54 protein-coding genes (2 of these 54 only partly in view) are annotated in these 57671 nt (G+C 40.9%); 11 read left to right on the forward strand and 43 right to left on the reverse strand.

Annotated elements, in window-relative coordinates; genetic code table 11:
* The 11 genes from CYCPU_RS0111260 to CYCPU_RS0111310 all read right to left on the reverse strand — a co-directional run.
* Positions 1–674 carry the 5' portion of a nucleotide sugar dehydrogenase gene (locus tag CYCPU_RS0111260; protein WP_020162757.1) on the reverse strand. 502 nt of this gene lie to the left of the window's left edge, so the window shows 674 of its 1176 coding nt (coding positions 1–674); it begins with the start codon at positions 672–674; its stop codon lies off the left edge, out of view.
* Positions 675–677: 3 nt separating this feature from the next.
* Positions 678–1322 (reverse strand): hypothetical protein, encoded by a 645-nt coding sequence (locus CYCPU_RS0111265; protein WP_016390792.1) that lies wholly within the window; start codon positions 1320–1322, stop codon positions 678–680.
* 101 nt (positions 1323–1423) lie between these two features.
* Positions 1424–2266 carry an archaetidylserine decarboxylase gene (gene asd, locus CYCPU_RS0111270; RefSeq protein WP_016390791.1) on the reverse strand — a complete coding sequence of 281 codons (843 nt, stop codon included), beginning with the start codon at positions 2264–2266 and terminating at the stop codon, positions 1424–1426.
* 64 nt (positions 2267–2330) lie between these two features.
* Positions 2331–5081, reverse strand: a complete 2751-nt coding sequence (locus CYCPU_RS0111275; RefSeq protein ID WP_020162758.1) for a glycosyltransferase — start codon at positions 5079–5081, stop codon at positions 2331–2333.
* Positions 5003–6682 (reverse strand): aminotransferase class III-fold pyridoxal phosphate-dependent enzyme, encoded by a 1680-nt coding sequence (locus CYCPU_RS0111280; protein WP_020162759.1) that lies wholly within the window; start codon positions 6680–6682, stop codon positions 5003–5005. The genes CYCPU_RS0111275 and CYCPU_RS0111280 overlap by 79 nt, the downstream gene beginning before the upstream one ends.
* Before the next feature lie 111 nt (positions 6683–6793).
* Entirely contained in the window at positions 6794–8368 is a 1575-nt protein-coding gene (locus CYCPU_RS0111285) for a class I adenylate-forming enzyme family protein (protein ID WP_020162760.1), read from the reverse strand.
* Positions 8369–8794 (reverse strand): Zn-ribbon domain-containing OB-fold protein, encoded by a 426-nt coding sequence (locus CYCPU_RS0111290; protein WP_015006992.1) that lies wholly within the window; start codon positions 8792–8794, stop codon positions 8369–8371.
* 8 nt (positions 8795–8802) lie between these two features.
* The gene (locus CYCPU_RS0111295) at positions 8803–9966 is read right to left on the reverse strand and encodes a thiolase family protein (RefSeq protein WP_026362683.1); all 1164 of its coding nucleotides are present in this window, start codon (positions 9964–9966) and stop codon (positions 8803–8805) included.
* A gap of 4 nt (positions 9967–9970) precedes the next feature.
* Positions 9971–10453, reverse strand: coding sequence for an aromatic-ring-hydroxylating dioxygenase subunit beta (locus CYCPU_RS0111300; RefSeq protein ID WP_223253208.1), 483 nt, complete (start codon positions 10451–10453; stop codon positions 9971–9973).
* 13 nt (positions 10454–10466) lie between these two features.
* Complete coding sequence (locus CYCPU_RS0111305) at positions 10467–11708, reverse strand: aromatic ring-hydroxylating oxygenase subunit alpha (RefSeq protein WP_016390785.1); 1242 nt, start codon at positions 11706–11708, stop codon at positions 10467–10469.
* A 63-nt stretch (positions 11709–11771) separates the two neighbouring features.
* Positions 11772–12974: an alkane 1-monooxygenase gene (locus CYCPU_RS0111310; protein ID WP_020162762.1), complete on the reverse strand. Its 1203-nt coding sequence runs from the start codon at positions 12972–12974 to the stop codon at positions 11772–11774.
* Positions 12975–13171: 197 nt separating this feature from the next.
* On the opposite strand from CYCPU_RS0111310, the gene CYCPU_RS0111315 reads away from it, so the two are divergent.
* The gene (locus tag CYCPU_RS0111315) at positions 13172–14020 is read left to right on the forward strand and encodes an alpha/beta fold hydrolase (protein ID WP_020162763.1); all 849 of its coding nucleotides are present in this window, start codon (positions 13172–13174) and stop codon (positions 14018–14020) included.
* A 111-nt stretch (positions 14021–14131) separates the two neighbouring features.
* Here the strand turns inward: CYCPU_RS0111315 and CYCPU_RS0111320 are convergent, their stop codons facing one another.
* From CYCPU_RS0111320 to mnmG, 20 genes are all read right to left on the reverse strand, one after another.
* A complete protein-coding gene (locus CYCPU_RS0111320; protein ID WP_020162764.1) occupies positions 14132–15382 on the reverse strand; it encodes an aromatic ring-hydroxylating dioxygenase subunit alpha in 1251 nt (416 codons plus the stop codon).
* Between the two features lie 63 nt (positions 15383–15445).
* The gene (locus CYCPU_RS0111325) at positions 15446–17815 is read right to left on the reverse strand and encodes an efflux RND transporter permease subunit (RefSeq protein WP_015006999.1); all 2370 of its coding nucleotides are present in this window, start codon (positions 17813–17815) and stop codon (positions 15446–15448) included.
* Positions 17815–18783: a WD40/YVTN/BNR-like repeat-containing protein gene (locus CYCPU_RS0111330; protein WP_020162765.1), complete on the reverse strand. Its 969-nt coding sequence runs from the start codon at positions 18781–18783 to the stop codon at positions 17815–17817. Before CYCPU_RS0111330 ends, CYCPU_RS0111325 begins: the two co-directional genes overlap by 1 nt.
* 89 nt (positions 18784–18872) lie before the next feature.
* Complete coding sequence (locus CYCPU_RS0111335; RefSeq protein ID WP_020162766.1) at positions 18873–20333, reverse strand: DUF1329 domain-containing protein; 1461 nt, start codon at positions 20331–20333, stop codon at positions 18873–18875.
* 53 nt (positions 20334–20386) lie between these two features.
* On the reverse strand, positions 20387–22087 hold the full coding sequence (locus tag CYCPU_RS0111340) for a DUF1302 domain-containing protein (RefSeq protein ID WP_015007002.1): 1701 nt from the start codon (positions 22085–22087) through the stop codon (positions 20387–20389).
* A gap of 150 nt (positions 22088–22237) precedes the next feature.
* A complete protein-coding gene (gene glmS, locus CYCPU_RS0111345) occupies positions 22238–24067 on the reverse strand; it encodes a glutamine--fructose-6-phosphate transaminase (isomerizing) (RefSeq protein ID WP_020162767.1) in 1830 nt (609 codons plus the stop codon).
* A gap of 10 nt (positions 24068–24077) precedes the next feature.
* The gene (gene glmU, locus CYCPU_RS0111350) at positions 24078–25436 is read right to left on the reverse strand and encodes a bifunctional UDP-N-acetylglucosamine diphosphorylase/glucosamine-1-phosphate N-acetyltransferase GlmU (protein ID WP_020162768.1); all 1359 of its coding nucleotides are present in this window, start codon (positions 25434–25436) and stop codon (positions 24078–24080) included.
* A 133-nt stretch (positions 25437–25569) separates the two neighbouring features.
* A complete protein-coding gene (locus CYCPU_RS0111355; protein ID WP_015007005.1) occupies positions 25570–25986 on the reverse strand; it encodes a F0F1 ATP synthase subunit epsilon in 417 nt (138 codons plus the stop codon).
* 14 nt (positions 25987–26000) lie between these two features.
* Positions 26001–27383, reverse strand: coding sequence for a F0F1 ATP synthase subunit beta (atpD, locus tag CYCPU_RS0111360; RefSeq protein WP_020162769.1), 1383 nt, complete (start codon positions 27381–27383; stop codon positions 26001–26003).
* A 33-nt stretch (positions 27384–27416) separates the two neighbouring features.
* Positions 27417–28280 carry a F0F1 ATP synthase subunit gamma gene (atpG, locus tag CYCPU_RS0111365; RefSeq protein WP_015007007.1) on the reverse strand — a complete coding sequence of 288 codons (864 nt, stop codon included), beginning with the start codon at positions 28278–28280 and terminating at the stop codon, positions 27417–27419.
* Between the two features lie 12 nt (positions 28281–28292).
* A complete protein-coding gene (gene atpA, locus CYCPU_RS0111370; protein WP_015007008.1) occupies positions 28293–29834 on the reverse strand; it encodes a F0F1 ATP synthase subunit alpha in 1542 nt (513 codons plus the stop codon).
* A gap of 14 nt (positions 29835–29848) precedes the next feature.
* Positions 29849–30382 (reverse strand): F0F1 ATP synthase subunit delta, encoded by a 534-nt coding sequence (locus tag CYCPU_RS0111375; protein ID WP_020162770.1) that lies wholly within the window; start codon positions 30380–30382, stop codon positions 29849–29851.
* A complete protein-coding gene (locus CYCPU_RS0111380) occupies positions 30382–30861 on the reverse strand; it encodes a F0F1 ATP synthase subunit B (protein WP_015007010.1) in 480 nt (159 codons plus the stop codon). The genes CYCPU_RS0111375 and CYCPU_RS0111380 overlap by 1 nt, the downstream gene beginning before the upstream one ends.
* A 36-nt stretch (positions 30862–30897) precedes the next feature.
* Positions 30898–31134, reverse strand: a complete 237-nt coding sequence (atpE, locus tag CYCPU_RS0111385; protein WP_015007011.1) for a F0F1 ATP synthase subunit C — start codon at positions 31132–31134, stop codon at positions 30898–30900.
* Positions 31135–31172: 38 nt separating this feature from the next.
* Positions 31173–31997: a F0F1 ATP synthase subunit A gene (atpB, locus tag CYCPU_RS0111390; RefSeq protein ID WP_015007012.1), complete on the reverse strand. Its 825-nt coding sequence runs from the start codon at positions 31995–31997 to the stop codon at positions 31173–31175.
* A gap of 10 nt (positions 31998–32007) precedes the next feature.
* Positions 32008–32370, reverse strand: a complete 363-nt coding sequence (locus CYCPU_RS0111395; protein ID WP_015007013.1) for an ATP synthase subunit I — start codon at positions 32368–32370, stop codon at positions 32008–32010.
* Positions 32371–32431: 61 nt separating this feature from the next.
* On the reverse strand, positions 32432–33280 hold the full coding sequence (locus tag CYCPU_RS0111400; RefSeq protein WP_016391034.1) for a ParB/RepB/Spo0J family partition protein: 849 nt from the start codon (positions 33278–33280) through the stop codon (positions 32432–32434).
* 9 nt (positions 33281–33289) lie between these two features.
* A complete protein-coding gene (locus CYCPU_RS0111405) occupies positions 33290–34054 on the reverse strand; it encodes a ParA family protein (protein ID WP_015007015.1) in 765 nt (254 codons plus the stop codon).
* A 33-nt stretch (positions 34055–34087) separates the two neighbouring features.
* Positions 34088–34711 (reverse strand): 16S rRNA (guanine(527)-N(7))-methyltransferase RsmG, encoded by a 624-nt coding sequence (gene rsmG, locus CYCPU_RS0111410; RefSeq protein ID WP_015007016.1) that lies wholly within the window; start codon positions 34709–34711, stop codon positions 34088–34090.
* 5 nt (positions 34712–34716) lie between these two features.
* Entirely contained in the window at positions 34717–36591 is a 1875-nt protein-coding gene (mnmG, locus tag CYCPU_RS0111415; protein ID WP_015007017.1) for a tRNA uridine-5-carboxymethylaminomethyl(34) synthesis enzyme MnmG, read from the reverse strand.
* Between the two features lie 136 nt (positions 36592–36727).
* Here mnmG and CYCPU_RS0111420 point away from each other — a divergent pair, with 136 nt between their 5' ends.
* A complete protein-coding gene (locus CYCPU_RS0111420; protein WP_015007018.1) occupies positions 36728–37639 on the forward strand; it encodes an AAA family ATPase in 912 nt (303 codons plus the stop codon).
* A 2-nt stretch (positions 37640–37641) separates the two neighbouring features.
* On the forward strand, positions 37642–38067 hold the full coding sequence (locus CYCPU_RS0111425; protein ID WP_016391031.1) for a GNAT family N-acetyltransferase: 426 nt from the start codon (positions 37642–37644) through the stop codon (positions 38065–38067).
* Here CYCPU_RS0111425 and CYCPU_RS0111430 read toward each other — a convergent pair.
* The 3 genes from CYCPU_RS0111430 to CYCPU_RS0111440 form a co-directional block, all read right to left on the reverse strand.
* Entirely contained in the window at positions 38064–38660 is a 597-nt protein-coding gene (locus tag CYCPU_RS0111430) for a 2-hydroxychromene-2-carboxylate isomerase (protein ID WP_015007020.1), read from the reverse strand. The two genes, CYCPU_RS0111425 and CYCPU_RS0111430, sit on opposite strands and share 4 nt — an antisense overlap.
* Before the next feature lie 14 nt (positions 38661–38674).
* Complete coding sequence (locus CYCPU_RS0111435; protein WP_015007021.1) at positions 38675–38989, reverse strand: non-heme iron oxygenase ferredoxin subunit; 315 nt, start codon at positions 38987–38989, stop codon at positions 38675–38677.
* 95 nt (positions 38990–39084) lie between these two features.
* The gene (locus CYCPU_RS0111440; protein WP_015007022.1) at positions 39085–40107 is read right to left on the reverse strand and encodes a 2Fe-2S iron-sulfur cluster-binding protein; all 1023 of its coding nucleotides are present in this window, start codon (positions 40105–40107) and stop codon (positions 39085–39087) included.
* A gap of 101 nt (positions 40108–40208) precedes the next feature.
* Here CYCPU_RS0111440 and CYCPU_RS0111445 point away from each other — a divergent pair, with 101 nt between their 5' ends.
* Entirely contained in the window at positions 40209–40895 is a 687-nt protein-coding gene (locus tag CYCPU_RS0111445) for a DUF2461 domain-containing protein (protein WP_020162771.1), read from the forward strand.
* 146 nt (positions 40896–41041) lie between these two features.
* Here CYCPU_RS0111445 and trpB read toward each other — a convergent pair whose 3' ends face one another.
* Positions 41042–42220 carry a tryptophan synthase subunit beta gene (trpB, locus tag CYCPU_RS0111450; RefSeq protein WP_020162772.1) on the reverse strand — a complete coding sequence of 393 codons (1179 nt, stop codon included), beginning with the start codon at positions 42218–42220 and terminating at the stop codon, positions 41042–41044.
* A gap of 193 nt (positions 42221–42413) precedes the next feature.
* On the opposite strand from trpB, the gene CYCPU_RS0111455 reads away from it, so the two are divergent.
* Positions 42414–42821 (forward strand): group II truncated hemoglobin, encoded by a 408-nt coding sequence (locus tag CYCPU_RS0111455; RefSeq protein WP_015007025.1) that lies wholly within the window; start codon positions 42414–42416, stop codon positions 42819–42821.
* A 97-nt stretch (positions 42822–42918) separates the two neighbouring features.
* Here the strand turns inward: CYCPU_RS0111455 and bphC are convergent, their stop codons facing one another.
* The 5 genes from bphC to CYCPU_RS0111480 form a co-directional block, all read right to left on the reverse strand.
* Positions 42919–43815 (reverse strand): biphenyl-2,3-diol 1,2-dioxygenase, encoded by an 897-nt coding sequence (bphC, locus tag CYCPU_RS0111460; protein ID WP_015007026.1) that lies wholly within the window; start codon positions 43813–43815, stop codon positions 42919–42921.
* Between the two features lie 45 nt (positions 43816–43860).
* Complete coding sequence (locus tag CYCPU_RS0111465) at positions 43861–44394, reverse strand: 3-phenylpropionate/cinnamic acid dioxygenase subunit beta (RefSeq protein WP_020162773.1); 534 nt, start codon at positions 44392–44394, stop codon at positions 43861–43863.
* 1 nt (position 44395) lies between these two features.
* Complete coding sequence (locus CYCPU_RS0111470) at positions 44396–45778, reverse strand: aromatic ring-hydroxylating dioxygenase subunit alpha (RefSeq protein WP_016391028.1); 1383 nt, start codon at positions 45776–45778, stop codon at positions 44396–44398.
* Between the two features lie 21 nt (positions 45779–45799).
* A complete protein-coding gene (locus CYCPU_RS0111475; protein WP_020162774.1) occupies positions 45800–47053 on the reverse strand; it encodes an aromatic ring-hydroxylating dioxygenase subunit alpha in 1254 nt (417 codons plus the stop codon).
* A gap of 158 nt (positions 47054–47211) precedes the next feature.
* Positions 47212–48189, reverse strand: coding sequence for a PdxA family dehydrogenase (locus CYCPU_RS0111480; RefSeq protein ID WP_020162775.1), 978 nt, complete (start codon positions 48187–48189; stop codon positions 47212–47214).
* Positions 48190–48446: 257 nt separating this feature from the next.
* Here CYCPU_RS0111480 and CYCPU_RS0111485 point away from each other — a divergent pair, with 257 nt between their 5' ends.
* The 6 genes from CYCPU_RS0111485 (at position 48447) to CYCPU_RS0111510 (ending at position 53347) form a co-directional block, all read left to right on the forward strand.
* A complete protein-coding gene (locus CYCPU_RS0111485) occupies positions 48447–48833 on the forward strand; it encodes a hypothetical protein (protein ID WP_020162776.1) in 387 nt (128 codons plus the stop codon).
* Between the two features lie 141 nt (positions 48834–48974).
* Complete coding sequence (locus CYCPU_RS0111490) at positions 48975–49460, forward strand: aromatic-ring-hydroxylating dioxygenase subunit beta (protein ID WP_020162777.1); 486 nt, start codon at positions 48975–48977, stop codon at positions 49458–49460.
* Between the two features lie 11 nt (positions 49461–49471).
* Positions 49472–50725: an aromatic ring-hydroxylating dioxygenase subunit alpha gene (locus tag CYCPU_RS0111495; protein WP_020162778.1), complete on the forward strand. Its 1254-nt coding sequence runs from the start codon at positions 49472–49474 to the stop codon at positions 50723–50725.
* 133 nt (positions 50726–50858) lie between these two features.
* Positions 50859–51575 (forward strand): Crp/Fnr family transcriptional regulator, encoded by a 717-nt coding sequence (locus CYCPU_RS0111500; RefSeq protein ID WP_016390223.1) that lies wholly within the window; start codon positions 50859–50861, stop codon positions 51573–51575.
* 99 nt (positions 51576–51674) lie between these two features.
* Positions 51675–52865, forward strand: coding sequence for an aromatic ring-hydroxylating oxygenase subunit alpha (locus tag CYCPU_RS0111505; protein WP_016390224.1), 1191 nt, complete (start codon positions 51675–51677; stop codon positions 52863–52865).
* The gene (locus tag CYCPU_RS0111510; RefSeq protein WP_015007036.1) at positions 52862–53347 is read left to right on the forward strand and encodes an aromatic-ring-hydroxylating dioxygenase subunit beta; all 486 of its coding nucleotides are present in this window, start codon (positions 52862–52864) and stop codon (positions 53345–53347) included. The genes CYCPU_RS0111505 and CYCPU_RS0111510 overlap by 4 nt, the downstream gene beginning before the upstream one ends.
* Positions 53348–53408: 61 nt before the next feature.
* Here CYCPU_RS0111510 and hcaB read toward each other — a convergent pair whose 3' ends face one another.
* The 3 genes from hcaB to CYCPU_RS0111525 form a co-directional block, all read right to left on the reverse strand.
* Entirely contained in the window at positions 53409–54200 is a 792-nt protein-coding gene (hcaB, locus tag CYCPU_RS0111515) for a 3-(cis-5,6-dihydroxycyclohexa-1,3-dien-1-yl)propanoate dehydrogenase (RefSeq protein WP_020162779.1), read from the reverse strand.
* A 339-nt stretch (positions 54201–54539) separates the two neighbouring features.
* Positions 54540–56567 carry a PQQ-dependent dehydrogenase, methanol/ethanol family gene (locus CYCPU_RS0111520; RefSeq protein ID WP_020162780.1) on the reverse strand — a complete coding sequence of 676 codons (2028 nt, stop codon included), beginning with the start codon at positions 56565–56567 and terminating at the stop codon, positions 54540–54542.
* 148 nt (positions 56568–56715) lie between these two features.
* A protein-coding gene (locus CYCPU_RS0111525) for an outer membrane lipoprotein-sorting protein (RefSeq protein WP_020162781.1) crosses the window boundary here: on the reverse strand, positions 56716–57671 show its 3' portion. It continues 487 nt past the right edge of the window; the window shows 956 of its 1443 coding nt (coding positions 488–1443); its start codon lies off the right edge, out of view; the stop codon is at positions 56716–56718.

Raw genomic sequence — 57671 nt, forward strand, 5'->3', positions numbered from 1 at the left:
AATTGATGTAACTCGCAATAGCTATCGAGTTCATTAAAGTAGGCAACCCGCATTGCAAGGTACGTGTTTGAAAACAGCTTAACCCCTTCGGCCTCCGTTGAGTGTGTATATAATATCGGTATTTCATCAGCCGGCAGTTTTGCACCATCCACCAACAGCTTAGCAAACACTCTTGCTCGCTCTGATTTTTCACCAACAATAATGCGAGAAGGGTACAAATTGTCATGCAGTGCTTTTCCTTCGCGTAAAAACTCCGGCGAAAACAGTATGTTGTTTGTACCGTATTGCTCCCTTACTTTATAGGTATAGCCAACTGGAATCGTTGACTTAATAACCATCACAGCCTCAGGGTTAATGCTCAAAACATCGCCAACAACCGTTTCTATAGAAGAGGTATCAAAAGCATTGGTATCCACATTGTAATTGGTGGGCGTGGCAATAATGACATAATCAGCCTCGTTATACGCCTCATATTGATCGTTGGTAGCCACCAAGGAAAGACTGTCATCCTTTAAAAACTGCTTAACGTCTGAATCGTCTATAGGCGATTTTTTCTGTTTTAATAAAGCAATTCTCTCTGCTGAAATATCAAAAATAACAACCTGATTACGTTGTGACAGTAGCAGAGCTAACGATATGCCTACATAGCCTGCACCTGCTATCGCTATTTTCATTCGCTAGCCCACACGGCCATTTTTCTTTAGACTGCCCTGTAAATCTTCATCATACCAATCACTCATTTCATCATACATATCGCCCTTTAATAAAAGGTACGGTGATTTGTAATAGATATAAATGTCGTGAAGCGGGTCTGTCATAATTTTACTACACCAGACCAAACCGGATTGAACGCCCATAATAAAAAACAAATGAATCGTTCTAAATAAAATAGCGCCAATACCAACAATCAACCAAAGAATTGAGGTGTTGTATAAATAATCATAGCTCGATGAGGCGTGTTCAAATAAGCCGAAAAAACTAGGGCTTATCAATAAAAATAGAGGCGACAGCAGCCAAACACTCAATAAAATTATTTTACGATGTAGGTTATAACCCACCTTCACTTTCTCTTTGTATTCATGTGAAGCGTTATTAACATCATCATAGGTTTTAGGTTCAAAAAAGAAGTGCCCTATCTGCCTTAACACCATTGCAATTAACCAACCAACCATAACCGCAACAACTGGGTCTTTAAACAAGTAGTAATAACTAAGTAGAAAACTCATTGCACTAAAAAGATGTAGCGCTTGGTTTACCCTATTATGATGATAGTAACGGTGATCATCCCAGCGCTGTTGACGTAGCTCTTCAAAAAAACCCATGGTGAAATTCCAATCATTAATTTACACCAGCTTGCCGTCTTTATATGACATTAGCATGTCACCCTCATGACCGTTTAGCGAACTGTAATAGCTTTTAATTACTATCGAAACGTAGCTTTATGTAACAGCGGCGAACCCATTTTTATACACTCGCCCTGTCTAATGCCTTCGTTTATTACAAATTCGCTGGAGGCAAAAACTAAAATAGTTGAGCCATGTTCAAAATAACCCATCTCATCCCCTTTGTTATAAAGGGCTGAGCAAGGCAAGACATTAGGTCCTTTATAGCGAAGATTCAGGGGGGCTGCTAAACAGTGAAACTGCATGCTAGCCACCAAAATAGCTGCAACGGGCACCAGCACAAGACACTCATCTTTGTGCCCTGTTTTTAACTCTATAAACGCTCGCTCATTTTTACAAAATAAGTTCTTAATCCGGGTCAGAGCAATTGGGTTTACATTCCATGTGTCACCCGAGATATATGTAACCTTATCTACCTCACAATCGATGGGTGCATGAAAACGATGATACATCGTTGAGGTTAGCCTTAACGTTACATAACAGCCATTTTGTAGCCGTTTCTGCAGCGCCTTATCCGGAATTAAATCGGCAACGTGATAGGGAAAACCCTTCGCCTGGTAGACCACCCCATTATCGATCTTGCCATGACTACCAACAATGCCATCACAAGGGCTAACAACGCCTCCTTTGTACGTATCTATCGGCCTTACCCCTTCTTTTAGTTGGCGAATAAAGCACTCATGCAATGAATTAAAGCTATGTTTTTTTGCTTCGGAAAAGTCCAAATCGGGTGAAAAAATACGCCAAATACTGATGGATAAGCTTGTTAGCGTTGGGCTTTGTATCTTGCTGTACCAACCCATTAGGTGAGTGAAAAGTTTACGGGGTATACGGTTTGTTAATAAGAAATTTAACCGTTCCATTCGCGTTAGCCTAGAAATCATCTGTCTCAAGCCGCACTAACCTTCAACGACATTCACTTTTTTATTAATCGTTAAGGCCGAGGTTTGTCATAAATTCAGCCATTATTGGTTCCGCTTGATATTGCTGACATCTATTAAGGGCATTTTCTCGCATCGCCGCTTTATTAACATTGCTTGAAAAAAACTGCTCTATTTGCTCAACCATTTGCTGCTTATCTTCAACCAAAAATCCATTAATTCCATCTTCAATAATATCTTTGGGGCCTTTTGTATTGTATGCAATCACTGGCATGCCTTGGGTAAATGCTTCTAAAACAACATTTCCAAACGTATCAAAACGTGATGGGAACACTTTTAAATCAAGCCCTGCATAAGCAGCTGCCATTGTTTGCTTATCCACCCACCCAAGGAAATTTGCCTCTGGCATTTGAACCTTTAATTCGTCTTCATCTGGCCCAGACCCGGCTATCACAAAGCGAATATCTGGCAGCCTTTTTTTCAGTTCTTGATAAATAAACGGCAAATCGAATATGCCCTTTTCTTTGCTTAAGCGGCTGGCAAAAAGCAGCACCGGTGTTTCACTGTTGGCATCGTTAAACAGCTCTTCTTTTCTCAATGGCATGACTTGCATATCATCAAATTTCCCGACGTGATGTGCAGTTAAGTGCACCCGACTTTCGTCTAATTGCATATGGTGCCCAGTGAGCCATGACTGATGCTCCGTGTTAAGCACAAAAACACCTTCAAATTGCTTATAAAAGAAGCGAAGTGCACGCCTAACTCTATCTAATTCATGTTGCGTTAGGTCTGTGGTATTTTTAATAAACTCGACCCAGTCAGTGTGCATAAAAAAGAATGCCGGCACATTGAACATATGCTTAAGTACCAGTGCAACAATCGCCATAGGGCCTTCAGTTGAACAAATAATTCGGTCATAACCTCCTTCATAAAACACCTTCGCCACTTCCAGAAAATCAGGCACTCTAAGTTCTTGCTCACCAAACTTCCCAACACTAAACGTTGTTATTGGTTCAACAACATATAAATGCGCCTCTTCTTCAATATCAGTACTACAAACAAGGAAATCTATTGGCAAATCTGACTGCTGAATTTCCTTAAGTTTGGCTGACAGTGAATTAGAAACACCGTTTTTATCTCTGAGTGTATCGGTTAAATAAAGCGCACGTTTAGGATGTTGGTTACACCCTAAACGCTCTGAAAAGTCATTAAGGAATGATCTGTTTTGATATAACAATCGTGTACTAGCGAATGTTGCACTGAAGAGGACCATGCTCACTAACATAGGAAACGATAGATGGTCTAATAGCTCACCAATATTAATATTGCTGATGGAGTCTTGCTCTGGCTTGTCTTTATAAAACAGCGCCGTTAACTGGCTGGGAATTTCAAACTTACTGGTCAAATCCGCTGTAGAAAAGCTGTTTAACTGCTTACCCGACCCAACCGATGACGTCTTTAGCCTCTGTACAATTAATAAACTTAGTTTTTTATAGAGCACCTGAACAGAGCTATTGACTGTATTCACAAAAACATTCGGCGAGCCGTTTTTACTATCTGCAATACGCGTTAAATGCTCGATACAAAATTTATAATCTTTTTTTACCTTCCAAGACAGCAGTTTGCCTGGTTTTTTACCTTGCAGCGCCTTATGAATAAATTTAAAAAAATTCTGAGCGTTCTTACTCTTTTTTAGCTCCAACAATAAGTTCGCAATAATAAAGCAGGCTACTTTATCTGATGTTTCTCCTCGGTGAAAAAACAGTCTAAGTAAGCCTGGATCTTCTATTTTAACGGCGGCTTGTACAAAGTAGTCCAACAAGGCGATATTCAGTTTTTGATTTTCTTCCACATAACCAAATGGCACGACACGGCCCTCAATTAACGCCTCCAAAGCTAACGCAGAAGGTTTTTCTGTTTTCAAGCGCTGCGCTAAGTTTGGCACATAGAGGTACGATCCACATTCGCCTGCAAACACCCCCATATGATCATCCGAGCCACCCGTTAATACTTTGGGTTTGTCAGGGTCAACAGCAAAGTCACCGGGCGTTAAGCCGTGCTTTTCAGCATACATATTAATTTTTTCAGGCGTTAACGTTTTTACCCAGTTTAAGGTTAAAACACTTTGCCATAAATCTCGTTGACCATTGAGCACTTCATAACGCTGAAATATGACCGCTAATTTCTCGAATAAAGCCTGATCGATATTGTTATCACGGGTATACAAATAAAGCGGGTGAGGCAATATAACGGGTATATTTTGAGCAGCTGCGAACTTCAAGAATTGGTAAACATTTTCGCGTGTTTTATTAAGCTGTTTTTCTTGCTCTGCATTAAAACCATACGCTAACACATGAACAAATAAATTATATTCAGGAAAATAGCAGGTGAATTCAGTACCCACCAGCACATCCTTCCCTTCAGCAATTAACTCCCAACATGACCGAGCATTATTATGATTGGTTATCGTCACAACGTCGCAATCATTTTTATGTAAACATTTAACCAAGTTATCCGTCTTAAGCCATGTTTCTGGTAAGCCAAGGATTCTTCCCCAAAGTTCATCGGGCACATCACTATTGTGATCATGGCAGTGAAAATCAATCTTCAGACAGTTTTCGTAATCCAAGCCTTCTTGTGCTGTACTCAGGTACTCCCCAAACTCATCTTTTAATGACTGGCGAAAATCACTAATAACCGCATTCGATGTAAAGTCAATCATCGCTTCGCCTCTTTCACTAACCTTTTTGCTGATACCGATTTCACCATATCCTTCAACATCCGCCTTTTTATCCATTTATTCGTTAATGCCGAATGCTGCCACCACCAGCCATCTTTTTTCATCTTTAGGCCAGCCGATACGAAGTGTTTAATCACCTCAGCGAATTCCTCATCAGTAAAGTTATGGCTCATAATCAGCCTGCCTGTTCCAATCCAGCTAAGCAGGATGCCTTCCTCCCTGAGGTAATACTGGTACATCCAGTTATAGCGACTCGGTTGGGTATATAAAACAGTGAGAATAGAGCTGAGGTTGACCATTTTGACTGGCACATTCGCTTCCTTTAATGCTTGGTTCATCTGCTGCACTCTATCGTTCCAGACCTGCTCTAGCACTTGATATGAGCGTTGAATCTCTTCTGTTTGCAGTGCTTGTAAAAAAGCATCCATACTGGTCATAACGTACGGGTGTGAGTTAAACGTGCCACGCGCAAAAGACACATTCGCCGGCCGATCTTCTTTAAAACGCTGCATTAAATGATGCCTGCCACATAAAACACCCACCGGTAAACCGCCACCTACGGTCTTACCATAAGTAACCAAATCGGCCTCCACAGCAAAAAAACCTTGCGCGCCTTTATGAGAGAGCCTAAACCCGGTAAATACCTCATCAAAAATTAATACAATGGAGCGCTCTTTACACACTTGCTGAAGTTTTTGTAACCACTCGCTATACGCTGTCTTATCAAAGGCCGCCGCTCTTTCGCTATTAACCAACATAGCGTCACTTGAGGCATCTGAATTTGGATGCAGCCCTTGCAACGGATTAACCAACACACAGGCAATGTCACGTCGTGTTCGTAAAATACTCAACGTACGTTCACTCATATCACGTAATGTATAAACATCATTAGTTTTACGTTGGTTGCCAATGCCTGGCTGAACCCCATCCCACCAGCCATGATAAGCACCACAGAATCTAACTAAATATCGCTTACCGGTATGATAACGAGCCAAGCGTACCGCTTGCATAACTGCTTCTGTACCAGACATATGAAACGACACCTCATCAAGACCAGATATTCGCTTCAATTCTTCAACATTATTTTTAATTATTGGGTGATAAGGCCCCAAGACAGGGCCAAGGTTTTGTGCGTTTTCGAACCCTTTTTTCAAGCAAGACTTATAAAAATCGTAGCCAAAAACATTCACCCCATAGGAACCGCTCAGGTCAACTCCCCAGCGACCATCGAGATCCTTCAGCATAATGCCTGAGGACTCAGTGACAATTGAGGCCGGTTTTATATGCTGACCAAGGTAGTTACGATACGGATAGGGAACCCGGTATAAATTAGTAAAGCGTACATCCGATACACTGTCTTCTATACTGGCATAAAATCCGGTAGATTTTGGCGAATGGCAGGCTAAGCTTTCACTCAGTTGCTTAAAACCCTCTTTTCGTTGATTAACGACGGCTATTGGTGCGTCATCACTACTAAAAAACACCTCTTCATCGTAAGAAAAATAAGGAACCCATTTGGCAATTCGCCTAGCCCATTTTGAATGTCCTCGAACAGAGGGGTGCTTAGCCCTAGAAAGCTTCAGTCGTGTTGAGACTTTTATTAAAAAGAAAAAGGATAATAGAGCAAGCGCAGTATAGAAGACATCAGTGTCAGGCATATGTGTAATTATTCGCAATAAAATATATCGCAAACATTAACACTCAAAAATGACAGCCTTGTTTCAGTTAGCTGACAAGCTTCTTACCAAATTACTAATTGCAGATATTTCCTAAGCCAAATCCCATGGCACCGACAGACGACCATCTTTGAACATGGCTTGCATATCTTTTTTAAGCATTTTCCCCGTCAAGCCTTTTGGCAACTCGTCTACTAGCACGATATGTTTGGGCACTTCAAACTTTGCCATTCTTGCTTTACTAAATGCAACCATTTCATCGAAATCAAACGCAGCTTTATCTTTGGCAATAATTAACGCGACCACCGCCTCATCCCATTCAGGGTGTGGCACACCAATAACACCTACTTCAGCAACATTAGGATGTTCATCTAAAACATTTTCAACCATGCTTGGAAAAACATTAGCCGAGCCAGTAATAATAAGGTTATTTTTACGATCCGTTAGGTAAAGAAAGCCCTCATCGTCTAGATAGCCTAAATCATTAGTTCTGAGCCAACCCTTGTTAAGCACTTCTTTGGTTTGCTCCTCTAAATCCAAGTAACCACTCATTAAGGTATCAGATTTTAACCAAATTTCACCGCTAGTATTTGGCTCTAAAGCGACGCCATTATCATCACGAATTTCTATATCAAAATGTAATGCTGGCCGACCACATGAACGAAGAAGATGGTCCTCACCATTTAGACCTCTTTCAGTATCTTCTGGTCTCATAAAACAAATCCAACCACCTGTGGTTTCGGTAACACCATACATTTGCATTAAATCACAGTTGAAGGTCTCAGCAGCTTTACGGATTAACTGTGGCGTTGTTGGTGATGAACCATAGGTTATTAGTCGCACGGATGGGATTTTAATGTCCGTTTCTTCCATGATTTGAATCATCCGGCGCATCATCAATGGCACCATAATGGTTACCGTTACTTTCCTCTTATTAATATGTTCAAAGTATTGATCAACATTAAAGTCACCCTCTGGAAGCACTGATGTCATTCCATTAACTGTATTCATTGTTATGAGTACAAAGGTAATCCAAGCCGATGACGTGGGTGCATACCATACATCATCTGGCGTGAGTCCCATGTTTAACACCGTATTTATCATCGCGTCTTTAAGCGCATGCTGGGATAAAAGCACGCCTTTTGGCGAACCTGTGGTACCCGATGTATAACTGATGGCTGCCAAGTCATCGTTTTCAAGTACGGGCAGGTCAACCTTACCATCACTTTTTGCCAACAACTCTTGATAGTCATAAGGCAGGTTGTGATCTCCACCATAACCAATCAATAAAACACCTTCGGATATCAATTGCTCGGCAACATCGCCCATCAATGGCACACAGTTAGCTTGTACTAATACTACTTTCGCTTTTGAGTTATGGATGACATACAACATTTCTTTAGGAGAATAGCGCCAGTTAACACCAACCCGTGGCGCACCTAATTTTAAGCAGGCATGAAAAGCCTCATAAACTTCAATGTGCTCGTGAGACAAAATAGCGACCACATCGCCCTTGCCAATATTTTTGGTTTGTAAGGCTTTTGCAAACCGACACGCCCGCTCATTTAGCGTAGCCCAATCGATAGACCTTTCTCCTTCATAAAAAGCTATTCTTTTTGGCATCGCTTTCGCCGCACGAACCAGGTAATCTCTAACTAATGTTGTCAATTAATGCTCCTCCCCATCTAATTTAAAATAAAGCAACTCGTTTTTTTTATCTATTTTTTTAAAGTGTGCTCTCACCGCTGTACCAACTTGATATGGCTGCCCATCACTCGCTACTATATGGCCCATAACTCGTGGACCTTCCGTTAATTCAACTAAGGCCACTGTGTAAGGTATTTTGTCATCGTAATAGGGGTGAAAACTACGGTGAAAAACCACGTAACTATATATAACCCCTGTGCCCTTAGCCTCAAACCATTCGAGTTCATTGCCACCACACTCATCACACACTTTTTGTGCAGGTGGTAGACTGGTTTGGCAGGACGAACAATGCTGAATAAGTAACTTATGTTGCTGCATTGCCTCATAATAAGGTTTTGCAATATCAACTACCGTTGGCCAAATAATATCTTCTTTTGGATATTCCATCGTGCCTCCTATCGCCCCATAACTAACGCCGCATGGAACTGCATCCGTCCACCATAGCCAGTGACTAACATATTATTGAGTGTATTTAATTGGCGACCTTCTGCACGGTTATGTAATTGCATGACAGCTTCTGAGACCGCTGTCGCGCCTTGCATATAATAGCCAGATAGATGCCCCCCGCCAGTATTAACGGGTAATTGCCCACCCGGACCAATACCTTCTTCTGCAATAAATTGTGCCGCCTTTCCTGGTTCGCAAAAACCGTACATTTCTAAATTTATTAAGGTGGAAATACTAAACGCATCATAAAATTCACAGGCATCAATATCATCTACCGTGACACCTGCCATCTTAAACGCTGTTTGTGCAGCCATTTTTGCACCCGTTTCTATTTCGGGCTGATAACCACGGCGATTGATATTACCTTTATGACCTTGCCCCATTCCATAGATATAAGCGGGGTATTCTTTGGCCGCTTTTGCGGTTTCTACATCACTGACCACCACAGCAATTGCCCCATTGACAGGGTAAGCACAATCCAGCATCCGTAGTGGTTCAACGAGCCACGGTGATGCATGATGATCTGCCATCGTCATCGGTTTTTTTATTTTAGCTAGCGGATTAAGCCTTGCCCATTCTCGGTTTGCAATTGCTACTGCTGCAAGGTCATCAGTTGTTCTGTTGTATACCGCTAAATATCGTTGGGCAGCCATTGCATACGCGGCTATCGCGCTGTAAAAACCATTTGCGACCTCGGTTCCCAATTTACCCATCATCGGCATTGCGATTGCAAAGGATTCTGCGGCAGAACCACCTGGTTGCAAAGGGGTATCTGCAAACACACACACCACTTTTTTAGCCAAGCCAGATTGAATCGCCATCGTTGCTTGCTGTAGTGTCTGGACCATTGAGCTACCCTCTGCTTCAACAACATTCAGCAAACTTAAATCCCTAAGGCCAGCATAATCCTGAAGGTCCATCGGCATTGCCGATAAATCTTCAATGGGGCTTTTATTAATCAGCAATCCATCAATATCGTGATGCTTTAAGCCTGCATCGCTAATCGCCATACCAATTGCTTCAACTGCTAACTCCCATGAAGCCACCGTGTAATCGCGACGCAACTCAGTCATCCCAAGGCCGGTAACGGCTGATAAAGGCTTCCTGCTCATCAGTCTAAATTAAGAAAGACAGTGTTGGTATAGGTTCAAGCCCATTCACTAAATTAACTTTCTTTAAGTGTATTTGAAAGCTATCTCCTTTTCGGCTAAGGATATATGTATACCGACCAGACCATATCCTAAAACTATGTACCGATTGAATAGAATATTCTGGTAAATAGAAATTTGCCTCTACCCTAAACTTGTCATCATTGTCGTTAAAGAACTCGTAATTTGAGATGACACGACGCATACCGGAAATAGGTACTTGGCTAAATCGGTTACCGGTATTGAGTTGCTTAACCCTTGTTGTTAGCCTCGAATAGTTATCGTATAAATGTGATGCCTTTTTCGCTGGATCGTCACCATCTTTGCGCGGCACCCAATAAACGGCGTCCTCTGCCCATAATTCATACCATGCCTGGTATTGTCCCTCATCAGCATACTTCGCCTCTTGAATAATAAAGGCTTCAAGCTCTTTGGTTACCTCAAATGCCACCTGCTTCCCCATGCTACTTTTCTCCCAACATTACTGAGCGATAGTGGTGCCAAAAACCTCTGTTTGACGTTTCATCACTCATTCGCGACTCCTTAACACCATCATCTCTTACCGTTTCTCGATCCATTCCCCTACTTAGATCACACCAAGGTGTACCGGCTTGAAGCGCCTTTTGCGCGCGTTCAGCTATCGTTGCGTCATCTGCCAATAAAAAAGCAGCAGGGCCTAATGCGCCTTCGCTTTGTCTCAGTAACTTAAAGTTCAACTCTGGCACCCCCTTTAAAAACATCGGCGTGCTCCATTGCACACAAGAGTTAACACTGGTCGGCTGGAAAATAACTATATTCATTTCTGCTAAAAATAAATTAGGGAAAATACAAGCATGTGGCGGCCCATCAAACAACCGCTTGTTGCCTTCTTCTTCGCCATATGCCGCGTGCATTTTTTCAACATATGATTTGGACTTTTCAACCGTTGAGCCCAGCCAATCAAGTGTATTGACATAGCCTGCGGCAAAATCAATTTCCGTGTGGCCATTGCCCCAGTCTCTGATCACCCCTTGGTTGGTGTCTTCTCCGCCCACAAATTCGTTATATTGGGAAGGAATAACTTGAACAAATGATTGATGAACATAGTTTACATGGTAACCATCCGTATCATTCTCGGGCAGCATTTTCCAGTTTGCATCAAACTTTTGACGCACCCAACCACCTGTTAAATCTACCTCACCTTCTGGAGACAGGTTACAGGCCCGATCTATCAGCTGCTTACCATTTCCCAAGTAATCATCAAAACTTATCGTTGGTTCGTTAAAGCTTGCAAAAACAAACCCCCGATAACTATCTGTAATTAATGTCTGTAACCCATGGTCTTTTTTCTCTTTAGTAAAGCCATCAGGATAAGGTACGTCTAACAAGTCACCATTTAAGCCAAAAACCCAACCATGGTATAGGCAAGAAAAATTGCGTTTATTGCCTTCCATTTCATTACATAAGTTATTGCCTCGATGCGCACAGCGATTCACCATTACATTCACTGTAGAATCTTTATCCCTGACCATGATCAATGCTGAGCGGCCTATATCCCTTGCAATAAAGTCGCCTGCTTCCTTGACTTCACTTTCATGCCCGACATAAAACCAGCTATTTTGAAAAATCTTTTCCATTTCATCAGCATAGATATCTTCTGATGTATATAAAGACCCATGAACCTTGTCCGATTGAATCAGGTGATTGTAATCTATGTTATTTACCATATTGCTCTCCTATGTATGCCTTTGCACTGAAAAAGGCCTTTATTCCTTTCTTAATTTGTCGCTCTACTTCTCTGCTATAACCGCTCTATCAAGAAAACGCTCGGGCAAGGTATTAGGCAATGCATAAGGCACGATATCTGCTGTGTCATAAAACTCTTCAATAATTGGATGCATGATTTTTCTCCATAAAGGAGGAAACATCGTTACAAATAAGATATTTAGGTAACCTAATGGTAAACGTGGTGCCTTATCCATCACCCTTAATATCTGATAAGGCCGCCCTACATTCGCGTGATGGTCTGAATGCCGATCAATTTGACACATAAAAAAGCTACTAATAATCATACTGTCATCCCAAGCATGTTCTGCCCTTACTTTTTCATAGCTACCGTCTTCAAGCTGTTTACGCATCAAACCATAGTGTTCTGCAAAGTCTGCTGTGGCTAATAGCAGCCTTGGGAAAAGATATTGCATAATAAATAACGGCAATGAAATCCAGCCAAAAAGATAAACAAGTAGTGAAAACCATGCGATTTGTGCAATAGTTATTTTTATCATTTTATTATCTAAACTTATCCAACTTGAACCCTTTCGGCCAAGGCGTTCCGCTTCTACTTTCCATGCAGTAATTGACTTTAATACTGTACTTCTAAGTGCAAACCTCCAAAAATTTTCACCATATGGGGACGTTGCAGGATCTAGTGGGGTCGCTACATGAATATGATGATGGAAATTATGATAAACATAGAAATCAGCCATACTAATTGGCGTCATCAAGGCTTGACCCATAAAACGGTCAAACTGATTCCCATGATGACACAGCTCATGCCCTGGAGTTGCACCTGTTGCCGTAACAAAGGCCAAAGAAAGGGCTAAGAAAACCATTTCTGCTGTGCTAAGTGGGTAGTAGCTTACACCTAACACGGTGAACATTTCCATCGGCGTATTTGTTATCAATGAATAACAAAACAAAGTAATTAGAAACTGTATCGGGACATAGATCCAAAGCATAAAGCGAAAAAAAGAACTTTCCTCTAATTCTTTTTCCATCTCTTCTGGTGCATTAATAGGATCATCTCCTACAATTGGGTCAAGTATCATACAGATACCAAATACAGCAAGGGTTAACAAATACCAATACCCCCCACCTAAAAAATGAGCAATAACAGGTGTTGTAGAAAACAACAATATAGGGATTGTGGTATAGCGAGCGACTATACTAACTTTTCTTTTAATACTATCTGGGGCATTCATTTTGGGAAACATGTTCTCTCCTGGATCTCATTAATTTGCATTTATTTATACAATTGATTATAACCAGTTAAACAAACTGAACGCTAGTTAGAAATAATCATTTTTTTAATGTAACAATTTTTCTTTAAACAACCTATTGATCTTAAACTAGCGTTGTTAACTATCTTTAGAAACACTATAACTTCAAACTTTTAGAAATAAGGAATGCTATGCAAACATCAAACATCCAAACCGGTTCTTTTAATACTTTTTTAAATGAAACAGGAACCGATAAGGACACCAGTATTTTATTGCTACATGGTTCTGGTCCTGGTGCTAACGCCATGTCAAACTGGCAATATGCACTGCCTTTTCTAGCTGAGAACTACCATTGCCTTGCACCAGATATTGCAGGTTTTGGCCTTAGTCAACATGACTGCCCACCCAATGGAACCAGCCACTGGATTGATATTTGGGTGCAGCAACAAATAGATTTATTAGATGCTAAAGGGATTGAGCAAACACATATTGTCGGCAATTCCATGGGCGGTGGCGTTACCCTTCATTTACTTAACAGGCACCCTGAACGCTTTAAAAAAGCAGTTCTTATGGGCCCAGTAGGTGCTCCATTTGCCCCTACCGAAGGCCTCACAAAAGGGTGGGAGTTTTATAAAGACCCTTCCAAAGAGGCTTTAGAATACTTAATTACTAAATTTCTTTTTGACCCGAGTTTACTTGGCAATGATATCGCTAGCATTGCTGCTCAACGCTTCGATAACGTTATGAAAGATGAAGTACGCCTTCAGTTTGAAGCCATGTTTAGCGGTGGTACAAAAAAAGGTATTGATGCGTTTGTTTTATCAGACGACGAGTTAAATAATATTTCCCACCAAATGCTGGTCACCCATGCCCGAGAAGATTTTTTTATTCCTCTGAATAATGCATATCATTTAATAGATAGAATCCCTAATGCGCAATTGCATGTCTTTGACCATTGCGGCCACTGGGTTCAAATTGAAAAGAAAAAAGCATTTAATAATTTAACTAAACTATTCTTCGACGGCATGTTTGATGACTAACACCCACTCTCATAACATCAATTAAACACTCGTTTAATTAAACAATAAAGCCCAGACTTTCATCTGGGCTTTATTGTTTTAGAATTCATACCTCTTCATTTTATTCAATACTTAAAAGCCCATCATCTCTCGATACCCTTGCCACATTGAACGAATCATTCCTTCCGTGACTAGATGCTTTGCTCCTTCAGGCTCTTTACCATCCATCTCTATCACACTAGTGTATTCCCCATCCCGAACTATCGCTTTTTGACATAGCTCTGTTGATTCACCATCTTCCATTGAGATAAGTCCAGCAGGTCCAATAAGGTTAAATTGCTTTAAACGAATATTTCTAAGCTCTTCAGTGTCGTCTTTATAACCAAAGTAAGTCCAGACTAACTCAAATTCATCCTTACCTTTTGGTAAGATCTGACGAAAAGCTAGGGTATTTTGAATTTGCTGCAGCACTAACGAAGGAAACATCGATAATATATCCAAGCTATGTCCGTCTTCAAACTCCTGCTGGCCTGCTAGTAAAGACTCATCTGCTAATGCATAATTTCCTTGCTGCATCGTTCTAAGGTTCTCTTTCTTAACATCGTCCAGAGCACTTTTCTTTTCCTCTGAACTCTTAACCCAAATTAAGCAGTGAACTTTATTATTTACGATTGATTCACCTTGTTGAGACGATCGATACAGCCCAAAAGTTGCATGAAAGAGGTGCAATAAACTTGCATGATAAGGGTCTTTGGTATTTTCAGCGTAGAACTTCCAATTCCCTTTAATATATTGCCGAGTTGTACCGAGTATTTCTATCGGCTTATTTAGCAGTCGACGCATATGGTAGCTAACATCATCGCCCATATATTCTTCAATATCCGGCGTATCATCACTAAAGGTACCAAAAATCGCACCATGGTAATTAACCACACGGACCTTACGTAGACCGTGCTTTTTCTTATCAAAGTCTTTTGGCATGCCACCTTTGCCAGCGAGTCCACGCTGGAAGGGGACCCCATGAAGGTCACCCTTCGCATCATAAGCCCATTGGTGATATACGCAGGTGTAAACACCATCTTCAGACTTACCGTGACGCTCTCGACAAATCTCAGCGCCACGGTGAGCACAACGGTTAACCCAAGCATAGATTTCATTATCTTGCCCACGGGTAACCACAACAGGGGTATCACCAATATAGGTTGATTTGAAGCTACCTTTTTCTGGCAACTCTGCGTCAGCGGCTAAAAAATTCCACGTTGGGCCATTATAAATTTTCTCCTGCTCAAGGTCGTAAACTTCTTGATTATTAAACACCCAATAAGGCACCGCCGTACAACCTGCATCTGCAGGCCACTTTAAACGATCAAGCATACTTCTCATAAGAATACTCCTTTATTAAGCTATTGAAGAATAAGGCTTTAGAACCTTCTGCCGCTAGCATTTTTAGTTACTTTCTTGCACCGTTCCTTCTCTGTCTTTAAGCGGATAAATGAAACTTGCCAGCGCCGGAATAAGAATAATAGCGCCCAACATATTCACGAAGAACATATACGCTAACAAGATACCCATATCTGCCTGAAACTTAAGATCTGAGAAGTACCAAGTTGCCACACCAATCGTCATCGTCACTGATGTAAAGACAACTCCTGTTCCCACCTCTTTTAACGATTCATAATACGATTTCTGTAACGACTCTCCCATTGTCATGTGAGCCCTCATCCGTGCGAACAAATAGATGCCGTAATCAACCCCTACGCCAACACCCATTGCTAATACAGGCAAGGTAGATACTTTCAAACCTATCCCTAAATAAACCATGACAACGTTTGCTAAATAAGCAACTAGAGCCAAGGGTACAACAATACATATTGTTGCTCTGATAGACATAAATGTTACAAAGCAGAAAATACCCACTGCCGCAAACAAAATAAGTTCTATTCGAGCTTGCGCTTTAGCCACAATTTCATTTGTTGCCGCCATGATGCCTGCATTACCCATCGCAGGTACAAAGTCGACATGCTCATTTGTATTGAGCTCTCTGAAATTTTTGACTGCATCCATTACACGGTCTAATGTTTGCGCTCGATGGTCTGTAAGATAAATTGTTACCGGCATAATCGTACAATCATTTGAAAATAATGCCTGAGACATCTCTACTCTGTAGATATTAGCCGATATCATTTTCTCATTCCGTGGGATACCCAAAAACTTAGGGTTCGCTTCGTAGTTACCAATATTACGCTCACGAATCACTTGAGACAGAGCCTTAACAGACTGCACGCCTTCAACATTTTGCATCTGCCAAACAAAGTCATCGATCGTTTGCATAATACTGAAATTAACACACGAACCTTTTTGATCGGCTTTTGCTAAGATCACCAATTCATCCAAGCCGACAGAAAAATTTTCCTGTATCGCATTAGCATCCAAATTATATTGAGAATCTGGCCAGAACTCCGGTGCACCTGCTTCAACATCGCCGACAATCAATTGATCTTGAACTGATAAAGTGTAAACACTCAGGCCAAAGGCAAACACCAATACAATTGTTGCATACCGTCTATCTGTTAACTTTGAGAGCATTGCCCAAAAAGAATGGTCAGCGCCTTTAATACTTCCTTCAGCCCTTTTTAATTCCTTATCAGTCAATTTAATATACGACAATAAAATAGGCAGCATGATTTTATTGGTTAACAGCATCACCGCTACCCCAATACTAGCGATTATTCCAAGCTCTCTAATGATAGGAATATCAATCAAGACAATAACGCCAAAACCTACTGCATCTGAAACTAGTGCTGTAGCACCCGGTATAAATAACTTATAAAAAGCATGACGTGCCGCACCGACCGAATCTTCGCCATTAACAACGCCAATCCGCCAAACATTGGTCATTTGAATTGCATGACTAACGCCGATAGCTAGAATTAAAAACGGAACCAGTATTGACATAGGGTCAACACCGTAACCTAATATTTTGACCAACCCCAGCTGCCAACTGACAGAAATCAATGCTGTCGCAATCACTGCCAGCGCCAGTTTCATTGAGCCTGCAAAAAAGTGTAGCAAAATAAAGGTAATGATTAATGTAATAACAAAAAAGCTAATTACGCCTTCTGCACCATCAATCACATCGCCTATGAATGGCGCAAAACCAATAATATGAATAGCGGTTTCTTCTGTTTCATAAGTCGCTCTGATTTTGTCTAATTTTTCAGCAAACAACTCATAGTCAATTTTTTCCTTTGTAATCGGATCAACTTCGACCAAATCGGCAATCACCAAAGCGCCCGATAGATCCTTCGCAACTGTTTTACCTATTTCAGAAGACTTAAAAAGATTACTTTTAACCTCTTCAATACGTTCAGGTGTTGCAATAAAGTCGGCGGCTACGATTCTTGAGCCCGTAAACCCTTCTTCACTAACAGCGACATAGTTAACGTTTGGAGTAAACAATGAGGTTACGGTCCGCGCGTCAATACCATCCATCACTAAGACTTCAGACGTGATGCCTTCCAACACGGTAAAAAACTCGGGCGTAAACATCTCACCATCTTTATTCTCTACAAAAATGGTAATACGGTTTGCGCCACCAAATTCATCACGGTAATTTGTGAAGGTTTTCATGTACGGGTGTGACAAGGGGATAGCCTTATCAAACCCTGGAGACAACTGTTGATTGAACCCTTGATAGGATAAAAATACTGTTACCAATAGACCAAGAGTTAAGAATAATAAACGATGCTTCAATAAAGCATCTGCCATAAAATCAGAAATATTATGCACTAAGGTTGATTCATGTTTAATACTCATTATTTACCACCCCTGTCTGATTTTGTTAATTCACTGATTGACATTTTTTCAATACCGCCCGACATTGATGATAAATAAACATTCTCACCGTGAATAGTTAGCGCGGTGTAGTCGGCCCGGCTCTTACTTTCTACTGTATTCACCAATTCACCTTGACCATTAATCACCAAAATAATCCCACCACGTCCAACGACTAAAAGATTTTTAGCATCATCTGTTATCGCTGAGCCCAATAAAAACTGATCTGTTTTACTATTAATTTTTTTCCATTCTAAAGTCTCAGAATCAAGCAAATATAAGTTGCCACTCATGCCAAAAACCACAAAATCCTTTGCTAATTTATTAACACCAAAAAACGAGCCTTCATAAGGAGAAGGCACAACTTGCCAATTCGAAAATTTATCTTTTGAATAAAAAATTCCACCACGTTCAGAAACAACCAGCGATGTATCCATAATTTGTTCGATCGCAAAGAGATGATTTTGATACCATTCTTCTACGGATAATAACGTCAACTTCCACGTTTCTCCCGCATCTTCGGTTACCCAAAGCTCGCCATCTGTGCCTAGTACATAACCCTGCTGAGGGCTAACAAAGTTTACCGACATATAAAACCGTTCTTCTTCCGGTTTATAACGCTTTATAACCCAAGTTTCTCCGCCATCCGTTGTTTGCAAAATAGTCGATTCATGGCCAACAATCCAACCCGTTGTTTTTGAGGAAAATGATACCCCCGTTAACGTCACATCTACTGGCGACTTAATTTGTTTCCAAGATTTTCCGCTATCAGTCGAACTTAAAATAATGCCTCTTTCTCCGACGGCAAAAACTTTATCTTCATTAACATCTAAATCAAGGAAAATTGCTTTCGTTGATAATGGCATCTCCAATGCTGGTCTAGCAAGGGTTTCCGCAAACGCAGAACCACTCATCAACAGCATTAGACATAAAATAATTCTTAACATCATAATTATTACCTATAAAATTCAAAAAAAGACCGAAGCTAAACTGTCTAGCCTCGGTCCTAATCTAATCATTTAAAACAACGCTGCGCTTCTTATCTCCGGCCAAACTTTCTTAAGCCTTGCGGTGTAAAAATGTCAATGTTGAAGCCAATATCTTCTTCTTTTGATACCACTTTCTGACCACCAAAGCCCATTTCTTTACCTGCTTGGTACTGCCAGTATGGGAAGGTTGTGTATCGGCCATTAATCAAGTCCACTTGCATATCGCCTAATGGACCTGCGACATTTGGTCCAGGAATGAAGGCATTGTATTGCTCACCCACACGCCATAAACGATCTTTCGCATCATATGCTTCAAATGCGACACCTAACCAAGTATCTTCATCAAAATAAGCGGTATGACGTTTATAAAGATGACGCTGCCCTTCTTTTAATGTCGAATCAAGAACCCATACACGGTGCAACTCATATCGAACAACTTCTGGGTTGATATGCTCTTCTCCAAAAATTTCATCAAAAGGCAAGTCTTTATTACCTAGTTTGTAATTGTTGTATGCAACATATATTTCCTTTCTAACAGGTTTAGCATAATCAAAGCGGGTATGTTTACCACCAAAATAGTGCATCCAACGACTGGCTACTGTTCGCTGACCATCTGACGCAAATGATGGGCTATCATGGAAACCAATTTCCGGTGCTTTACGAACACGGCGTTGTCCTGGAACATATAAATAAGTTTGAAAATCAAAATCATTTACATAGTTACAGCCACCAAATACTAAGCCTGATGAACGCGGTGGTTTTTCAACCTGCCAAGAGTCACACAACATAGCGATGCCATCACGGTTGTACCATTTAACACTTCTGATTTCTGAATCTGCTGAAAACCAATAAGGAGAAATCGTCCGCTGCCGAATAATCACGTCGGTACGGTTTCCATTTGAATCGATTAAAGCACCATTAATCATTCGGTCATTTGCAAGCCCTTTGAAAGAAAAAAAGTGGTTATATGCTGCTTCTGCACCTGATTTAGGAATCGGAAACGGGATACCGCCACCAGCAATATTGTTCTTTAAGCAAACTTTTGATTCCGTTGCATATTCATCACACATTTCAACATTTTTTGCTTGTGCCATGGTTGCATCGTAGACCCATTTATCGTATGCACCTGTACGGTGAGTAGGGTATACATGCATTTTATAGCTGTCAGGATATTGCTTAAATAAACCAATTTGGCCAGCCGTTAATTTATCCATGTGCTCTGTATAATTTTGAGCTGTAATGGTAAATAATGGTTTTTCGTCTGCAAAGGGATCTGCCAAACTATCAACAGTTCCTCCAGCAGGTATCGGCATCGGTTCACTATTCCATGCAGGAATTGTACCTTCAGCATTGCCGGCTCTCACCGCCCCCATTGGGGTTAACTCAGTATCATTAATGCCCAATTTAGCTTCTTCTTCGGCAGTTAACTTTGCCATCGCTAAGCCGGGCAATAATGCCGCTGACAGCACAATGCCTATGGTTTTTTTAGTTCTTGATGTTAAAAATTTCATCCTATCTCCTTAAACTCTCTTAAACTCTCTTAAATTATTTTAATTAACAATATTTAGAATGAGTAACTAATATTTGCTTGTATGAAATCACGATCCGTACGGCCGTTTAAGCGACTACCCGCTTGATTTAGCATGCCATTTCCGCCATCGAACATAGTCCAACTAACACCACCCGTCCATGTTCCCCCGCCGTATCCAAAGTTAGCACCAATTGTTAACGCTTTTCGGTCATCAACAAATAGGGGAACAATTTCATTGGAAACACCTTCAACATCGTATTTAAATGCGATAAAAGGAGAAACGGATGCGACATTAAACAATGCTGCTTCATAAGTAAGACTTTGCTTAATTTGGAAGCCCCAAAAGCTCTCAGTCACTTGAGGATTAAACACTGATCTAAAGGCACCACCAACAATCGGCTCATTTTTGGTTGGCAAATCATCAACCCAGCCATACGCAACTTCTAGTAAGGTGCTATTAGCATCTGCATCCATAAAGCCAACACCCCAAATACGTTGGAAGGTCATTTGCATTTGATGCCTATCAACGAAGTCATATCCAGTTACCTCGTCACCTACCGCACAAGTACCACATAGTCCTAAGCCTGCTGGAAATGGGCCTGCTGCTCCTAATCCTGATAGCACCCCACCAGTCATTTGTATCGGCGCATCTTTTCTTACGTGGTACTCACCGCCTATCGCCCAGCCAGAAATATTGGTATTAAATGACATACCAATACGCTCAATATTCTCTACGTATTCTAAAAAGAATTGACCGGTTCCGTAAAATGTTGAGATCATCGGTGTATGGTCATGAAGACTTTGGTAATACAACGCGAGCTCTGTTCCACCAAATACTTCTGGAAAGAATTTACGAATTGCCAAACCATATTGACCACCTTCAGCAAACTTATCACCCACTCTTACTAAAGAACCACCTACTAGACCGCAATCATCTAATTGATCAGGCGAAATACAGGCTCCAGAAGGCGCACCAAAAGGTAGGTTAGCTGCACCTGTGGCCACACCGCCGACAACACCATCACCTGCCGTATCAAAACCACCGCCTGCACCTACTGCATCGAGGGTAGTAAAGTATGAGCCTGCTGGATCTAATTGAACTTGGTCAAATTCAAAAAGGTAGAAAGATTCAATAGACCACTCGTCATCAATATTCCATGAAACATAAGCAGCATTTGTACCAATAAATGCATCCTTAAGTGCAAGCCCAGGCTGTCTTAGTTTGTTTACGTCAACAGTATTAATATCATTAATTGAGCCTTGAATAAAGGTATTCTCACCCCAGCTAATAACCTGCTTACCAACCCTTATGTTAACTTGATCATTATCACCAAAATAGCCATAAAACATTAAGTCAGTTAGTGACAAATCACGCGCTAATTTATCATGCGCTTGGTCAGCTAAATCTTCATTATCATACGCATAGTCATAAAAATAATTACCTCGCGCCAGCATGCCATAATCGCCATACTCTAAGCTTAATGTACTAGATCCACGGATAGAATTACTGAACACATCGCCAGCATCTTTAAAAATTCTATTACCATGCGCGCCGAAATTATCACTATCGGCATCTTCTGTACGCATTGAAATACCATACGTTACATCCGTATCAAAAGAACCTCTTAACTCACCTTTATGAAAACTAAAAGCGTGTGCTGTGCCTATTTGAGACAATAATAACGCCGAGCTTAGCGCAACACCTGCACTCGATTTTATAATCGATTTCTTCATGAAACTCCCCCTGTTTAATTTTTACTACACCTTTATATGTTGGTGTTGTAAAAAGCATACAGGCTTGAACGAGCAGCTGTTAGAAATTTTTCTCAAAAAATTGACGCTGATCAATTTTATTTTTTCTAACTACATGATTTTATTTACTCCTTATTCAACCGTTACTGATTTGGCAAGGTTACGCGGTTGGTCGACATCGGTTCCTTTAATAACCGCGACATGGTAGGCCAATAATTGCAGCGGTACCGTATAAATAATGGGAGCAACTATTTCATTAATCTCTGATACTCGAATAATTTTTAACCCCTTTACCTCTTCAAATATTGCATGTGTATCAGCAAAAACAAACAACTCGCCCCCTCTAGCCTGCACTTCTTGCAGGTTGGACTTCAGCTTTTCTAATAAATCATTGTTTGGCGCCACAGCAACAACCGGCATTTGGTCATCAACAAGTGCTAATGGCCCATGCTTTAACTCACCTGCTGGGTAAGCTTCTGCATGGATATAAGAAATCTCTTTAAGCTTCAAGGCACCTTCCATTGCAACGGGGTATTGCTCGCCACGGCCCAAAAATAATGCATGGTGTTTATTACTAAACTGCTTTGCAAACTCAATAATGTCTGGCTCAAGACGAAGTACTTCCGCCACTTGTTCTGGTAATACTTCTAATTGCCTGACGATTTCTATCTCTTTTTTATCATCAATTTTATGGTGCTTGCCCAACGCTATAACCAGTAGCAACAATGCTGTTAATTGTGTGGTAAATGCTTTTGTTGATGCCACACCTATTTCTGGCCCTGCTTTCGTCATCAATGCCCATTCGGATTCTCTAACTAATGAACTTTCAGGAACATTACAAATCGTTAATGTATGTGCATAACCAATATCCGAGGCGGCTTGGAGAGCAGCCAGAGTATCCGCCGTTTCTCCTGACTGTGAAATCGTGACAAACAATGTTTTCCTAATAACAATATGTGGCCTGTATCTAAACTCACTCGCCACTTCGATATGACAAGGTAGGCCAGCCACTGATTCAAACCAGTACTTTGCTACCAGCCCTGCATGAAAACTAGTTCCACAGGCCACAATTTGGACTTCTTCAATGCTTCTGAACGCCTCCTCAGCATCTTTGCCAAAACAATCTGATAATAATCGCCCATTTGCGATACGTCCTTCAAGGGTTTGTTTAAGTACCGCTGCCTGCTCAAAAATTTCTTTTTGCATGTAGTGGTCATACTCCCCTATACCAGCATCATTAACTTGTAATTTTGTTTTATTAATTTTGCGCTTAACCTGCCGGCCCTTGGCATCGTATATCGTCACACCCTTATGAGTAATGTCTGCCACATCACCATCTTCTAAATAAATAAAGTGCTCTGCTTCTCCCAACAAAGCAAAAACATCAGAGGCAATAAAATGTTCGTTATTGCCAATACCAATCACTAAGGGGCTGCCTTTTCTTACTGCTATTAAATGATCATTATTACCTTTTTCAACAACGCCCAATGCATAGGCGCCCTCTAATGACTTAACTGTTTTTTGAACTGAAGTCAGCAAATCATTGGTTTTTTTATATGCATCAGACACAGCATGAACAATCACTTCTGTATCCGTGTCTGAATCGAATTGGTGGCCTGTTTCTAATTGCTGCTTACGTAATACTTCATAATTTTCAATAATGCCATTATGCACCAGTGCAACGTCACCACACATATGCGGGTGTGCATTAGTTTCTGAAGGAACACCATGCGTTGCCCAGCGGGTATGAGCAATACCGCAAAAGCCCGATAAAGGCTGAGCCTCAATTAACTCTTCAAGGTTTTTTACCTTGCCTACGGTGCGGCGCCTTTCGAGTTCATCATTATCCGTAACGATACAAACGCCGGCCGAGTCATAGCCACGGTACTCCAGTCTTTGAAGGCCTTTTACTAAAATATTCGTGATATCTCGTTGTGATACCGCTCCTACTATTCCACACATACAAGCCCTTTTAATCCTTCATCGGCTTCTTCCAGCCATTTAATGTTATTTGTTTTGCACGAGTCACTGTTAGGGAATTAGCGGGAGCATCTTTTGACAATGTTGTTCCGGCACCTAAAGTAGCCCCTTCCTCTACTGTAACCGGGGCAACTAGTTGTGTGCCAGAGCCAATAAATGCACCATCTTTGATAGCGGTTTTATGTTTATTAACACCGTCATAATTACATGTAATAGTACCGGCGCCAACATTAACGAATTTACCAACTTCAGCATCACCAATATAACTTAAGTGGTTTACCTTTGATCCCTCATCAATAGTTGCTTTTTTCACTTCAACAAAGTTGCCGATATGCACACCTTTTGCCAGCTCTGCACCAGGACGAAGTCGAGCAAAGGGGCCGATTGTACTATTTTCACCGACAACACAATTTTCTAATACAGAATTAGCTTTAATGACAACACTATCAGCAATAATCGCATTTTCAATCACACAATTTGGCCCAATATGTACATTACTACCTAAGCTAACTGCCCCAATAAAAACATTATTGATATCTATATAAACGTCATTACCGGCTAACGTCAATTCACCTCGGACATCTATCCTCGACTTATCTGCAAGTGTAGCACCTAAGTTCATCAACGCTTTTGCCTTACACAGTTGATAATATCTCTCAAGTTCATTCAGTTGTATTTTTGAATTAACACCTTGTACTTCAAATTCATCTAAAGCCTGTACTGTATTAACGCTAACACCTTCAGTAACCGCCATTTCAATAATATCTGTTAAGTAATATTCTCCCTGAGCATTACTATTATTTAATTTCCCCAACCAGTTTACTAAATGCTTCCCGTGAACCGCCATAATGCCGGTATTAACCTCATTAATTTGTAATTGAACATCTGTCGCATCTTTCTGCTCAACTATCTTACAAACCTTATTACCCTCTCTAACGATTCGCCCGTAACCCATTGGGTTTTTGAGTGTTACCGTTAATAAAGACATAGACTTAGTACTAACCTGTGTAATCAACTTATGCAGTGTAGAACTGTGAATTAATGGCACATCGCCATATAAAATTAATACAATATCGTCTTCAGCTATGTAATGTGATGCCTGCTTGACTGCATGGCCTGTTCCCAATTGTTCGGTTTGTTCAACCCAATTAATATCAAACTGCGAATGTTTCTTTTTAACCTCTTCGCCATTATGACCATAAACAACAACAACCTCACTGCTCAATGGTCTAGCTGACTCAATAACGTGCTGTAACATAGGTTTTCCACCAATTTGATGCAACACTTTTGCTTTATTCGACTTCATCCGCGTGCCTTTGCCCGCAGCTAATACGATGGTTTTTATATTCATTTTGATAATATTTCCAGATCAAGCCCTAGTTTAACAGGTATAAAAAAACCCGCCTATGGACGGGTTTTATTTTTATATCCAACGATCTGCTACACAAACGGTAACTTCTCTTAGTAACTTATTTAAACCAAGCTTAACGTGTTTTCCTTAACCGGCTAATTGCCTGTAACTGTGCTGCAGCTTCAGCTAACTCTGCTTGAGCCTTAGCAAAATCAATATCAGATGTTTTATTTGCTAATACCTCTTCAGCTTGTTTCTTGGCTGCCAACGCTTTTGCTTCATCTAAGTCATCCGCTCTAACAGCTGTATCAGCAAGAACCGTCACTAGATGAGGTTGAATCTCGAGAATACCACCTGAAATAAAGAAATCCAACTCAACTTTACCAGTATTCACACGAACCTCACCCGGTTTAAGTCGAGTAACAAGTGGCGCATGCCGTGGCGCAATACCCAGTTCACCCAGTTCACCCGGAGCGAAAACCATTTCAGCCAATCCAGAAAAAATGGAAGCTTCTGCACTTACAATGTCGACATGAATTGTCATGCTCATTTTGGCCCCTTAATTTAAGCTGCTTGCTTAGCGTGTTTTTCAATCACTTCGTCAATCGTTCCTGACATATAGAATGCTTGCTCAGGAATATGATCGTAATCACCTGCAATAATACCTTTAAAACCTGCAATAGTATCTTTAAGTGAAACGTATTTACCAGGCGAACCTGTAAACACCTCAGCCACAAAGAATGGTTGTGATAAGAAACGTTGAATTTTACGTGCACGAGCAACCGATAATTTATCTTCTTCTGATAACTCATCCATACCCAGAATAGCAATAATATCTCTTAATTCTTTATAACGTTGCAACGTACCTTGAACATCACGAGCCACTTGATAGTGCTCTTCACCAATCACTAATGGATCTAATTGACGACTTGTAGAATCTAATGGGTCAATAGCAGGGTAAATACCCAGTTCAGCAATTTGACGTGATAACACAACAGTCGCATCCAAGTGAGCAAATGTCGTTGCAGGCGATGGATCGGTTAAATCATCCGCAGGAACATAAACCGCTTGAATGGAGGTAATTGAACCTTCACGGGTTGATGTAATACGTTCTTGGAATACACCCATTTCTTCGGCAAGGTTAGGTTGATAACCCACCGCTGAAGGCATACGTCCCAATAGCGCAGACACTTCTGTTCCAGCTAATGTGTAACGATAAATGTTATCAATAAACAATAAAACATCACTGCCGTCCGCACGAAATTTCTCAGCCATCGTTAAGCCTGTTAAAGCAACACGTAATCTGTTTCCTGGAGGCTCATTCATCTGTCCGTAAACTAACGATACTTTATCAATAACGTTTGAATCGGTCATCTCATGATAAAAATCGTTTCCTTCACGAGTACGTTCACCCACACCAGCAAATACTGAATAGCCGCTATGTTCAATCGCGATGTTACGGGTCAACTCCATCATATTAACGGTTTTACCAACACCAGCACCACCAAACAAACCAACTTTACCACCTTTTGCAAACGGGCAAACTAAGTCAATAACTTTAATACCTGTTTCTAAAATATCATTTGATGCTGCCTGTTCTTCATAAGAAGGCGCTGTACGGTGAATACCCCAGCGTTCTTCTTCACCAATTGGTCCTTTTTCATCAATCGGTTCACCTAGAACATTCATAATACGACCTAATGTTTTAGTTCCTACTGGTACTTGAATTGCTTCACCAGTATTCGTTACATCTAAGCCCCTTTTAACACCGTCTGTTGTACCCATAGCAATGGTACGAACAACACCGTCGCCAATCTGCTGTTGTACTTCTAGTGTTAAACCCACTTCCTTTACAAGGAGTGCGTCATATACTTTCGGTATAGCATCACGTGGAAATTCCACGTCAACAACCGCGCCAATAATTTGAACGATAACACCTGAGCTCATATCAGTTCCTCAATATTCTTAATTTAAAATTTTCTATACCGCTGCTGCACCAGCAACGATTTCCGATAGTTCTTGTGTAATTGCTGCTTGCCTTGCTTTGTTATAAATCAGCTGCAATTCATCAATTAATGTACCTGCGTTGTCGGATGCACTTTTCATAGCAACCATTCGAGCTGCTTGTTCACAAGCATTATTTTCTAATAGCCCTTGGTATACCAGCGATTCGATGTATCTAACCAATAATTGATCCAATACTTCTTTTGCATCTGGTTCATAGATATAGTCCCAATGATGTGTAAGTTCATCATCTAACTCTTCTGTGTATACAGGCAGTAGCTGAGTGATTTCTGGTGTTTGAGTCATTGTGTTTACATAGTCATTATGCGCTATATAAAAACGATCAATATTACCTTCGTCATATTCATCTAACATGCTTTTAACAACACCAATGATGTCTTCTAACGATGGTGTCTCACCGATATGAGTCACAGAGCCAAGAACGTTACCACCTAACCGGCCTAAAAACCCTTCGCCTTTTGAGCCGATTGATGCCATAACAACATCAACACCTTCTTCATCCCAGGTTTTCAGCTGACCTACAAACTTACGAAATAAATTTGAGTTCAAACCACCACATAATCCACGATCACTGCTGATTAATATGATGCCAACGCGCTTACATTCTCTATCTGCCAAATAAGGGTGCTTATATTCGGTTCTAGCCTGAGCCAAATGACGTATAACCTGCCCTATTTTTTTAGCATATGGACGAGCCGCAAAAACACGCTCTTGTGTTTTACGCATTTTACTTGCGGCGACCATTTCCATTGCGCGTGTTATTTTTTGTGTACTTTGAACACTCGCAATCTTGGTCTTAATTTCTTTTCCAACTGCCATCGCTTTTCTCGCTTACCAGGTTTGTGTGTTTACAAACTCTTCGATAGAAGACTTCAAGTCAGCAATAATCTCATCGTTATAGTGACCTTCATCACCAATTGCTGCAACAAGATCAGCCTTTTCTCTTTCCATAAAACCATGAAGAGCTGCTTCAAAATCTAGTACTTTATCAACATCAACTGCGTCAATAAAACCTTCATTAGCTGCAAACAATGAAATCGACATTTGAGGCACACTTAATGGCGCATACTGATTTTGTTTCATCAATTCAGTCACACGAATTCCACGATCAATTTGCGCTTTAGTCGCCGCATCAAGATCTGATGCAAACTGTGCAAAGGCTGCCAATTCACGATACTGAGCCAAATCAAGACGTGTACCACCGCCTAGCTTCTTAACTGATTTAGTTTGCGCTGCGCCACCCACACGAGAGACAGACAAGCCAGCATTAACCGCTGGTCTAATACCCGCATTAAATAAATCTGTTTCTAAGAAAATTTGACCATCAGTAATAGAAATAACGTTGGTAGGAACAAATGCAGAAACGTCACCTGCTTGAGTTTCAATAATAGGTAAGGCGGTTAATGAGCCTGTTTTACCTTTAACTTTACCATCTGTTAGTCTCTCAACTTCTTCAACATTAATTCTAGCTGCACGCTCTAATAGTCTAGAGTGAAGATAAAAGACATCTCCTGGGTATGCTTCACGTCCTGGTGGACGACGAAGTAATAATGAAATTTGACGATACGCCCATGCTTGTTTTGTTAAATCATCATAAATGATTAACGCATCTTCGCCCTTATCACGGAAATACTCGCCCATTGCACAACCAGCGTATGGTGCAATAAATTGTAGTGCTGGCGAATCAGCTGCACCCGCATTGACCACAATTGTGTGATCCATCGCGCCATGCTCTTCAAGTTTTCTAACAACATTTGCAATTGAAGACTGTTTTTGACCAATCGCAACATAGATACACTTAATACCTGTGCCTTTTTGATTGATAATTGCATCAATAGCGATGGCTGTTTTTCCAGTTTGTCTGTCGCCGATAATTAATTCACGTTGGCCACGACCTAATGGAATCATTGCATCAATTGATTTCAAACCTGTTTGCACTGGTTCGTCCACTGATTGACGTGCAATCACACCTGGTGCAATTCGCTCTACTGGCGATGATGACTCAGCATTAATGGCTCCTTTACCGTCAATTGGGCTACCTAATGCATCAACTACACGACCTAGCATTGCCTCACCAGTTGGAACTTCTAAAATTCGACCAGTACATTTTACACTGTCACCCTCTGAAAGGTGCAGGTATGAGCCCATGATAACAACCCCTACAGAGTCTCTTTCAAGGTTAAGTGCCATACCAAATGTATTGCCAGGAAACTCTAACATCTCACCTTGCATAGCATCTGATAAGCCATGTACTCGAGCAATGCCGTCTGTTAAAGAAACGATTGTGCCTTCTGTTTTAGCTTCTACGTCTGTATCGAAGTTTTCGATTTTTTTCTTGATAAGATCACTTATCTCGGATGGATTTAATTGCATCGTTTTTACCTTTGCTATTTTAGCTTATTAGCCAATTGTTTAATCTGACTATTTAAAGAGCCGTCAATCACTTTATCACCAGCACGAATTATCATGCCGCCTATTAAGCTTGAATCCTCTTCAACGTTAATCGTTACTTTTTTGCCGAACGAGTCCGATAAAGACACACTTAACTTAGCCTTATCTTCGTCAGTCATAGGAAAGGCTGATATTACTTTTACACCAAGCTCTCCGCATTTTTCAGCTTTTTTAATTTCGTACTGGCTGGTAATTTCGCTGGTTAATGACAAGCGATTGTTTTTAGTCAGTAGCTTAACGAAATTGAGCCCTCTAGCATCCATTTGCCCTTCACAAATGCCCGTCATGGCATTTTCTAGATCATTTTTGGATAATTTTGGGTTATCTATTAGCTTCTTGACTTGTTCGTCGCTCATGACTAGATTTAAAAAACCTAACATTTTTGACCACTGGTCAAACTCACCTTTTTCATCAGCCATTAAGAACACAGCTTCAGCATAAGGTCTCGCAAGCGCTGCTAACTCAGCCATTAAACCGCACCTAATTTGCCACTGATATCGTCAATGATAGCTTGGTGCTTGGACGCATCGATTTCGCTTTTAATAATTTTCTCTGCTGCTGATACGGCTAAAACAGATACCTGCTGGCGAAGTGCTTCACGTGCACTAGCAATTTCTTGCTCAATCTCAGCTTCCGCGCCTTTTTTTACTTTTACGGCTTCTTCAACTGCTTTGCTTTTTGCCTCTTCAACCATTTCTCCAGCACGTACATTTGCTAAATTGATGATATCTGACGCTTCAGCGCGCGCTTCTTGCAACACTTCTTTAGCTCGTTTTTCAGCTAATTCATGTTCCTTTTTTCCACGTTCGCCCGCCGCTAGGCCTTCAGCAATTTTGCTTTTCCGCTCTTCCATAGCTGCCATTAAAGGCGGCCATACAAATTTCATGCAGAACCAAACGAACATAAAAAATGCTATCGTTTGGCCTATTAGGGTTGCATTAATATTCATTATTAAACCTTAGTTTAGGGTTAATCTTCGTTTAATTTAACCAACGACCGCAAACAGAATGTACATAGAAATACCAACAGCAATCATTGGAACCGCATCAATTAGACCTACAACAATAAAGAACTGCGTACGTAACAAAGGAATCAATTCAGGTTGGCGAGCCGCACCATCTATAAAACGACCACCCAACATGCTGATACCAATTGCAGCGCCGATCGCACCCATACCCATTAATAACGCACCTGCTAAATAAATCAAACCTACATCTTCCATTTTTCTCTCCTATTGAGTTTACTAAAATTAATAAAAAACTAATGACTTTCTTCGTGAGCCATACTCAGGTACACGATTGTAAGCGTCATAAATATAAACGCTTGTAATATAACAACTAAAATATGAAATATTGCCCACGGCAATGACAGCGTCCACTGTACACCCAGTGGTAATAAAGCAATAAGAATAAAGATCATCTCACCTGCATACATATTTCCAAATAAACGCAGTGCTAGTGAAATTGGCTTTGAAATCAATGCGATCAATTCTAAAAGCAAATTAAATGGCATCATATATTTAGGGAATGGGTGGAAGGCCAACTCAGCAAAGAACCCACCAGGGCCTTTAACTTTGATGCTGTAGTAAATTGTAAGAAAAAATACAGCTAACGCTAATGAGAAAGTTAAATTCGGGTCGGTTGTTGGTACCACTTTAAGGTAAGGAATACCGACAAGCTGTCCTAAATGTGGGATATAGTCAACAGGCACTAGATCCATCGTATTCATTAGCACAATCCATACAAAAATCGTTAATGCAAGTGGCGCAATAACTGGATTTCTACCGTTAAAACTATCTTTTACGCTACCATCAATAAACTCTAATACCATCTCAACAAAGTTTTGCCAGCCAGTTGGCACGCCTGTTGTTGGTGCAGAAGCTGCTTTTCTAAAGAGAAAAAGAAACAAACAACCTAAAATCACAGAGACACCTAGCGTATCTATATTGACCGCCCAAAAGCCCATCTCTTTCGCTGCTTCTTGTCCAGATGCTATACCCCAAGTCCCATCTGGGTGCTGCCCATATGTTAAATTGGTTAAGTGATGCTTAATATATTCTGATGACGTAAGGTTTTCGCCTGCCATAGTTTCTCTCTTATTCTTTCACTCTAAATCCGCCAAGTATAAACCCTACTTGACCCACAACCAGCCCTACCATTGTATAAACAGGACTCATTTCAAACCACATAAGCCCCGCACCAAAAAGCGCGATGGCAATCAATAATCGCTCTATCACGCCTAAATAAACATAAAATCCGCCGCGCTTACTGCCTTTTTGCGCACTTTTTACTGCTTGACTTAACCTAACCGCCATCACTATAGATGCCGTTACCGATATAAATCCACCGTACAACACTGCTTTTAAATCAAACTGTTCTGAATACAAGGCATACCCTGTAATTGCAACCACGAAAATCAAAGCTAACTGGTAAACAACAATTTTAGACTGAGCTTTCATTTTATAATGCCCGTCGCATTCAGCCGCCCATTATAATTTTTGCTGCACCTCACAGTCAAGTTTATTTAAAATGACCTAACACACCCTCTAATTCATCCAATGATGAAAATTGAATTATTATCTTCCCATCCCCTTTACTAGAGTGGCTAATCTTCACCTTAGCGCCTAGTTTTTCTGATATATCTTGCTCCAGCCTTTCAACGTCAGGGTCTTTCACTAGAGCATTTTTCTTTTCTTCGCCGCTTTTTAGCGCTCGCTTTACCATTGCTTCTGTTGCGCGCACCGACAAGCCACCAACCACTACTTTATTAACCATGGTTGATTGTTGCGATTCATTTAATGCTAATAACGCTCTTCCGTGCCCCATTTCGATTTTTCCAGCTCGAAGGCTTTCTTTTGCCTCCTGGCCTAATTCTAATAAACGCAATAAATTACTGACCGCTGCCCTTGATCTTCCTACTGCATCCGCTGCCTGCTGATGCGTCATCTCAAACTCATTGATTAGTCGCTGCAAAGCCTCTGACTCATCCAGAATATTTAAATTTTCTCGTTGAATATTTTCAATCAATGAAATGGCTATTGCAGCACGATCATCTACATCATTAATAACTACCTCAACATCTTGCAGACCGGCTAATTGCGCAGCACGCCAGCGTCGTTCGCCGGCCAAAATTTCATAATTATTACCACTAATAGGCCGCACAACAATTGGCTGAATAATGCCTTGCGCACTGATTGAATCGGCTAACTCTTGCAGTTGAACCGGATCAAACTCTGTTCTTGGTTGGTATTTACCACGCTGTAATAAATCTATTGGAAGTTTTTTAGTTTCCTTTGCATGACCACCTACCTTTGGATGACTCAACAATGCATCTAACCCGCGGCCCAACCCTCTTTTCTTTGTAGACATTCTTAAATCCTAGTAGTGTTTTTCGTCTAGTTCACGCGCCAGATCCATATAAGCCTGCGCCCCGCGGGAACTTTTATCGTAAAGAATAGCGGGCAAGCCAAAACTTGGCGCTTCGGCAAGTCGTACATTTCTTGGCACAATCGTTTCAAATAACCTATCTGAAAAGTGCGCTGTTAGCTGCTCACTGACTTCACGAGTCAGGCGGCTACGCCCATCAAACATCGTCCTTAAAAGCCCTTCTAGACTTAAATTTTTGTTAACGGTTTCCTGCACCTGTTTTAATGTATCCATTAAAGATGACAAGCCTTCTAGTGCAAAATACTCACACTGCATAGGCACCAATACGCTATCAGCCGCAACCAACGCATTAATAGTCAGCATGTTCATCGAGGGAGGACAGTCAATAAAAATATAATCGTAGTTATCGGCTAATATACCAATGGCTTTTTTTAAACGGCGATCACGGTCAACCGCCTCTAATAAATGAACTTCGGCGCCTGCAAGGTCCATATTGCTCGGTAGCACCTGATGTTTAATTGTTTGCGAACTGACTACTGCTTGGAATGGATCGCAATCCTCCAATAGCACATCATAACAAGACAGCTCGATATCTTGCTTATCAACACCACTGCCCATAGTCGCATTACCTTGCGGATCCATATCAACTAATAAAACACGCCGACCAAGTTCTGCCATAGATGCAGCCAAGTTAATGCTTGTCGTTGTTTTGCCCACACCACCTTTTTGATTAGCAACCGCTATTATTCTTGCCACTAATAGACACCTTTCTTTATCATATTGATACCACTATACAGCTGTATAAATAACAAGATTTCGCGTCACTTCGAGTTCAGGTATTACTAGAGATTCTACACAACTGAACTGAAACCCTTTACTATCTACCGCCTTCGTTTCTTTTGATTTCATCGCTAGCAATCTACCCCCTAGCGCTAATAGATGACGTGTCTTTACTAATAAATTTGGCATTGAGGTAAATGCCCGTGCGGTTACCGTATCAAATTTTTGTTCTGGCTGATACTCTTCAATACGCTCGTTTAGAACCGACACATGATCCAACCCTAACTCAATACATGCTTGCTGAATAAAACGCGTTTTCTTTGAGTTGCTATCAAGTAGTGCAAACTGCATATCTGGCCTTGCAATCGCTAGCGGGATACCAGGTAATCCAGCCCCAGTGCCTACATCAATACAACGTTTTCCGTGTAAGAAAGGTAACACTGCTAAACTATCCAATAAATGCATATTCACCATTTGCTCGGGCTCTCTAATTGCAGATAGGTTATATACCTTATTCCACTTCACCATCATACGGAGAAAATCAATCATTTTAGCAATGCTTTGCGAAGGTAACTCTATCTTCATTTCTGCAAGCCCTTTTTCTAATTGGAGCCTATGCGCTTCATTAAACATCTACGTTACCCACTTTTCTTCTTCAAGTGCACCAACAACAACGAAATAGCTGCCGGCGTTACCCCTTGTATTCGACTCGCTTGACCCAATGTCTCTGGCCTGTGCCGATCGAGCTTTTCAACGACCTCAGACGATAACCCGGGAACCTGTCGATAGTCAGCCTCCGCTGATAAAATAAGCTCCTCATAACGTAACGTCCGCGCAATTTCTGTTTGCTGACGGTCTATATAACCTGCGTACTTGGCTTGTATTTCTACTTGGTTGCGAACTGAGTCATCAGCCACAGTGCTCTCGATATCCGGCAGATTAGCGATATTCTCATACTTTACCTCTGGTCTACGAAGCAAATCCAATAAGTTAGCCTCGCGTTGCAATGGCGTTTTCAAGAATTCGTTTGCATCTTTAGATGCCGCAGTGTTCGGCTGAACCCAAGTCGCCTTTAAACGCGCCTGCTCCAACTCAATTGCCTCTCTTTTAACATTAAATTTCTGCCACTGCGCCTCACTAACCAAGCCCATCTGATAACCTAATTCGGTTAGCCTTAAATCGGCATTATCCTCACGTAGCAACAGCCTGTATTCTGCTCGGCTAGTAAACATACGATAAGGCTCAAGCGTGCCATTGGTGACCAAATCATCAATCATCACGCCGATATAAGCCTCATCTCGACGAGGACACCAAGGTGCCAACCCTCTTGCTTGGCGCGCTGCGTTTAAACCAGCAATCAACCCTTGAGCTGCTGCTTCTTCATAACCCGTTGTACCATTAATTTGTCCCGCAAAAAACAAGCCTGGCATATGCTTTGTTTCAAGCGATGATTTAAGATCCCTTGGGTCAAAAAAATCATATTCAATCGCATACCCGGGGCGCACAATATGCGCATTCTCAAACCCTGCAATCGTTTTAATAAATGCCTCTTGAATATCAAATGGCAAACTAGTTGAAATACCATTAGGGTACACTTCTGTTGTAGTTAAACCTTCCGGCTCAACAAATATCTGGTGTGAATCTTTATCTGCAAAACGCATCACCTTATCTTCGATTGAAGGGCAATACCTTGGCCCAACACCCTCAATTACCCCTGTGTACATCGGTGACCGGTCCAGTCCTGAACGGATAATATCGTGACCTTTCTCATTCGTCCTGGTGATATAACAAGATATTTGTTTCGGGTGATCTTTTACCGACCCCATAAATGAAAAGACTGGCAATGGTGTATCACCCGGCTGCTCCTGCATAACACTAAAATCAATACTTCGGCCATCTATCCTTGGTGGCGTACCTGTTTTTAATCGATCAACATTAAAGGGCAAGGCGCGTAATCGTTTGGACAACGCATTTGATGGCGCATCACCAGCACGACCACCTTCATAATTCTCTAAACCAATATGAATTCTACCGCCCAAAAATGTACCCGCCGTTAACACCACGGTTGCCGCTTTAAATTTTAGTCCCATTTGCGTTACAACGCCTTGCACACGGTCATTCTCAACAATAAGGTCCGACACCGTTTGCTGAAACAAGCTCAAGTTTTCTTGATTTTCTAGAGTCTCTCTAACGGCATTTTTATATAACAAACGGTCTGCTTGTGCTCGTGTTGCGCGTACCGCAGGGCCTTTACTTGAATTCAATGTGCGAAACTGAATCCCTGCTTTATCCGTTGCTTTTGCCATCACACCGCCAAGCGCATCCACTTCTTTAACCAAGTGCCCCTTACCGATGCCACCAATCGCTGGGTTACAACTCATCTGCCCCAGAGTCTCGATATTCTGTGTTAACAACAATGTTTTTGCGCCTGTACGTGCGGCTGCCAATGCTGCTTCTGTGCCGGCGTGACCACCGCCAATAACGATAACGTCAAATCTATTTGGATGTAACATAACTCTAACTATATGGGTATAAGCTGTTGATTTTAACATCATTCAACTCATTTAGTGGTCTCGTTAAAAACACATACAGATTCTATTTGCTAGAATAAACCTATACAACGTTAACCAGCACCCTTGCCAACGCCTTATGAACCAACTTATTCAAGCTTTTTTAGAGCAAACAAATTCAATCATTTTAGGTAAAGATAAAACAATTAAATTAGCGTTAGCCTGTATTTTGGCAAAAGGGCATCTGTTGATAGAAGATATTCCCGGCGTTGGCAAAACCACCCTGGCTCATAGCTTTGCCATCTTACTTGGATTAAATTTTCAACGTATTCAATTTACCAGCGATTTATTACCTGCCGATATTATTGGCTCAAGTATTTTTGACCGTGACAATAGTAATTTTGAATTTCACCCTGGGCCTATTTTTTCCAATTTTATTTTGGCCGATGAAATTAACCGTGCTACCCCAAAAACACAAAGCGCTCTGCTTGAGGCCATGGAAGAACGCCAGATCACTATTGAAAAAAAGACTTACCCAATGAGCAACCCTTTTATTGTAGTTGCCACTCAGAATCCTGGACATCAAATTGGCACCTTTGCTTTACCTGAGTCTCAGCTAGACCGGTTCTTAATGCGACTCTCTATTGGATACCCGGACTCAGCATCCGAAAAACAGCTGCTCACTGGCACCAGCACTCGTTTAAAACTCGAGTCGTGTCAGCCTATTATTAGCGCTGACCAGCTGATTGCGCTTCAACAACAGGTCCAAACCGTCCATGTTGCCGAACCATTGATCGCTTACGTTCAAGCCTTATTGGCCTTTTCTCGAACCTCTCCTTTGTTTAGCCAAGGCCTATCCCCAAGGGCCGGCATCGCGTTAATTCAAGCAGCAAAATCATGGGCGCTGATTGATAATCGCGATAACGTATACCCCGAAGATATTCAAGCCATTACACCATCAATCATCGAGCATCGGCTAGCACTTCAAGATAACAGCACCTCAAGCAAGGCCGCCTCTACAGCACTGCTCACAGAAGTAGCTATACCTTAATATTGAGCATACTTATTAAAACAGGCTCTTGGTCTGACTTAGAACCCTATTGTCGGACTGTTCGGTTATCTGTATTTGTTGAAGAACAAGGGATTCCCCAGCAACTAGAACTAGATAAACAAGATAATCACTTTTTACATGTTGTTATTTTTAATGGCAACAATACACCTATCGCCACAGCTCGACTTGCTGATAATGGTCAGTTTGGAAGAATGGCCGTTCTAAAGAGTTACCGCACACAAGGACTGGGCAATCAATTACTAAAGCAGATCACTAAGCAAGCAAGACTTCAAGGACTCCAACAATTAACTTGCCACGCACAACAAAGCGCTGTTGGTTTTTATAAAAAAAATGGCTTCCATATTACAGGGAAGCCATTTCAAGAAGCTAGGTTCACACATATTAAAATGCTGAAGAACTTAACTTAATTTTTCCGATCTTTAAGATACTCTTCCATAAACATGAAGCGATCATTACCCCACCAGGCTTGGTCATCTAACATCATAATAGGGGCACCAAAGACACCCTCTTTATGTGCCTCTACACAAGCTTTACGAAAACGAGTCTGCCCTTCATTTGACTGCACATAGGCAATAAACTCATCCGCATTCCAACCCAGTTGATCTGCTACTTGCGATAGCTCGGCCATGTCTGTTGGGTCACAACCATCTGCCCAGATCTTTGCATAAGCTGCATTGACATAGGCTTCTGCTTGATCTTTATCATTGGCATATAAAACACCAATATTCCAAGGCTCTATTTCAAGGTTTTTAGGAAACGTAAACGGCACATCATAATGTGCTGCCCAGCGTTTAATGTCTTGCAACATCACTTTAATTTTGGCAGGCACCTCTCTATTTGAAGGCCCGTAATTACCCGCAGCAATTTTTGCTACTGGGATACTCATCGGCAAATACTTAACGGTTAAACCATACTTTCTCGCCAAATCGGGTAACTGAGTATGAGCCAAATAACTAAATGGGCTCATCATGTCAAAATAAAAGTCTATTGATTCTTGCATAATCTTAGCTAACCTTATTCAGCGGCTGGAATACAAATATTGCCATCTTCAACTGTAACAGGGTACGTTTTAATCGGTATCTGGCAAGGGAATGAAGTTGGATCACCTGTCTTAATGGAGAACGCGCCGCCATGGAATGGGCATTCAACTTCATCACCGTCTTGATAACCATCTGTCAGCATCGCCATTCCATGCGTACACAAATTGTCCGTAACATAGTATTCACCTTCAAATACATAGACTGCTAATGCTGGAAAACCTTCAGGCGTTACAGCAACAGGCGCTTCGTCTTTAACCTCATCTGTTTTACATAATACTATATTGCTCATAATTTTAGCTCTTTGTTAGTGTTATTAGTTTTTCTTACAATTTCTGGCTATCATACCGAATACCAGTAGAAATTCGCAGACCCTTTAATATTATTTTAATAAAAACGATCGTAATGAATTTGATCAAACGGCACTTTGTATTCAGTCATCAGCATACGTGTTAAAGCATCTGTCATAGGAGGAGGGCCACAGAAATAAAATTCGTGCTCTGGAAGTTTTTCTCCCAATGTTTTTCCTAACAACTCATGGATAAACCCAACATCACCATTCCACCCTGCTGCTTCGGCTGCTTCAACGTCTGATACGGCATTGAAATTCTTCACTCGGCCACGTAAATCATCATCTGCTTCAATAAGCTTAGGCGGACAAATATCACTTGGTGTACGACCTCCGTAGAACAAATAAATATTTCTATCACTTAGCTGAGGATCTCTGGCAGCTGCCTTAATGATCGACATCTCGGGTGACAAGCCTGAACCACCACCCACACAAACGATATCTCTTGGAATTTCTGGTTTCAAATATGCCAAACCATAAGGCCCGTCGATTACAATCTCCGCACCCACTTCATAATCTTCAAATAAAGTTGTGGTGGCACTACCGTCTGGCATTTTCTTAATAATAAAACGCCACTCACCTTCCTCATTTGGCAGGTTACACATTGAATAACCACGTGAGCCTGTAATGCCCGGGAAATCTAATAAGGCAAATTGCCCTGCTTTAAAATGAGCAGGATGCTCCGTTTTAAAGCAAAACTCTGCCATATCTTCTGTTAGTTTATTTATTTCAAATAAAACGGCCTTACCCTTAATTGGCTTATGTAACGGCATCGCTTCGGGGTTTAAGCGAACCTTAATCTCAAGGTCTTCAGTTGGAATACATTGACAGCTCAATTTGCGACCTTTTTTAATATCACGAGGTGACAGGCCCGGCGCATCTTCCCAAATATTCTCCACTTCACCGTTTAACACTTCAACTTTACAGGCACCACAACCACCTGAATTACATTCGTAAGGCATGCCTACACCTGCGCGTAGTGCTGCACGCAAAATAGTATCTCCTTCCTCACAAGCAAACTCCAGTTCCTGTCCGCTGATTTTTACGTTATAACTTGTCATGCCTCTCCTCTTAATTCAAACATTGTTAACCTATAAAGAATATTATATTCACACTAAACAAACAAGCCGTGTTTTAAATCAACTTCAGATCGACTAATCCAATGAATACTTCCTTTTTCAACCATCAAACACTTTCTTTCCTTCAACAATTATCAAATAACAATAATCGCCCTTGGTTTAATGAAAGAAAATCGCTTTATGAACAAAGTGTCCGTGAACCGTCTTTGGCTTTTATTGAGGCCATGGAGCCTAGTATAAAATCACTCTCTCCTAATTTTACTGCAGTGGCCAAAAAAACAGGTGGCTCATTAATGCGCATTTATCGAGATGCGCGTTTCAGTAACGATAAAACACCGTATAAAACGAATATAGGCATCCAGTTTAGACATACTGCTGGCAAGGATGTCCACGCCCCTGGGTTCTATCTACATATCTCACCTGACACTTGCTTTGTTGGTGCCGGTATTTGGCGGCCCAACAGTAAAGCGTTAAGCAATATTAGAGAGATGATTAGTGACAGCCCTAATGCTTGGAAAAACATTACACGCCACAATACTTTCAAACGATATTATACATTGTCAGGTGACTCATTAAAAACCTACCCGCGAGGTTACGCAAAAGATCACCCGATGATTAATGATTTAAAACGTAAGGACTTTATTGCTATCCACACTTTAACTCATGAAGAAATTTTAAGCCCTAATTTAACTAAAACAATCCATCACCGCTTTAAAGTCGCCAGCGATTTGATGGACTACCTGTGCAATGCGCTGGAACTGCCCTACTAAATTTAAACTGCCCAGTCTTTGTTGTTGCTAAGGTCGTGCCAATTATCTTCTTTTCAAGAACTCATCAAAGACTCTAAGTTGATTAACTAGTTTAAGCTCGTCGAGGTCTTAACAATTGCGCTGCTTTTCTCCAGACAACGGGCCTCCTACAACCCTAACTTATCTGCTATAAAGTCAGCATCCTTATCACCACGACCAGATAGGTTTACTAAAATCGTCTCATTTGAGCTCATTTTTTTTGCTATTTTCATCGCGTACGCCACAGCATGTGCGCTTTCTAGTGCTGGAATAATGCCTTCTACCCTTGATAAGGTCATAAAGGCATCAATACACTCTTCATCATCTATAGCAACATATTTCGCTCGACCCAAATCTTTTAACAAACAGTGCTGAGGTCCAACCCCTGGATAATCCAACCCTGATGCAATCGAATAGACAGGTAGCGGCTCACCTGATTGATCTTGTAAGTTGTAGCACTCAAATCCATGCAAAGCTCCTTTAACCCCTTTACTCATGGTTGCCGCATGCTCACCTGTTTCTAAGCCTCGTCCTGCTGGCTCCACCCCAACAATATCAACCAATTCGTCGTCCAAAAAAGCTGTAAATAGTCCTATTGCATTTGAACCACCACCAACACATGCAGTAATAACATCAGGCAAACGCCCCTGCTCCTCAAGAAACTGCGCGCGCGCTTCTTTACCTATAATGCTTTGGAAGTCTCTTACCATCATGGGGAAAGGGTGCGGCCCAACAACCGAGCCAATCGCATAAATAAAATTAACTGGGTCTTTTAAGTATTCTTCAAACGCACTATCTACAGCGTCCTTCAATGTTCTCGTCCCACGACTGACCGGCACTAAAGTACAACCCAATATTTTCATCTTCGTCACATTAGGGCGTTCTTTTTCAATATCCACCTCACCCATGTGAATTTCGCAATCGATACCCACTAAGGCACAAGCCGTTGCTAACGCCACCCCATGCTGACCCGCTCCTGTTTCAGCGATCACCTTAGTTTTACCCATGTGTCGTGCTAATAATGCCTCGCCAAGGCAATGATTTATCTTATGCGCACCCGTATGGTTTAGATCCTCTCTTTTTAGAAAAATTTTAGCACCACCTAACTTTTCCGTTAATCGTTTTGCATAAAAAATAGGACTTGGACGTCCCACATAATGGGTGTACAAATCATTTAACTCATCTTTAAAAGACGGTGTCTTTGAAATGTTTTGGTAAGCTCTGTTAATGTCATTCATGATGGCAATAAGATCAGGCGGTATAACCTGTCCACCGTACTCACCAAAGTAACCCTTCTCGTCCGGCATGGGAATTGTATTATGCTTCAAGCGCTGTTCCTTTTATTAAGGTTGATATCTAAGCTACTTTAGTATTAATCACCTTACTTGACAATACGCTCAGCGGACTTGAAAAATTACTGTAATTTGATTTGGATCATGGTTGATATTTCTGCATCATGCGACAGTTAACATTTACGCTAAAATTAATGCAGGATAGACCATGAGCGAAGCAAACCAAACAAGCGAACAACAAACAACAATGTATGACTGGATTGGCGGCGAAGAAGGCGTCCGTAAGCTAGTTAATCGGTTTTACGACATTATGGACTCGGACGAAGAGGCAAAAACTATTCGAGCCATGCATAAAGATGACTTAACCAATATTCGAGATGGTTTATTTGAGTACCTTTCTGGTTGGTTAGGTGGCCCACCGCTATATGTTGCGAAACATGGCAGCCCCTGCATTACTAAACAACATAAGCCCTTTAAGATTGATCAGCAAGCATCCAATGCTTGGATGCACTGCATGCAACAAGCCATGAAAGATGTTGATATTGATAAAAAATATCGTGACATGTTAACACCTGCTTTTCAGCGCATCTGCGATACCCTAATGAATCATCATTAACACTCAATCATCTTGCTCTAGCTAATCATGTCATTGATTGCTATCTGCACAATAAAAAGGGCGCCTTTGGCGCCCTTTTTTTGATACTAAATATTACTTAAATATCAACATTCATTCCATAACCGGTAGCTTCTGGCTTGTGACCAAAAATATCTCCAGTGTAATGCTCTTGCTCTCTCACTGCTTCACGTGCGCCATGGCCTAATTCTAACAACCATCCAGATGGTGTAGCAAAGTAGAACGTATAGGCTTGGTCATTCGAATGCTTTCCAAGCTGCATCGCCACATCAATACCTTCTCTACGCGCTGTATCGTGGGCTATGCCCAAATCATCCAGCTCTGTGTACTCTAACATTAAATGATTGATTCTTTTTTCCATTGGGCCAAGTCCAAATGCCAATGAGTGCTGACGATCGTTACAGTGCATAAAAACTGGTTTTGCAATCATGCCATTAGGTAACTTAATTTTATATTCAACAGATCCTTCAAGACCTAACATTGAATAAAACGCATATGTGGCATCATCATCTAGTGAACGAATAATGAAATGCCCAATACCTTGGTTACCAGTTAGAAACTTGCCATACATTGGTCGACCCGGGTGAAAAGGCTTCATTACATCCATTTGAGGGCTGTAGAAAATTTCTGTCGGGTTGCCTGATGGGTCCTCTAATTTAAGCAGGCCTAAAACGAAACGCTCTTCACATTCTTCTTCAGACGCTACACGAAAATCAACGCCATTAGCTGTTAAGTGTTGCTGCATCGCTTTGAATTCTTCAAAGCCTTTTACTCTCCAACCTGCATATGCCAAATCGTCTTCATCTGATTGATGAACTGTAAAGCGGTGATGCTGACCATCCATTCTTAGGTAAAAGCGATCATCGCGATCACCTTCTTCGATTTCCAAACCAACACATTTCGTTGCGTACTCACGCCATGCGTCCATATCTGTGACGTTAAACCCCATATAGCCTAACTCTATTACTTTTACCATTTGTTAAATCCTCTTATTTTAGTTTTAAAACTTACCGCTTATCGATCAGAAGAATATATATAAATTTTTATCTTCCGTTACTCTAGCATCTAGAGACACCTTACGCCGTACTAACTGAAAGCCATTACCCACTTTTCGTATTAAATCTTGACGGCAGCCTACATGCTCGGAGTGTTCTAACTGTCCTCTATGGCGATACACGACAAAATTACTGCGCACAACAAACTCATCGTCTTTATCAGTATGAAACGCCTCAATATTGGTAATAAGATAACGAACCGTTGAGCGTGGATCTTCCATCCACACCGCCCCTGTTAGCAACCGCGCCACTCGATCCTTTACTTCATCATAATCGTCATTATATATTGCCATGTCATATGGCGTAGGTTCAGGGCGCTTATCTTTAGAGTAACGGCGCTCTGTCACTGGCATCCAGTAATGCAAATCTTTGGCAACAAAGGTCTCAATCCATGTATTAAACTCTCCATTTTGAAGCAACGTCGCTTCTTGATAATAATGTTGAGATAACTCGTAATGTAGCTCTGAAGATACGCGTTCTTTCGCTTCAGTATTATGCATCTTATTCGCCCTCTGCCTCTGCCGCCTTAGCCGCTATTCGGTCTTTCCAATAATTTTTATTTGGGAAACAATCAGCCCAATGTTCATCGTTTGCACGTATATCATCCCAGCTATCAGCCGACATCATTTCTTGATAAAAGCGATAAAACCCTCGATACGATGTTTCTCCAATAAAACTTGAACCCACAATACCCGGGTAATCTGGGTGCTCACCTTCATACCCTTGCCCCATCGTTGAGTTCATCGTACCCTCACGCGTATAATTGCCTCTATTAACGTGCGTTGATTGCACCATATTATCACCGTCATCACTTTCCAATGTACCCGCCGTACCGAAACTTCTAACTGCTTGTTTAACAACTTCTCTTTTGCCTTCGTCACTCATATCTTTGTGCACAATGACCCAAGACCATACTTCAATTTCATGTGGCCCACGTGGGTGCCATACCTTAAAGATATTGGTTCCATATAAAAAAGAACAATTTGGGAAGGTTGAGCAGTTCCAATGGCCATTAAATAACTTTGCTCTTGGCTCTCCAAGATTCTCTGCCACCTTGGGTATGGTCTCTTCCATATATTTAGCATACTCATCTCTTTTCGCATGAATAGCGATGGCTGCATTATCAATAACACCAAAACCATGCCCATGGCGCGTTGTGACTTGAATCCCTAACTCATCAAATGGCATCTCAGCTTGGTTTCCAGCTAGTCCACCCAACTCTCCACCCAATACATGTAGAGCAGATGCATGTGTCCACCCAACATGGTAGCCATCACCCACAAAGTTTTCAGTTGGTACTTTCCAGTTACATTTGAGAATAGATTTCATCGGCGGACCAACCAATTCAGCCCCTTCGCCAGCACCTACCATCCATGTATCTAAGTACCAACCCCAGTCGCCTAAAAAGTCTTCTAAGCTAGGTGCTGTTTCATCAAAACAGCCAAAAACAAAACCTCGATAGCTCTCAACTCTGATGGTTTTTAAGCTTAACGAATCTCTATCCAACTCATCGTGGTAGCATTTTTCTCTTAATGGCACATCCACCAACTTTCCATCGGTCGAAAACACCCAGCCATGATAGTTACATACAAATGACTTGGTATTACCACTGTCTGCCGAACAAATGCTATTACCTCTATGCGTACATGAGTTAACAAATGCCTTTAATGAACCATCAGTATGGCGAGTAACGATCACTGAATCTTCAGCCATTTTGGTGGTAATAAAGTCACCCTTCTTTTCCAGCATACATTCATGCGTTAGGAACAACCAACTCCGCCCAAAAATATTTTTTATTTCCCGATCATAAACCTCTTGATCCCAAAAAACTTCTTTTGACTGTGTCGATGCCTTCGTATCAACCAGTTTATTAATATCTACCATTTCATACCCCCTTACTTAAATTTAGTCTCTAGCCATTACTGCTCGATAACCTTTCCAAAACCCTCGCACAGCATTTTCATCCATGCCCATTGGGCTGGTGTAATCTTCAACATCATTACCACCCATTTCAATAAATGAACGCAATTCTCCATCACGGTGGACGCCGTTTTGAACCAATTCGACAGCCTCGCCATCTTCCATTGATATTAAACCAGCAGGCCCAACTAGATTGATATTACGCAACCGATGCTCATCCATGGCCGCATCATCATCCTCATAACCAAAAAATGTCCAAACTAGTTCTGTTTCATTTGTACTTTTAGGCAGCACTTGACGAGCTGCTAATGTATTTTGAATTTGCTGCAAGACGACACTTGGAAAAAGCGACTGAATACTTAAGGCAACATTATCATCCCGCTCAGGAATAAAGTTTAAAACCCGTGTGTCCTGTAACTGATGTGGGCCTTGCATTTCTCTATTCGCCTCGTCCGCATAATCTTTATAATCAAGATCCTCTTTAGGCGGCGCTGAAACATTAAAATAGTTATGACAACCCACTTTATCGGTTATCCCTTCACTAATTTGCCCCTGACGATAAATACCAAATGTTGGGTAAAATAAATGCAATAAAGCACCATGGTAGCTGTCTCGACTGTTTTCAGCATAGGCCTTCCAATTGCCTTTCATAAACTGGCGAGTATGCCCAATTAACTTAAGCGGCTTATGCATAATACGCCTAATGTTTTCACACATTTTTTCGCCAAGAAACTCTTCTAAATCAGGTGTTTCTGGGTCAAAGGTTGCAAAAATCATTTGTGCTACCGTCTCAACACGTAATGTTTCTAGACCATGATTTTTCATATCAAAGTCTTTTGCATAACCGCCTTGCCCTTTCATACCCCGCCTAAAAGGTACACCTTTTAAATCACCTTTTGCATCATATGCCCACTGATGATAAACACAGGTAAAAGCACCATCATCAGAATGCCCATGGCGTTCACGACAAATAACCGCACCTTTATGCGCACAACGATTGACCCACGCATTAAGACTACCGTCTTCGCCTCTCGTCAACACGATGGGTGTATCGCCCACAAAAGTTGTTTTGTAATCGCCTGGTTGAGGCACCTCAACATCTAGACCGATATATGACCAAACCTTTCCACGGTATAAATTTTCTTGTTCCAACTTAAAGACATCTTCATCTAAATAAGTTGCGAAAGGGGAATGATTACCATTAACATCGATTTTATTGATTATTTCTTGCGCATTCATATAACTGTTCTCCTATTATTAATTCAAGAAGCCCTCCCATTGAATATACCCTTCAATTTAGGAGTAGCCTTGAGATTAGTTGCTTTAAAATACCTATCTATCGAGCATGTCTACATAAGACAATAGACAGAGCATACTGTTCCAGCAACCCTACAACTTTATTCGCTAAAAAAGCCGTTACCTGCAGCTAAATTACCCGTCAACTTAATCGCTTCTAGCATCATTGTATGGTCTGCCTTACCTGTTCCAACAAGATCATAAGCCGTACCATGCGCCACAGACATATGAAGGTATGGAGGCCCCATGATCAAGGCGCAATTACCTGAAAACCCCCATGTTTTAATTGCAATGTGTCCTTGGTCATGAAACATCGCCAACACAACATCATATTTATCTTCTATACATTGTCTGAAAACGGAGTCTGGTGGCATCGGCCCTTCGACGTTGATACCCAATGCTTTTGCTTGCTCAACACCTGGTCTAATTTCATTGTCTTCTTCTGCACCACTCGCATGCGGATTAAGTCCTGCCACAACTATTCGCGGATCACTAATACCCCACTCTATTAGCGAGTCATTGAGTTTTTCAATAGCACCCGCCACAAGGTCTTTACTAATCAGTTCGCATACATCACGCAAAGGAATATGGTCCGTTAAATGCATCACTCTTAAGGGGCCGCTAATTAGAAATAAATAACTATGGCCTGGCTCAATTTCAATAATCTTATCAAGCACATTGGCCATTTTCATTGATACTGAGCTAATTGGCGCCATAACCGTTGCATCTACTGCTCCAGACAACGCTAGCTGATCCATTTCTTCAAGCCAATCAGCACTAATTTGACCACAAGACACGTTATCTTGCCCCTTGGTGTAACTTCCCATGTCAAATTTCCCTGAATCCAAAATATCTATAACAGCAGGGTCATTTGTCTTTTCATCAACCGATTGAATCATATTAATCGTTAATGACAATTGATTCTCATCAACAACATCTTGCATCACATCTGCACTACCCACTAAAACAGGTTCACAGTATTGATGAATTTCACCGCTGGCCCATGCCTTAGCAACGACCTCTGGTCCTATACCCGCTGGATCGCCTATCATTGTTGCTACAATTGGCTTTTTGTTCATTATTTAGGCTCTCCTAGTTAAAACATTAACGCTAATAATTATTTTTATAAAAAATTTAGTAAATATTAGCATAACATTATTTTTTAAAAAACATATGTTGTTATTGATCTACATCAATTCCATTTCAACCCCATTATAAATTATGCAATAAAAACAGAATAATAAGTTGCCATTCTCCTAACTCCTGCGCTAACCTCTGTAGCAACATTACTATAAAAATACAGATAATCAATATAGAAAAACCTTAGGAGAATTTTATGTCTACACCCGTTCCTTTTGAGTCCCTATTAGATATTGAAGGCATTGTTGGCGCTGTGCGCTGGCGTGAAACTGTTGCAGGGAAAGGCGCCGTCACTCCTCCTTTTTTAACAGAGTATATCGGCAACATTACCGAGGATCGCGCTGAACGACTTATGGCTCACGCTGAAGCAGCTGGCCTTGCCATTATGGGCATTAGCCAACTTAGTCACCTACGCGCATCACACGACCCTTCCGTTGTTTACCCATTAGATTCTTATTATGTACATAGCATGCGAGGGTCAGTTGTCTGCACCATTAATCGTGTAGCTGCATTAATTGATAATGATGTTAACGTCGATATCCAAAAACTTATTGCTAAAATGAATTTAATAGATAACTCCTAAAAACTCATTAACTATTATCATGCCAAAAAGCCTCTTTAGTTGATAAAGAGGCTTTTTTTGATCATAGTCATTTTCTTATAAAAAGACCCCCGTATACTCAACGGTTAAATTTATCCAAAAAAAACAAAAAGAGGAGGCCATATGCCAAACAATGCTATAACCCTTGAACTAAAAAGCGAAATAGAAGACCTACTTAACAGCTATGTTCAATGCATCGATGATGATGATTTAGAAAACTGGCCAAATTTTTTTACTGACCAGTGCTTATATCAAATCATTCCAAGAGAAAACCATGAAATAGGCTTACCAACTGCTGTGATGTGGTGTGATAGCCGCGGCATGCTAGAGGACCGCATTACCGCGTTACGTCATGCTAATGTCTATCAAGTTCAATGGTATCGCCATATTATTAGCAACCCTGTTATTACAACTGATGACGGCGAAACATTTCACGTACAGTCAAATTATGCAGTATTCAAAACCTGTAATGACGGAGAAAGTACTGTTTATAACGTTGGCCGTTATGTTGATGAGATTGTCCGCGATAAAGGCGCTCTTAAATTTAAAAAACGAAGCGCTATTTACGACACTCATCGAATCACTACCCTATTGGTCATCCCTGTTTAAGGAGAAAAATAATGAATGCAATAACACCTCCACATTTAAAATGGTCTGCTGACGAAAGCCACACCTCAGTACCGTATTCCGTTTTTAATGATCAGGAAGTCTACGATCTGGAGCAAGCCAGAATCTACAATGGCCCAACGTGGAATTTTTTAGCCGCTGATGCAGAACTGCCAGAAAAAGGTAGCTTCAAATCAACCTATATTGGTGATACCCCTGTTGTCGTTACCCGTGGGCAAGATAATGAAATCTATGCTTGGGTTAACCGTTGTGCTCACCGTGGCGCTGAGATTTGTCGAGAGCGTCACGGTAAGTCTGAAGATGGTGCTTACACATGTGTATATCACCAATGGGCTTATGATGCGAAGGGTGACCTTCATGGGGTCCCCTTCCAGCGTGGACTCGCTGGCAAAGGTGGCATGCCAAAAGACTTTGATAAGAAAAAGCACGGTCTACGTAAGGTCCGTGTGGTTAATTACCATGGTGCGATTTTTGGTACCTTTAGCGATGATACGCCGGATATTGAAGAATATATGGGCGATGATGTTAGCTACCATATGCGTCGACTGCTAAATAAGCCGATAGAAATACTCGGTACAACTCGGCAATATATTAAAGGGAATTGGAAGTTCTACTCAGAAAACACCAAAGACCCTTACCATGCAAGCTTGTTACATCTCTTCCATGCAACCTTTGGGCTATATAGATCTTCACAAAAAGGTGAGTCCATCGCCAACAACGACTATCACTCGATCCTATGGGCAAGTGGTGGTACTGAAGATGAGACCGCTCTTGATGACATGAAGAAAGATAAGCTTAGAACGCTTCAAACTGGCGAATATGAGCTTAAAGATATGTCTTTATTAGCTGGTAAACAAGAATTCGAAGATGGCGTAACTTTAGTTATCTTGTCACTTTTTCCTTCGTTAGTTGTACAGCAAATTCAAAATACCCTCGCTTTTCGTCAGATCTTACCGAAAGGCAAGGATGAATTTGAGTTAGTCTGGACTTACTTTGGTTATAAAGATGACACCGAAGAACTTAGAAATATTCGTTTAAAGCAATTTAACCTTATTGGACCTGCTGGACTTATCTCAATGGAAGATGGCGAGTCAACAGAATTGTGCCAAAATGCCATTATCAGGGATGGTGAGTTTACAAACGTTATCCGTATGGCTGGTGATGAAGCGAAGGGAGACGACCACCTTGTTACTGAAGGTTTGATCCGAGGCTTATGGAAAGGTTACCGAGAAATAATGGACTTCTAAATCCTACTTTAGCAGTAAAACAAAAGCCTCTAATGCCTTGCATTAGGGGCTTTTTTTCATCGCTTTAAAAAGTTTTGAATCTATCTAATTATAGTTTACAGTAGGGCTTATAATAAAAACGGCGTTGCCTGCTATGCAAAAAAACAAAGCCGCTTCCAACTGTGTCGAATGTGTGCTCGCAAAACAATGCGTCCCTTCTGGAATGCCGGCCAACAAGCTATTTCGCTTTGAAAATATAGTCCAAACTAATATCCCATACAAAATGGGCGAGGCATTATTTCAACAGCACACTGAAACAAGCTTTTTATATGTTGTTAAGACAGGTTCATTTAAAACAAAAATGATTTCACCTCATGGCACCGAACATGTACACAACTTTTTTCTGCCCGGTGAAGTCATCGGTCTGGACAGTGTAGGGCTTGGAATGACACTAAACAGTGCTGATGCCCTTGAAGCCAGTTTAGCTTGTAAAATAGACTACCCCTCGCTGCGCATGTTGCGTAAGGAGTTTCCAACCTTGTCTGACTTCTCAGTGAAGCTGTATAGCACCGCCTTAGCTTCCATGAGTCGCGTGCAAAACATCATATCCCTACAGTCCGCCTCGTCTCGATTAGCAGCCTTTTTGATTTTATATCATAGTCGTATTTCATCCTCTAATTTACAGTCATCCTCATTTCAACTACCGATGACTCGCCAAGATATTGCCAGCCACCTTGGACTGGCTGTTGAGACAGTCAGCCGGTCTTTTTCCAAACTCATTGATACCGGCTGCATTAATAAGGATGGACGTAAAATTCAAATTTTAGAACTTAAAAAATTGGAGCAACTTGCAAACTCATCTGCCCGCTAAGAGGCCTTAGTGACATATATCAAATTCAAAGACAAAAACAATAGGTCACTTTTAAAAAACTATATATATTCTTTTTACGATTAACCAATAGGAGAGAACATGACGCAAATACCTAATAACAGTGCCACACTAGAATGGCCGGCTAAATATAATGAAGTACCTAAAGAGGTTTTCGAACGGGCTGATTTATGGCCAAAAGAACTTGAAAATATCTTTTATGGTGCCGAATGGCACCCAATCGTTCATCAAAGTGAAATCCCAAATATCGGCGATTATAAGGCTGCTGATTTGGGTGAAATCCCTGTTTTCGCTGTGCGCGGTGAAGACAATAAGATTCGTATCTTTCAAAACGCCTGTACTCATCGAGGCACAACCCTTGTTACCGAAAGTTTAGGCAACAAAACAGAATTTGAATGCCCTTACCATCGTTGGCTATTCAGCCCTGAAGGTGAGTTAGTCGGTTGCCCAAATAGCCGTGAATTTACACCCGATTTTGACAAGAAAAACTTTAGTTTACCCACCTTCCGAACAGAAGAATTCTGTGGCTTATATTTTATTACTATGAGCGAGACAGTTGCTCCTCTTAAGGAATATCTCGGTGAAAACTTCTACGAACCTCTTAGTCGAATCCTTGGTGGTGACGGGCGTTTAAAGTTCATTGGCTATCAAAAAGTTCATTATGACTGTAACTGGAAAGCATACTGCGATAACGATGGTTATCACGCTCCACTCCTTCACCTAGCTTTTAAAATGCTTAACTGGCAGGGTGGCAAAGGTGTTCAAAATGTATCTGAAAATGGTCATTTATCCTTTGAATCTGAACTTAAAATCCCTGATGACATTACAGCCCTAAAAGACGCCTCTATATTAGATTTTAAAGGCACCGAAACCAGTACAGGCTCCATTGTACAAATGCAATTCCCTCTTACTGTTTATTCCAAACATATGGATATGCTAAATATTCGTTATGCTTTTCCTAAAGGCCCTAAAGGCATTGAAGTCCATTACGCATATTTCACTCATGAAGATGATGACGATGAAATGATTGCGCATAGAATTCGCCAATCTAGTAACTTGCTTGGCCCTAGTGGTTTAATCAGCATGGAAGATGCCTCTGTTTTTTCCCGCATTGATAAGGGTAATAAAACACCTGGTATGGCAATATTCCAGAAAGGTGTTAAAGACGAATACCAACTTGAACTTCAGGTTGGGCAAAATGATGAATCTGGAAACCTACCACGTTGGGAACACTATAGAAAATTAATGGGCTTTAAGAGGGCAGAAGCATGAGCGAGATTGAACCTAACGTAATTTTTAGTATTGAGAACTTAAATAGAGACTATATTTGTGCGCTCGACAATTTAGATATGGAAAAATGGTTAGCCTGTTTTAATAAACAAGGCAGCTATACTTTGATTTCAAATGAAAATGAATCTAAGGGTTTTCCTATTGCCTTTATGCTCGATGATAAATATGAACGTCTGCAAGACAGAGTCACACAGGTCACGGTCATTCAAAATGATTCAACTGAACATTATCAAATGAGACACATGACTCAGCTGACTTCTATTAAAGATTTAGGCAATAATCGTTACCAAGCTAACTATAATTTTTCTATTTTCTACACCCAGAATCTTGTTGAGAAAAGTGAACTTTTATGTGTTGGCCGATATGAAGATATCGTATTAGTTGAAAATGGCGCCAGCTTTATTCAACGTAAAGCCGTTGTTGATACTAACGTATTACCTCGTTATGTTCCTTACCCTATCTAAAATATAACGAGCACAAAAAAAGCCTCAATATTTTAAATATTGAGGCTTTTTTTTCTGCTTTTTACTCTGGTCGTTTCCCAACACCAACACCGCCATCAGAATTAATGACCGTTGCGGTAATATATTTAGATTGCTCTGATGCTAATAATAAATAAGCCCCTACATGATCCTCGGGTTCAGCTATGAAACCCATCGGCGTCATATCAGCAATGATTTTATCAATGCCCGGTACTTCGTTTAGCTTATTCTCTGCCTGACCTGCTGCATTACTACCACCTAAGTTTGTTACCGTACCACCTGGCGCAACACCATTAACTCTAATATCTGGTGCCACTTCATAGGCAAGTTGCTTTATCAAGCCAATAACAGCATGTTTAGAGGCAACATAGATTGGTCCGCCACCACCGGTATAATAGCTTGATGTGGATGCTGTAAAGATCATATTACCTTTTGTTTTTCTAAGCTCAGGTAACGCCGCTTTTGCACCTAATAAATATCCCTTAACGTTAACCGAAAAAATTTCATCGGCAATTTCTTCAACCTTATCTTCAGGTTGTGCTTCTAGGGGCACCATATAATCCCAAATGCCTGCATTACCAACAAATACATCCAGCTTTCCGAAAGTAGAAACTGCTTTTTCAACCGCTACTTTGTTTGACGCTAATGACCGGACATCTCCGACTATACCCACAACAGAACCAGCGTATGTTTTTTCTAGTGCATCAATACCTTCCTGTGATCGATCCATCACACATAATTTTGCACCTTCTTCAACAAATCGTTCAACTATTGCCAAACCTATGCCTGAGGCTCCCCCTGTAATCAATACTACTTTATTATCTAACCATCCCATTGCTTATACCTTTTTATTAAAATTAAAGAAATTCATATTATCATCGAGTACAACACGACTACCGTTCGTCATTAAGCACTCAAGCTCTCGATCGCCTTTTTTAATTTTACCTAAATAACTTTATACCTAACAGTAAAATGCTTTTATCTACAAAATCGAGAAGGAATCAAATTGTGAGGTTAAACCCACTCCAACCTTAACGATACTTATTTATAGTCGACCGACTACTTCTATCTTACTAGCAATATATCAACACATACACCTAAGATCTTAACCAACAATTGTTTTTTACTCTGCGGCCTAACTCTTAGATCCTACTGAGTTCATGCAATATTCACATTAATTAATAACATATTCGTGTATTGCCTCAATTTCTTCCTTTGATAGCTTATTGCCCCAGGCTGGCATAGAACCCTTGCCATTAATCACTGAATTAATAAACCTTGCCTTATCATTCTTCGGAAATGTACGAAGGTCAAATGTCGTTCCCGACGTTTTCATTTCCACACCATGACAATGAGAGCAGGCTTGCTCGTATAGCTCAGCGCCTTTTTTAACCGTGCTTGACCATGACTTTAGCTTTTTACTTACTGCCTGTGCATCAGGGGCTTTGGGTGGCTGAATCGTTTCAGCATGGACTGTACTCGTATCCCCACCATTTCCTAATTCAAAGACCCAAACAGATCCACCTGGGTTAATGTTTTTTAGGTTTATATCATTTGATAAGCTGTTGTAAACGCCACCAATACCACTGGCAATAGCAATATATTGCTTACCTTCTAATTGATAAGTAATTGGCGGTGCGATAATCCCAGATCCTGTACGGAACTCCCACAGTTTTTCTCCAGTCTGTGCATTTAATGCATATAATTCTCCAGTTTGTGCACCCGAAAAAACAAGGTTACCTTCCGTGACTAAGGTCCCACCATTCATAGGAATAGCTGTTGGGAATTGCCATTTTGCTTTACCCGTTAATGGATCAATCGCCCTTAAATACCCCTTGGGCCCTTCTGGAAAAGCCCATTCAAACCGTGCTCCAATATAAAAAACACCTTTTTTATAGGGCTGCTCAACGGGGGTATATTTCCAGCCGATATTAAAGGTATTAGCATATGCTAACCCTGTTGTTGGACTATAAGACATCGGCGCTAAGTTTTTACCACCAAAAGCCGATGGCCATATCTCGGTTGTTTCTCCTGTCTTAATCATGTTTTTAACGCGCTCAGATATGATTGGTCGCCCTGTCTCCATATCAATTCCATCAGCCCATGTCACTTTATCGACAAATTTATTGGCCCTTAATAACTTACCAGTGCTACGGTCAAGTACATAAAAAAACCCATTCCTATTGGCTTGTATCAAGACCTTCCGTTGTTTTCCATCAACCTCAATCTCAGTAAGTATTGGGTCATTAACAGCGTCATAATCAAAGCCATCATTTGGGGTAAATTGATAATGCCAGATCAACTCACCCGTTTTAGGTCTAATAGCCAACATACTTTGCGTATATAAATTATCTTTTGCTCCTTCTCTCATATTCCAAGGCGACTTATTACCAACCCCCCAATACACAAGGTCTAGTTCTTTATCATACGAGCCTATCAACCATGTCGGCCCTCCACCATGCTCCCACTCATCACCTTGCCAACTCTCACTCCCCTTTTCTCCCGGCTTGGGTATAGTATGGAAGCGCCACAAATGTTCACCTGTTTTTGGATCCCAACCATCTAAGAACCCCCTAGCGCCAAATTCTCCACCTGCTACACCAGTAATCACTACATTATTAGCAACAAGGGGGGCACTGGTCATTGAATAACCAAACTCAATCTCTGCTGTTCGTTTTTCCCAAATTGTTTTTCCATTTTTTGGATTAAGGGCTAGCAACCTATTATCCGGCGTGGCGCGATACAGCACATCGTTGTACCAAGTTGCTCCTCTGTTCGTAACACCACAGCAAGTTAGCGTTTCTGCAGGGTATTGAATGGTGCTTTTCCATATTTGACGACCAGATCTTGCATCGACTGCATATGTCGCGTTGTGGCTTGTAATATACATAACCCCATTAATAACTAGCGGTTGTGTTTGCTGCCCTCTATTATCACCAAGGGATAACACCCAAGATGGTTTCAATTGATGCACATTGCCATCATTAATTTGTGTTAGAGGTGAATAACGCTGTAAATTTTGTTCAAGACCATAATAGTGAACACCGACATCTTCTGGTACTTCACTTATTTGTCTGTTTATTTGTTCAATAGGGCTTTTTGGTACTAATTCTTCTTTATTGGTCTTTTTATTTTGTTCATCACAAGCACTTAAGATCAATAACATAAAACAGAACAGTAAATTTTTAATTATTGTATTCATTCCTCTCCCTTTTTTTGTAAATATACTATTTAATTCGTATCTTATCGCCTAGCAATATTTCATGTCTTAATGACATAAGGCATAAAAAAAGCAGTGAAACTTTCGTTCCACTGCTTTGATTATTAATGCTTAATATTAAGTGTTTCTATTACTGATAATCTCTTAGTTGATCCACATCAAACATAGATTCATCTACAATTTCATCTAAATTTTCCCATGTTGAATCCATCCACATGGTTGATGTTCTGTGGCTTACATTATTTCTAATAATCAATGCACCCCAGACACTTACACCCGTCGCAGGTAAAAAGTCGCGTGCATCAACATAAGATTTGAAAAGATTACCTCTTGGATCCCAAGTTTTCCTTGTAGCGATTGAGTAGTCTTCTTTGTCATAGTAATAACGTAATTTTGAATACTGGTATTTACCGGTTTTGTCAACTTGTTCTAAAATATAGGTAGGACGTAATTCCATCTCTACATAATCAACTCCACAGCGCTCTTCATCAATAGTAAATGCCTCTAAACCACCTGTTGAATGCATTGTATTAGTTGGAGATAAAATAAGTGCTTCTCCAACTAGGTTATATTCAAAGTTTTCAATATTTGTTTTAATCCAATTGCCACGCCAATCATCCCAAGATAATTCAAGACCAGATGCTAATGGATCTTGCGAGTCAGTACCTGTTAATAAACGTGTGCGTCTTAAACTTGGTAGGAAAATTTTGAAATCATCTTCTTTTGTTCCAGAAGCATAACGTTGACGTACACCTGCCAATCCACGAACATCATTCGGCTCAAACATAAATATTGCGCCACCTTCAACCATGTCCCCTTTGCCTTCAATATCACCAAATGGTGCGGTGTTGTGTCTCTCATGATAATGCCACCACCATAAATTCGCTCTATATTGTCTATCTGCCTTACTGTCAGGTGTACAAGAATTCATGTAAGCACTGTCAAACTCTAATGTATCTGTTGCAACTGAAGCTGCAACGTTGTTCCAGTTTAATTCAAGCCCATTTTTAGGGTTAGTTAGAAATGGTAGTGCTGTTGCAGCAGGGCCAGATAGTAATGCATATGAACCATCTTTATAAATTGGTT

The sequence above is a fragment of the Cycloclasticus pugetii PS-1 genome, assembly GCF_000384415.1.
Classification (GTDB): Bacteria; Pseudomonadota; Gammaproteobacteria; order Methylococcales; family Cycloclasticaceae; genus Cycloclasticus; species Cycloclasticus pugetii.

What these genes read in the sequence shown, in the direction of transcription:
- CYCPU_RS0111265 (WP_016390792.1), bottom strand. Translation starts at nt 1,322, where the DNA reads ATGGGTTTTTTTGAAGAGCTACGTCAACAGCGCTGGGATGATCACCGT.
- asd (WP_016390791.1), bottom strand. Translation starts at nt 2,266, where the DNA reads ATGGAACGGTTAAATTTCTTATTAACAAACCGTATACCCCGTAAACTT.
- CYCPU_RS0111275 (WP_020162758.1), bottom strand. Translation starts at nt 5,081, where the DNA reads ATGGATAAAAAGGCGGATGTTGAAGGATATGGTGAAATCGGTATCAGC.
- CYCPU_RS0111280 (WP_020162759.1), bottom strand. Translation starts at nt 6,682, where the DNA reads ATGCCTGACACTGATGTCTTCTATACTGCGCTTGCTCTATTATCCTTT.
- CYCPU_RS0111290 (WP_015006992.1), bottom strand. Translation starts at nt 8,794, where the DNA reads ATGGAATATCCAAAAGAAGATATTATTTGGCCAACGGTAGTTGATATT.
- CYCPU_RS0111295 (WP_026362683.1), bottom strand. Translation starts at nt 9,966, where the DNA reads ATGAGCAGGAAGCCTTTATCAGCCGTTACCGGCCTTGGGATGACTGAG.
- CYCPU_RS0111305 (WP_016390785.1), bottom strand. Translation starts at nt 11,708, where the DNA reads ATGGTAAATAACATAGATTACAATCACCTGATTCAATCGGACAAGGTT.
- CYCPU_RS0111310 (WP_020162762.1), bottom strand. Translation starts at nt 12,974, where the DNA reads ATGTTTCCCAAAATGAATGCCCCAGATAGTATTAAAAGAAAAGTTAGT.
- CYCPU_RS0111315 (WP_020162763.1), top strand. Translation starts at nt 13,172, where the DNA reads ATGCAAACATCAAACATCCAAACCGGTTCTTTTAATACTTTTTTAAAT.
- CYCPU_RS0111320 (WP_020162764.1), bottom strand. Translation starts at nt 15,382, where the DNA reads ATGAGAAGTATGCTTGATCGTTTAAAGTGGCCTGCAGATGCAGGTTGT.
- CYCPU_RS0111325 (WP_015006999.1), bottom strand. Translation starts at nt 17,815, where the DNA reads ATGAGTATTAAACATGAATCAACCTTAGTGCATAATATTTCTGATTTT.
- CYCPU_RS0111330 (WP_020162765.1), bottom strand. Translation starts at nt 18,783, where the DNA reads ATGATGTTAAGAATTATTTTATGTCTAATGCTGTTGATGAGTGGTTCT.
- CYCPU_RS0111335 (WP_020162766.1), bottom strand. Translation starts at nt 20,333, where the DNA reads ATGAAATTTTTAACATCAAGAACTAAAAAAACCATAGGCATTGTGCTG.
- CYCPU_RS0111340 (WP_015007002.1), bottom strand. Translation starts at nt 22,087, where the DNA reads ATGAAGAAATCGATTATAAAATCGAGTGCAGGTGTTGCGCTAAGCTCG.
- glmS (WP_020162767.1), bottom strand. Translation starts at nt 24,067, where the DNA reads ATGTGTGGAATAGTAGGAGCGGTATCACAACGAGATATCACGAATATT.
- glmU (WP_020162768.1), bottom strand. Translation starts at nt 25,436, where the DNA reads ATGAATATAAAAACCATCGTATTAGCTGCGGGCAAAGGCACGCGGATG.
- CYCPU_RS0111355 (WP_015007005.1), bottom strand. Translation starts at nt 25,986, where the DNA reads ATGAGCATGACAATTCATGTCGACATTGTAAGTGCAGAAGCTTCCATT.
- atpD (WP_020162769.1), bottom strand. Translation starts at nt 27,383, where the DNA reads ATGAGCTCAGGTGTTATCGTTCAAATTATTGGCGCGGTTGTTGACGTG.
- atpG (WP_015007007.1), bottom strand. Translation starts at nt 28,280, where the DNA reads ATGGCAGTTGGAAAAGAAATTAAGACCAAGATTGCGAGTGTTCAAAGT.
- atpA (WP_015007008.1), bottom strand. Translation starts at nt 29,834, where the DNA reads ATGCAATTAAATCCATCCGAGATAAGTGATCTTATCAAGAAAAAAATC.
- CYCPU_RS0111375 (WP_020162770.1), bottom strand. Translation starts at nt 30,382, where the DNA reads ATGGCTGAGTTAGCAGCGCTTGCGAGACCTTATGCTGAAGCTGTGTTC.
- CYCPU_RS0111380 (WP_015007010.1), bottom strand. Translation starts at nt 30,861, where the DNA reads ATGAATATTAATGCAACCCTAATAGGCCAAACGATAGCATTTTTTATG.
- atpE (WP_015007011.1), bottom strand. Translation starts at nt 31,134, where the DNA reads ATGGAAGATGTAGGTTTGATTTATTTAGCAGGTGCGTTATTAATGGGT.
- atpB (WP_015007012.1), bottom strand. Translation starts at nt 31,997, where the DNA reads ATGGCAGGCGAAAACCTTACGTCATCAGAATATATTAAGCATCACTTA.
- CYCPU_RS0111395 (WP_015007013.1), bottom strand. Translation starts at nt 32,370, where the DNA reads ATGAAAGCTCAGTCTAAAATTGTTGTTTACCAGTTAGCTTTGATTTTC.
- CYCPU_RS0111400 (WP_016391034.1), bottom strand. Translation starts at nt 33,280, where the DNA reads ATGTCTACAAAGAAAAGAGGGTTGGGCCGCGGGTTAGATGCATTGTTG.
- rsmG (WP_015007016.1), bottom strand. Translation starts at nt 34,711, where the DNA reads ATGTTTAATGAAGCGCATAGGCTCCAATTAGAAAAAGGGCTTGCAGAA.
- mnmG (WP_015007017.1), bottom strand. Translation starts at nt 36,591, where the DNA reads ATGTTACATCCAAATAGATTTGACGTTATCGTTATTGGCGGTGGTCAC.
- CYCPU_RS0111420 (WP_015007018.1), top strand. Translation starts at nt 36,728, where the DNA reads ATGAACCAACTTATTCAAGCTTTTTTAGAGCAAACAAATTCAATCATT.
- CYCPU_RS0111430 (WP_015007020.1), bottom strand. Translation starts at nt 38,660, where the DNA reads ATGCAAGAATCAATAGACTTTTATTTTGACATGATGAGCCCATTTAGT.
- CYCPU_RS0111435 (WP_015007021.1), bottom strand. Translation starts at nt 38,989, where the DNA reads ATGAGCAATATAGTATTATGTAAAACAGATGAGGTTAAAGACGAAGCG.
- CYCPU_RS0111440 (WP_015007022.1), bottom strand. Translation starts at nt 40,107, where the DNA reads ATGACAAGTTATAACGTAAAAATCAGCGGACAGGAACTGGAGTTTGCT.
- CYCPU_RS0111445 (WP_020162771.1), top strand. Translation starts at nt 40,209, where the DNA reads ATGAATACTTCCTTTTTCAACCATCAAACACTTTCTTTCCTTCAACAA.
- trpB (WP_020162772.1), bottom strand. Translation starts at nt 42,220, where the DNA reads ATGCCGGACGAGAAGGGTTACTTTGGTGAGTACGGTGGACAGGTTATA.
- CYCPU_RS0111455 (WP_015007025.1), top strand. Translation starts at nt 42,414, where the DNA reads ATGAGCGAAGCAAACCAAACAAGCGAACAACAAACAACAATGTATGAC.
- bphC (WP_015007026.1), bottom strand. Translation starts at nt 43,815, where the DNA reads ATGGTAAAAGTAATAGAGTTAGGCTATATGGGGTTTAACGTCACAGAT.
- CYCPU_RS0111465 (WP_020162773.1), bottom strand. Translation starts at nt 44,394, where the DNA reads ATGCATAATACTGAAGCGAAAGAACGCGTATCTTCAGAGCTACATTAC.
- CYCPU_RS0111470 (WP_016391028.1), bottom strand. Translation starts at nt 45,778, where the DNA reads ATGGTAGATATTAATAAACTGGTTGATACGAAGGCATCGACACAGTCA.
- CYCPU_RS0111475 (WP_020162774.1), bottom strand. Translation starts at nt 47,053, where the DNA reads ATGAATGCGCAAGAAATAATCAATAAAATCGATGTTAATGGTAATCAT.
- CYCPU_RS0111480 (WP_020162775.1), bottom strand. Translation starts at nt 48,189, where the DNA reads ATGAACAAAAAGCCAATTGTAGCAACAATGATAGGCGATCCAGCGGGT.
- CYCPU_RS0111485 (WP_020162776.1), top strand. Translation starts at nt 48,447, where the DNA reads ATGTCTACACCCGTTCCTTTTGAGTCCCTATTAGATATTGAAGGCATT.
- CYCPU_RS0111490 (WP_020162777.1), top strand. Translation starts at nt 48,975, where the DNA reads ATGCCAAACAATGCTATAACCCTTGAACTAAAAAGCGAAATAGAAGAC.
- CYCPU_RS0111495 (WP_020162778.1), top strand. Translation starts at nt 49,472, where the DNA reads ATGAATGCAATAACACCTCCACATTTAAAATGGTCTGCTGACGAAAGC.
- CYCPU_RS0111500 (WP_016390223.1), top strand. Translation starts at nt 50,859, where the DNA reads ATGCAAAAAAACAAAGCCGCTTCCAACTGTGTCGAATGTGTGCTCGCA.
- CYCPU_RS0111505 (WP_016390224.1), top strand. Translation starts at nt 51,675, where the DNA reads ATGACGCAAATACCTAATAACAGTGCCACACTAGAATGGCCGGCTAAA.
- CYCPU_RS0111510 (WP_015007036.1), top strand. Translation starts at nt 52,862, where the DNA reads ATGAGCGAGATTGAACCTAACGTAATTTTTAGTATTGAGAACTTAAAT.
- hcaB (WP_020162779.1), bottom strand. Translation starts at nt 54,200, where the DNA reads ATGGGATGGTTAGATAATAAAGTAGTATTGATTACAGGGGGAGCCTCA.
- CYCPU_RS0111520 (WP_020162780.1), bottom strand. Translation starts at nt 56,567, where the DNA reads ATGAATACAATAATTAAAAATTTACTGTTCTGTTTTATGTTATTGATC.